Source organism: Pseudoxanthomonas sp. SGT-18 (genome assembly GCF_003931645.1).
Taxonomy (GTDB): domain Bacteria; phylum Pseudomonadota; class Gammaproteobacteria; order Xanthomonadales; family Xanthomonadaceae; genus Pseudoxanthomonas.
Genome location: NZ_RRYJ01000003.1, coordinates 282,722 through 338,228 on the forward strand (window position 1 = coordinate 282,722; position 55,507 = coordinate 338,228).

Annotated in this window: 49 protein-coding genes (1 of these 49 only partly in view); 20 read left to right on the top strand and 29 right to left on the bottom strand. The window is 70.4% G+C overall.

Going from position 1 to position 55,507, the window contains the following annotated elements:
- From EIM47_RS06655 to EIM47_RS06700, 10 genes are all read right to left on the bottom strand, one after another.
- A protein-coding gene (locus EIM47_RS06655; protein ID WP_125076474.1) for a heparinase II/III-family protein crosses the window boundary here: on the bottom strand, positions 1–714 show its start. 996 nt of this gene lie to the left of the window's left edge; 714 of the gene's 1,710 nt are visible here — the first part of the coding sequence; the start codon lies at positions 712–714; its stop codon lies off the left edge, out of view.
- A complete protein-coding gene (locus tag EIM47_RS06660; protein ID WP_125076475.1) occupies positions 711–1,973 on the bottom strand; it encodes a hypothetical protein in 1,263 nt (420 codons plus the stop codon). The genes EIM47_RS06655 and EIM47_RS06660 overlap by 4 nt, the downstream gene beginning before the upstream one ends.
- Entirely contained in the window at positions 1,970–3,103 is a 1,134-nt protein-coding gene (locus EIM47_RS06665; RefSeq protein ID WP_125076476.1) for a glycosyltransferase family 2 protein, read from the bottom strand. Before EIM47_RS06665 ends, EIM47_RS06660 begins: the two co-directional genes overlap by 4 nt.
- Before the next feature lie 31 nt (positions 3,104–3,134).
- Complete coding sequence (locus EIM47_RS06670) at positions 3,135–4,301, bottom strand: nucleotide sugar dehydrogenase (protein WP_125076477.1); 1,167 nt, start codon at positions 4,299–4,301, stop codon at positions 3,135–3,137.
- A gap of 39 nt (positions 4,302–4,340) precedes the next feature.
- The gene (locus EIM47_RS06675) at positions 4,341–5,696 is read right to left on the bottom strand and encodes an undecaprenyl-phosphate glucose phosphotransferase (protein ID WP_240626180.1); all 1,356 of its coding nucleotides are present in this window, start codon (positions 5,694–5,696) and stop codon (positions 4,341–4,343) included.
- A gap of 214 nt (positions 5,697–5,910) precedes the next feature.
- Complete coding sequence (locus tag EIM47_RS06680; protein ID WP_125076478.1) at positions 5,911–8,142, bottom strand: YjbH domain-containing protein; 2,232 nt, start codon at positions 8,140–8,142, stop codon at positions 5,911–5,913.
- On the bottom strand, positions 8,139–8,930 hold the full coding sequence (locus tag EIM47_RS06685) for a capsule biosynthesis GfcC family protein (protein WP_164514557.1): 792 nt from the start codon (positions 8,928–8,930) through the stop codon (positions 8,139–8,141). The genes EIM47_RS06680 and EIM47_RS06685 overlap by 4 nt, the downstream gene beginning before the upstream one ends.
- The gene (locus EIM47_RS06690) at positions 8,930–9,649 is read right to left on the bottom strand and encodes a YjbF family lipoprotein (RefSeq protein ID WP_240626181.1); all 720 of its coding nucleotides are present in this window, start codon (positions 9,647–9,649) and stop codon (positions 8,930–8,932) included. Before EIM47_RS06690 ends, EIM47_RS06685 begins: the two co-directional genes overlap by 1 nt.
- An 8-nt stretch (positions 9,650–9,657) precedes the next feature.
- Positions 9,658–10,770 (bottom strand): polysaccharide biosynthesis/export family protein, encoded by a 1,113-nt coding sequence (locus tag EIM47_RS06695; RefSeq protein ID WP_125076480.1) that lies wholly within the window; start codon positions 10,768–10,770, stop codon positions 9,658–9,660.
- Positions 10,771–10,875: 105 nt separating this feature from the next.
- Positions 10,876–11,226, bottom strand: a complete 351-nt coding sequence (locus EIM47_RS06700) for a hypothetical protein (protein ID WP_125076481.1) — start codon at positions 11,224–11,226, stop codon at positions 10,876–10,878.
- A gap of 206 nt (positions 11,227–11,432) precedes the next feature.
- Here EIM47_RS06700 and EIM47_RS06705 point away from each other — a divergent pair, with 206 nt between their 5' ends.
- The 5 genes from EIM47_RS06705 to EIM47_RS06725 all read left to right on the top strand — a co-directional run bounded on the left by EIM47_RS06705 (position 11,433) and on the right by EIM47_RS06725 (position 17,867).
- A complete protein-coding gene (locus tag EIM47_RS06705) occupies positions 11,433–11,873 on the top strand; it encodes a low molecular weight protein-tyrosine-phosphatase (protein WP_019398118.1) in 441 nt (146 codons plus the stop codon).
- A 48-nt stretch (positions 11,874–11,921) separates the two neighbouring features.
- Positions 11,922–14,150, top strand: a complete 2,229-nt coding sequence (locus EIM47_RS06710; protein ID WP_125076482.1) for a polysaccharide biosynthesis tyrosine autokinase — start codon at positions 11,922–11,924, stop codon at positions 14,148–14,150.
- Between the two features lie 50 nt (positions 14,151–14,200).
- Positions 14,201–15,115, top strand: a complete 915-nt coding sequence (gene ubiA, locus EIM47_RS06715; RefSeq protein ID WP_125076483.1) for a 4-hydroxybenzoate octaprenyltransferase — start codon at positions 14,201–14,203, stop codon at positions 15,113–15,115.
- Positions 15,116–15,401: 286 nt separating this feature from the next.
- A complete protein-coding gene (locus EIM47_RS06720) occupies positions 15,402–16,706 on the top strand; it encodes a sugar MFS transporter (RefSeq protein ID WP_125076484.1) in 1,305 nt (434 codons plus the stop codon).
- A 246-nt stretch (positions 16,707–16,952) separates the two neighbouring features.
- On the top strand, positions 16,953–17,867 hold the full coding sequence (locus tag EIM47_RS06725; protein WP_125076485.1) for a carbohydrate kinase: 915 nt from the start codon (positions 16,953–16,955) through the stop codon (positions 17,865–17,867).
- A gap of 7 nt (positions 17,868–17,874) precedes the next feature.
- Here the strand turns inward: EIM47_RS06725 and EIM47_RS06730 are convergent, their stop codons facing one another.
- The 3 genes from EIM47_RS06730 to EIM47_RS06740 form a co-directional block, all read right to left on the bottom strand.
- A complete protein-coding gene (locus EIM47_RS06730) occupies positions 17,875–19,074 on the bottom strand; it encodes an AGE family epimerase/isomerase (RefSeq protein WP_125076486.1) in 1,200 nt (399 codons plus the stop codon).
- A 135-nt stretch (positions 19,075–19,209) separates the two neighbouring features.
- Positions 19,210–20,259, bottom strand: a complete 1,050-nt coding sequence (locus tag EIM47_RS06735; protein WP_125076487.1) for a LacI family DNA-binding transcriptional regulator — start codon at positions 20,257–20,259, stop codon at positions 19,210–19,212.
- 77 nt (positions 20,260–20,336) lie between these two features.
- Positions 20,337–21,071 carry a ComF family protein gene (locus EIM47_RS06740; protein ID WP_125076488.1) on the bottom strand — a complete coding sequence of 245 codons (735 nt, stop codon included), beginning with the start codon at positions 21,069–21,071 and terminating at the stop codon, positions 20,337–20,339.
- A gap of 77 nt (positions 21,072–21,148) precedes the next feature.
- Here EIM47_RS06740 and bioB point away from each other — a divergent pair, with 77 nt between their 5' ends.
- From bioB to bioC, 5 genes are read left to right on the top strand one after another with little or no spacing between them, the layout of a single operon-like run.
- Positions 21,149–22,183: a biotin synthase BioB gene (gene bioB / locus EIM47_RS06745; protein WP_125076489.1), complete on the top strand. Its 1,035-nt coding sequence runs from the start codon at positions 21,149–21,151 to the stop codon at positions 22,181–22,183.
- Positions 22,184–22,237: 54 nt separating this feature from the next.
- Positions 22,238–23,437 (top strand): 8-amino-7-oxononanoate synthase, encoded by a 1,200-nt coding sequence (bioF, locus tag EIM47_RS06750; protein ID WP_019398106.1) that lies wholly within the window; start codon positions 22,238–22,240, stop codon positions 23,435–23,437.
- 44 nt (positions 23,438–23,481) lie between these two features.
- Positions 23,482–23,808 (top strand): hypothetical protein, encoded by a 327-nt coding sequence (locus EIM47_RS06755; RefSeq protein WP_232211027.1) that lies wholly within the window; start codon positions 23,482–23,484, stop codon positions 23,806–23,808.
- Positions 23,809–23,845: 37 nt separating this feature from the next.
- A complete protein-coding gene (gene bioH, locus EIM47_RS06760; RefSeq protein ID WP_125076490.1) occupies positions 23,846–24,610 on the top strand; it encodes a pimeloyl-ACP methyl ester esterase BioH in 765 nt (254 codons plus the stop codon).
- Positions 24,611–24,623: 13 nt separating this feature from the next.
- Complete coding sequence (gene bioC, locus EIM47_RS06765) at positions 24,624–25,508, top strand: malonyl-ACP O-methyltransferase BioC (protein WP_125076491.1); 885 nt, start codon at positions 24,624–24,626, stop codon at positions 25,506–25,508.
- Between the two features lie 151 nt (positions 25,509–25,659).
- On the opposite strand, the gene EIM47_RS06770 is transcribed toward bioC, so the two are convergent.
- Genes EIM47_RS06770 through EIM47_RS06780 form a run of 3 tightly spaced genes read right to left on the bottom strand, consistent with a single transcriptional unit; the run spans position 25,660 to position 27,687 of the window.
- Positions 25,660–26,082, bottom strand: a complete 423-nt coding sequence (locus EIM47_RS06770) for a ketosteroid isomerase-related protein (protein ID WP_028915747.1) — start codon at positions 26,080–26,082, stop codon at positions 25,660–25,662.
- Between the two features lie 43 nt (positions 26,083–26,125).
- On the bottom strand, positions 26,126–26,743 hold the full coding sequence (locus EIM47_RS06775) for a YdcF family protein (RefSeq protein WP_164514558.1): 618 nt from the start codon (positions 26,741–26,743) through the stop codon (positions 26,126–26,128).
- Complete coding sequence (locus EIM47_RS06780) at positions 26,731–27,687, bottom strand: pyridoxal-phosphate dependent enzyme (protein ID WP_125076492.1); 957 nt, start codon at positions 27,685–27,687, stop codon at positions 26,731–26,733. Before EIM47_RS06780 ends, EIM47_RS06775 begins: the two co-directional genes overlap by 13 nt.
- A 135-nt stretch (positions 27,688–27,822) precedes the next feature.
- On the opposite strand from EIM47_RS06780, the gene EIM47_RS15740 reads away from it, so the two are divergent.
- The 3 genes from EIM47_RS15740 to EIM47_RS06795 all read left to right on the top strand — a co-directional run bounded on the left by EIM47_RS15740 (position 27,823) and on the right by EIM47_RS06795 (position 31,734).
- On the top strand, positions 27,823–28,626 hold the full coding sequence (locus EIM47_RS15740) for a hypothetical protein (protein ID WP_205948691.1): 804 nt from the start codon (positions 27,823–27,825) through the stop codon (positions 28,624–28,626).
- Positions 28,627–29,080: 454 nt separating this feature from the next.
- The gene (mnmG, locus tag EIM47_RS06790) at positions 29,081–30,970 is read left to right on the top strand and encodes a tRNA uridine-5-carboxymethylaminomethyl(34) synthesis enzyme MnmG (protein ID WP_125076493.1); all 1,890 of its coding nucleotides are present in this window, start codon (positions 29,081–29,083) and stop codon (positions 30,968–30,970) included.
- 68 nt (positions 30,971–31,038) lie between these two features.
- The gene (locus tag EIM47_RS06795) at positions 31,039–31,734 is read left to right on the top strand and encodes a glutathione S-transferase family protein (protein WP_125076494.1); all 696 of its coding nucleotides are present in this window, start codon (positions 31,039–31,041) and stop codon (positions 31,732–31,734) included.
- Between the two features lie 22 nt (positions 31,735–31,756).
- Here EIM47_RS06795 and EIM47_RS06800 read toward each other — a convergent pair whose 3' ends face one another.
- On the bottom strand, positions 31,757–32,281 hold the full coding sequence (locus tag EIM47_RS06800) for a rhodanese family protein (protein WP_019399990.1): 525 nt from the start codon (positions 32,279–32,281) through the stop codon (positions 31,757–31,759).
- 10 nt (positions 32,282–32,291) lie between these two features.
- A complete protein-coding gene (locus EIM47_RS06805) occupies positions 32,292–32,609 on the bottom strand; it encodes a metalloregulator ArsR/SmtB family transcription factor (RefSeq protein ID WP_019399989.1) in 318 nt (105 codons plus the stop codon).
- 76 nt (positions 32,610–32,685) lie between these two features.
- On the opposite strand from EIM47_RS06805, the gene EIM47_RS06810 reads away from it, so the two are divergent.
- Both EIM47_RS06810 and EIM47_RS06815 read left to right on the top strand, forming a co-directional pair.
- Entirely contained in the window at positions 32,686–33,045 is a 360-nt protein-coding gene (locus EIM47_RS06810; RefSeq protein WP_019399988.1) for a carboxymuconolactone decarboxylase family protein, read from the top strand.
- A 146-nt stretch (positions 33,046–33,191) separates the two neighbouring features.
- Positions 33,192–34,157, top strand: a complete 966-nt coding sequence (locus tag EIM47_RS06815; protein ID WP_125076495.1) for a cation transporter — start codon at positions 33,192–33,194, stop codon at positions 34,155–34,157.
- An 87-nt stretch (positions 34,158–34,244) separates the two neighbouring features.
- Here the strand turns inward: EIM47_RS06815 and EIM47_RS06820 are convergent, their stop codons facing one another.
- From EIM47_RS06820 to glyQ, 7 genes are all read right to left on the bottom strand, one after another.
- Positions 34,245–36,605 carry a Tex family protein gene (locus EIM47_RS06820; protein WP_125076496.1) on the bottom strand — a complete coding sequence of 787 codons (2,361 nt, stop codon included), beginning with the start codon at positions 36,603–36,605 and terminating at the stop codon, positions 34,245–34,247.
- Positions 36,606–36,710: 105 nt separating this feature from the next.
- Positions 36,711–37,265 (bottom strand): DUF6624 domain-containing protein, encoded by a 555-nt coding sequence (locus EIM47_RS06825; protein ID WP_125076497.1) that lies wholly within the window; start codon positions 37,263–37,265, stop codon positions 36,711–36,713.
- Between the two features lie 49 nt (positions 37,266–37,314).
- A complete protein-coding gene (locus EIM47_RS06830) occupies positions 37,315–39,474 on the bottom strand; it encodes a S46 family peptidase (protein WP_125076498.1) in 2,160 nt (719 codons plus the stop codon).
- Positions 39,475–39,538: 64 nt separating this feature from the next.
- The gene (locus EIM47_RS06835) at positions 39,539–43,348 is read right to left on the bottom strand and encodes a translocation/assembly module TamB domain-containing protein (protein WP_125076499.1); all 3,810 of its coding nucleotides are present in this window, start codon (positions 43,346–43,348) and stop codon (positions 39,539–39,541) included.
- Complete coding sequence (locus EIM47_RS06840) at positions 43,345–45,132, bottom strand: autotransporter assembly complex family protein (RefSeq protein WP_125076500.1); 1,788 nt, start codon at positions 45,130–45,132, stop codon at positions 43,345–43,347. The genes EIM47_RS06835 and EIM47_RS06840 overlap by 4 nt, the downstream gene beginning before the upstream one ends.
- 120 nt (positions 45,133–45,252) lie before the next feature.
- Positions 45,253–47,349, bottom strand: a complete 2,097-nt coding sequence (glyS, locus tag EIM47_RS06845; RefSeq protein WP_125076501.1) for a glycine--tRNA ligase subunit beta — start codon at positions 47,347–47,349, stop codon at positions 45,253–45,255.
- 43 nt (positions 47,350–47,392) lie between these two features.
- Complete coding sequence (gene glyQ / locus EIM47_RS06850) at positions 47,393–48,295, bottom strand: glycine--tRNA ligase subunit alpha (protein WP_028915740.1); 903 nt, start codon at positions 48,293–48,295, stop codon at positions 47,393–47,395.
- Between the two features lie 87 nt (positions 48,296–48,382).
- Between glyQ and EIM47_RS06855 the strand changes: the two genes are divergently transcribed.
- The gene (locus tag EIM47_RS06855) at positions 48,383–49,144 is read left to right on the top strand and encodes a glutamine amidotransferase (RefSeq protein ID WP_125076502.1); all 762 of its coding nucleotides are present in this window, start codon (positions 48,383–48,385) and stop codon (positions 49,142–49,144) included.
- A gap of 48 nt (positions 49,145–49,192) precedes the next feature.
- A complete protein-coding gene (locus EIM47_RS06860) occupies positions 49,193–50,089 on the top strand; it encodes a BPSS1780 family membrane protein (RefSeq protein WP_019399977.1) in 897 nt (298 codons plus the stop codon).
- Positions 50,090–50,096: 7 nt separating this feature from the next.
- Here EIM47_RS06860 and tatC read toward each other — a convergent pair whose 3' ends face one another.
- From tatC to EIM47_RS06880, 4 genes are all read right to left on the bottom strand, one after another.
- Complete coding sequence (tatC, locus tag EIM47_RS06865; protein ID WP_019399976.1) at positions 50,097–50,855, bottom strand: twin-arginine translocase subunit TatC; 759 nt, start codon at positions 50,853–50,855, stop codon at positions 50,097–50,099.
- Positions 50,836–51,270: a Sec-independent protein translocase protein TatB gene (gene tatB, locus EIM47_RS06870; protein WP_019399975.1), complete on the bottom strand. Its 435-nt coding sequence runs from the start codon at positions 51,268–51,270 to the stop codon at positions 50,836–50,838. The genes tatC and tatB overlap by 20 nt, the downstream gene beginning before the upstream one ends.
- Positions 51,271–51,291: 21 nt before the next feature.
- Entirely contained in the window at positions 51,292–51,510 is a 219-nt protein-coding gene (gene tatA, locus EIM47_RS06875) for a twin-arginine translocase TatA/TatE family subunit (protein ID WP_019399974.1), read from the bottom strand.
- 90 nt (positions 51,511–51,600) lie between these two features.
- Entirely contained in the window at positions 51,601–52,470 is an 870-nt protein-coding gene (locus tag EIM47_RS06880; protein WP_028915738.1) for a lipid-binding SYLF domain-containing protein, read from the bottom strand.
- A gap of 138 nt (positions 52,471–52,608) precedes the next feature.
- Here EIM47_RS06880 and hemH point away from each other — a divergent pair, with 138 nt between their 5' ends.
- The 3 genes from hemH to EIM47_RS06895 all read left to right on the top strand — a co-directional run bounded on the left by hemH (position 52,609) and on the right by EIM47_RS06895 (position 55,467).
- Entirely contained in the window at positions 52,609–53,571 is a 963-nt protein-coding gene (hemH, locus tag EIM47_RS06885; RefSeq protein WP_125076503.1) for a ferrochelatase, read from the top strand.
- On the top strand, positions 53,568–54,419 hold the full coding sequence (locus EIM47_RS06890; protein WP_125076504.1) for an alpha/beta hydrolase: 852 nt from the start codon (positions 53,568–53,570) through the stop codon (positions 54,417–54,419). The genes hemH and EIM47_RS06890 overlap by 4 nt, the downstream gene beginning before the upstream one ends.
- 70 nt (positions 54,420–54,489) lie before the next feature.
- Complete coding sequence (locus EIM47_RS06895) at positions 54,490–55,467, top strand: NAD(P)-dependent oxidoreductase (protein WP_125076518.1); 978 nt, start codon at positions 54,490–54,492, stop codon at positions 55,465–55,467.
- Positions 55,468–55,507: the final 40 nt, after the last annotated feature.

Below are 55,507 nucleotides of genomic sequence, written 5' to 3' on the forward strand. Positions count from 1 at the left end.
ACCGAACTTCCGGATCTTGTCTTGGTTACCAGTCGCACAAGCACCGACTGCGAGCGCGGCCGCAGCGAAGACGTGGTGGTTGTAGCCAAGATACCGCTCGGCGGTCGAATCGAGAAGCGCCGAGCAGTAGGCGATGTGTTCCGCTATCAACCTGAATGACGCAACGTCAGTGCAGCCTTGAGCACGGGCGAGGGAAGCTGCAGCAGACAAGCCCAAGATTCGGAGTGCGAGGGCGATCGGGCTCCAGACAAAATGAAGCTTCCCGTCAGCGATAGGATGAGCGCGCTGCAGTGTGTTGACAAGACGGGCGATTATACCGATGCCCCGAACCGGGTTTTCTTCGACAAGGCGTATGGAGAAAGAGAAGAACGCGAGATCGTGCATCCAATGAAGCTTGTCCGGCTCGTCGGGAAAGGGGTTATCCCAGCGGATTGCTTCAATCGAGCCGAAGTCCTTTGCGACGCCCTTTACCGAGAAGATGCCCTGTTCAAGGAGATGGGCGTCGTGGAAGCGATCGCCCATGCAGCGGTACGTCGATGCGAATGCAGCCAACGCGGCATCGTCGAAGTATTCATCCGCGACCGGCCAGGGAGCCAACAGCACACTGGGAAACCAGGAGATCGCCCTAGACTTCACGGCATGCGCCACCTTGCCCAAGATCTTCCGGGGCGGAACGTGAGCAAAATAGCGGAGCCACTTCAAGATCTGGGTCATAAACTTCTGTTTGGAAAGGGCAGGGCGGCGATCCGCCGGAAGCGGTAAAGGACCGCAATCTGGGCGCCGTAAAGCGCTAGGAATGCCAGAGTGAAAGCCGCGCAGATTCCGGCTGCGCCGCCGATATACGCAAGCGCGGTGCCCACGGCCGCCATCAGGAGCAGGCACGCCAGTTGCAAGCGGAGTACGAGGGTTGCCTTCCCGGTCATCTTTAGAACCTCGTCCACAGGGCCACCGAGGCTCTCCGCTATGGACGCTCCAAGAAGGATCAGGAGCAACACGTTTGCCGGGCGATACTCTTCCCCAAAAACATAGGCTAGTACGGGCTCACCGCCTACGGCTGCTATGACAAGTGCACAGACCGACAGAAGAGTCGCCGCCAGCGCGATCCGCTGTACAAGCGCCTCGATCCGCTTCCACTGGCCTTCGGCTGCAAGCTTGGAAACCTGCGGGCGGATCGAGAAGCGGACTGCGGCCAGTACCGCGCCGACGACACCGAGCAGACGCGTAGCAAGGCCGATCTGAGCGGTGTCTGTTCCGGTAAGCAGGATTCCGCTTAGCCAGACCGGCATCCAGATCACTGCGGTCTGGATCACCCTTCCAGCTGCCATGACCGCACCGTCGAACCATGTCGATCTGATCGGAGTGGTGGCACGCGGAGCGTTCTTCCACTGCTTTCGAGCCAAGGCTAGTACGAGGGCGGTCGATACCACACCCACGCTCGCAGCCGCGACTGCGTTGATTGCCAGCGTAGTGACCAGATCAGGTTGCGGGGAAAAGAGCAGATAGGGGACGGTAGTCGCACACAAGGCGAAGTTGATTGCGGAATAGAAGACGAAAGAGCCCCACTGAACCCTTCCCATTGCAATCAAGGCTTGCGCAGACACAAAGATCAGGCAGTAGCCGAGGAGCCAGGCTGCCGATGCAAGAGCCAGGGTATCCGAGGCAAAGGCAAGAAGAACTCCAAGCCCAAGCAGGAAGGGTAAACACAGAGCCGATACTAAGGAGTAGCAAAGGCCGCGCCGCAGCAGGGATGCTGCCGCACCGGCCCTGCCTGCCCCTAGTTCACGTGGATACGCAGCAACGAGTCCATCGGGGAGGCCGAATCCCGCAAGGAAGTAGAGCGTGAGAACAAGTCCGGCGATGAAGAAGTACGTGCCCGCACTTTCGCTGTCCAGCTGGCGGGCGACCAGCGTTACCAGGACGAACTGGATTGCGATAGCGCCGTACCGGGAAGCAATGGGAACCAGAAACTTCATCGGGACTTCGCCGGACTCCACGTCGCGAAGGTTTGGCCCCGCAGTGCGCGGAACAGGCCAATGAGGGTCGCAACCATGGCTAGCACGATTTCAGTGACAAAAGACATCGGGCCGGAAGAAGAGCGGAATCCGGTAAACACGATTCCGACGGTCGTTAGGGCGAGTACAAGCGCCGCGAAGGGATGGATGAGCGTGGCGAGCACCAATGCGGAGGCGAAGCCAACGATTAGAAATCCGCCGCCAAACCAGCGCAGTGTCTTGTGGGATCCGTACTTGAACTTGTCAAATGCCGTCATTCCGGAGCGCTTGCTTCCAAGCGTAAGGTGAGTGTGGAAGGCCCTTGCGGCGATGCGAATCTTCCGAGAGAACTCGTCAGCGCGGGCCGAAACCAGGCGCTCGTAAGCGACTACGTCGTTGGACTTGATAAGCCGAAAGCCCCGGAAAACCACTTCCATCGAGACGGTGAAATCGTCCAGCACCGTGTCCGGGAAGTCCGGATACAGTTTACGGCGAATGGAAAATATCGAGCCGTCTGCGCCCATGACGCTTCCCGTACCCGATTCCAGGTCCTTGATCTTCTCCTCAAGCTTCCAGTACATGCCGCCTACCGCAGCCGTCGAGGAACCGTCCGCGCCCAGGTAATGCAGCGCCCCACAGACACCGCCGACACTGGGATCTGCGTAGCAGGCAGCCAGGTTGTCCAAGGCCTCGGCATCCAAGAGGACGTTCGCGTCTGTGAAAACAAGAAATTCCCCGCTGGCCGCCGCCGCGAGCAACTTCATCCCGTGGGCCTTTCCGTTTCGCCCCCCGCCACGCACGAGCTTTACGAACGGTGCATCCCGGGCTAGCAAGTCTGCAGTCCCATCGGTGGATCCATCATCAAACGCGAGGACTTCCAGTTCGGGATAGCGCCGGCGCAGTTCCTTCAGGTTTTCGATCTTGGAAGGCAGCGCCGCCGATTCGTTGTAGGCACAGAACAGCAGGCTGAAGCGTGCACCATCGCCGGCGACCCGTGCCCCGCGCTCGACTGGACGCTTGGGAAGTAGTGCAAGAACGGCCGGGAATACAACGTACGGATACACGACCGCGAACGCGCAGGCAAAGGTAAGGAGGGCGAAGAAGAGCAGCATCGAAGTGCAATCCCGGATGTTAGGTCGGAAATCAATCTCTGCCGAAGAGATCGCGGCTATACGCCTTGTCGGCGACGTCCCTCAGCTCTTCGGTAAGGCGGTTGGTCAGGATAACGTCGGCCTGCTTCTTGAAGGTCTCCAAATCATTGACTACGCGTGACCTGAAGAACTCGGGCTCCTTCAGCACTGGCTCATAGACAATGACTTCGATCCCCTTGGCCTTGATCCGCTTCATGATCCCTTGGATGGCCGAAGCCCGGAAGTTGTCCGAACCCGCTTTCATGACCAGCCGGTATACGCCAACTGTGCGCGGCGCGCGGGCAATAACCTGCTCAGCGATGAAGTCTTTACGCGTGCGATTGGAATCGACGATAGCGCGGATCAGGTGCTGCGGCACGTCGCTGTAGTTGGCGAGTAGCTGCTTGGTGTCCTTGGGCAGACAGTATCCGCCATAGCCAAAGCTGGGATTGTTGTAATGGTTCCCGATGCGGGGATCCAGGCAGACACCGTCGATGATCTGCCGGGTGTCCAGACCGTGTGTGCAGGCATAGGTATCCAGCTCATTGAAGTACGCCACGCGCATCGCAAGGTAGGTATTGGCGAAGAGCTTGATCGCCTCGGCTTCGGTTGCGTCGGTGAACAGCACTGGCACGTCTTTCGCGATCGCACCCTCCTGTAGCAACGCTGCAAAACGTGCCGCGCGTTCTGAGCGCTCCCCGACTACGATTCGACTGGGGTGGAGGTTGTCGTAAAGCGCGCGTCCCTCACGCAGGAACTCCGGTGAGAAGATGACGTTCTCCGTCTCCAGCGCTTGACGAACGCGCTTGGTGTATCCGACAGGGATGGTGGACTTGATGATCATCACCGCCTGTGGGTTGATCTCCTTCACGTCTCGGATCACAGATTCGACCGAGGATGTGTTGAAGTAGTTGGTCTGCGGGTCGTAATCGGTAGGGGTAGCAATGACGACGAACTCGGCGCCCGCGTATGCCTCCTGCTTGTCCAAGGTCGCCTTCAGGTCGAGCGGACGATTGGCGAGGTAGTCCTCGATCTCCCGGTCCTCGATTGGCGACTTGCGGGCGTTGATCAGTTCAACGCGCTTTGGATCGATGTCCAGTGCTACAACGCTGTGGTTCTGCGCAAGCAGGACAGCGTTGGACAGGCCGACATAGCCCGTGCCGGCAACAGCAATCTTCATCAGACACTCCTTGTAACGACGACTCGGAACGACGTCGGCTCAGTACGCGTTCTTGTTCACAAAGCCCTTGAACACGGTCATCAGGATGATCCGCAGATCGAACCAGGGTGACCAGTTCTGCATGTAGTACAGGTCGTACTCCACGCGGCGTGCCATCTTCTCGACGGTATCGGTTTCCCCGCGCAGGCCGTTGACCTGGGCCCAGCCAGTTATGCCGGGCTTGACCCGGTGCCGCTGCATGTAGCGGTCTACCAGGGTCTTGTACTGCTCGTTATGGGCGATGGCGTGCGGGCGCGGGCCGACGATGGACATCGAGCCCTGCAGCACGTTGATGAACTGGGGGAGTTCGTCCAGGCTGGTGCGGCGCAGGAAGGCACCGAACGGCGTCACGCGCGAATCATTCTTGCGCGCCTGGGTGACCTTGCCGTCTTCCTCCTGGTGCACCCGCATGCTGCGGAACTTCCACACCTCGATGGGCTTGCCGCCCAGGCCGTGGCGCAGCTGGCGGAAGAACACCGGTCCGGGCGAACTGAGCTTCACGCCGATGGCAATCGCGATCATCAGCGGCGAGATCATTAGCAGGATCAGCGAGGCCAGCACCTTGTCCATGGTGGCCTTGATCAGGTGGGCCGGGCCATCCAGTGGGCTGGAGCGCAGGTTCAGCACCGGAAGGCCGCCGATCTGCTCCACCGAATGGTTCAGCAGCTGCAGGCCGAACAGGTCGGGCAGCAGCTTGATGTCCGCGGTGGAGAAATCCAGTTGCCGCAACACGTAGGCGATCTGGCCCTGCTCGCGCATGGGCAGGGCAATCCAGACCTGGTCGATGTGCCGGGCCTCCACGAAGGTGGCCAGCCGGTCCACCCGGCCCATGGGGCGGATGCCGTGCAATGCGCAGCGGTCGGCGCTGGTGGCAAACCAGCCGACAACCTTGATGCCCATCCAGGGATTGCGATGCAGCGTGTCGACGATGCGCTGTGCATCCGGGTTGCCACCCACGATCACGGCGGTACGCAGGTCCATACCGCGTGCACGGGCCCACGAGGCGCAGCCGCGCAGCACGATGCGGATGGAGGCGGCGCCGGCCAGGCTCAGGCCGAACCAGGCGCCAAGCCACAGCCGCGACAGTTCGCCGATCATCTGGATCAGGGTCGTGTAGAACAGAACCCCGGTGCAGATCAGCAGCCAGCATAGCCCCAGGTGCATCAGCTCGGCGCCAAGGCCGCGGCCACGCCAGCTGCGGTAGAGGGAGGAGGACCCGAAGATCAGCAGGCCGAACAGCGTGGTGATCACCACCAGGCTGACGTAGTCCTTCTGCAAGTGCCAGGTACCGAAGCGGATGCGGTACGCCAGCAGCGCACCGCCAACGAGGATCAGCGGGTCCGCGATTCGTATCAACGCCCCGATGGCGGCCGTGAACTTGCTCGCCGTCCGAGGTGGGGCACTGGTTTCCGACCTGATTGGCATGAGCAGCATGGTATTTCCCCTTCATCCTTGTGCGTGGCCGGCAGGCGCCGGCTGGGGAGACTTGATGTTGCATTGCAACATCAAGTCTTGCAAGTCCTTAGTTTGTGCCTCCCGCTCATCCAGTCTGGGAGGCTATGTCAACGGGTTATGGGTCTATGTATTCAATATTGTCAAAGTAAAAGTGGCTGTCGCGCTCGCCGGTGAGCGAATAGAGGCTGTACTTGCGCTGCAGGCGTGCGCCGCCATCGCGTACCAGCGGATGCCACATCAAACGCGAACGCACCTGGCTGGACCGGGGGAGCAGCAGGTCCATCGGCACGGACAGGTAAATGCCCTTGTCAAAGCTGCCTTCGCCGAACTCCGCCGACGAGACATCGGTCTTGGTGGCAAACGCACCCATCACCACGCCGTTGCGGAACATGCGCGAAACATCCAGGGTCACGCCCCAGTCGCCGGCCAGGTAGCGTCCGGCGGAGGTGGCCACCTGCACGCGGCCGTCGTTGCCGAAGTGGGTGTAAAGCGTCGCGTGTCCGGTCGCGACCTCGTAGTCGCGGAACGAGAACTTCTGGTCGAAGTCGCGCTGCTTGACCCAGTTGGCCTCCACGCCCAGTGCCCAGCGCTGGCCGACGGGACGGTACAGCAGCTCGCCGCCCACGCCGCCGTACATCATCTCCAGCAGGCCCGCATAGGCCATGCCATACAGGTCACGGCCCAGTGCATGCACCGTGGTGACCTGGAAGTTCGGGATGGTGACGTCGGAGGTGGTGACGTAATGGCGGATGTCGGTGCGGACGCGCGGCAGGTTGCTCGGGGCGTCGTACTTGAACTTGCGGAAGTTGTTGTGCACGTCCACCGCCGTGGTGGCGGTAAGCCAAGTGCTGTCATTGACCCGCAGGCTCGTGTGCAGGTTCGCGGTCAGCTGGTACAGGAAGAAACCGTCGGGGCCGCCAATGATCTCGTTCAGCCCGGGGGAGACGTGGTAATCGAAGCGTCGCCCCTTCGGCCCCTCGTAGACCACCTCGCCCTCGCGCGAGCTGCCGGGCGGATTGACCTCCACATGGCGCGCCATCTCCGTCAGGTCGATATCGCCCTGCGCATAGGCGTTGAGCGCATTACGAGAGACGCTGCTCTGCGCGATCGGCATGTTTTGCCGCGTGTATTCCAGCGTGACCCAGTCGACACTGGGATCGATCGCCGTATCCAGCACGCGCGCCGCCCGCCCGAGGCCCTCGGTCGGGTAGAAATACTTCAGCTGGGTGCCGTGCAGGATCACCTCGTGGTCGTTGACTTCGACCTTCTGCACATAGAAGCCGGCGCTGCGGCGCAGCTCCACGTCCACGCTCTCCCAGGTATGGCCTGGCAGGAGAGGGTGGTCGTTTGATGCTGCGATTGCCTCGGCGTCAGCGCCTTGTGGCGCGCTGCCGGTTGCATCGGCCGGACTCTTGGAGCTTGCGGACGCATCCGCGTTCCTGGCGACTTCGCTGCGAAGCGGGGGCTTCGGCGGGTCCAGCCAGCGGGCCGGGCGCGGCGTGTTCTTCAGGTTTCCGCGCAAGGTAAGCGTGGCCAGCAGCTCGTTGCCGCGCTCCCAACCCAGCGTGATCCGCACGCCGGGCCTGGGGGTGTAAAGCAGGCCCACGTTGATGCGCGAATCCTGCTCCAGCCGGCCGATACGCACTTCGTCATCGTAGTCGTGGCCGTCGTACTCGAGCTTGACCAGCAGCGGCTCCCAGGGGGTCTGCCAGGAAACGCCACCAAACACGCCAACGGGGCCGTGCAGCAGGTAGCGCAAGCCGAACTTGCCGGCCTGGGTAATATCGCTGCTGGCACGGGGGCGGGTCTTGAAGTCCTCGTCGACCCAGCCGATCGGGTTGGTGATGCCGCCATTGCTGCCCAGGTAACCTGTCGCCAGGCCCAGGCTGGCATCGATGGAGCCGAAGCGCTTGTTGGCAACCACGTACTCGCTGGAGAACAGGCCCGTACCGCCAATATCGCGCGCGCCTACCGCGACTTCGGGCAGCCAGCGCCCTTCCTCCCACAGGCGGATCTTGAAGTCGATGGACTTGTCTTTGTAGTTCTGGTCGCCGCTGAACCACTCCGGGCCGTACCTGACGCCCTGGACATTGGCATAGCGGTAAATGCCCTCAAACCAGGGGAACGGCTGCATCGCTACGCTGTAGCGGGTATAGGGCGAGGTATGGCTTGCGGTAAAAGCAAACTCACCCTCGTCGGCCATGCGCGCCGTAGGCGTCTGCAACAGGCCGATGCCGCCCCAGTCGTTCTGCGTGGCCGGCACCTCGGCATGCAGCCCGCCGCATACCGCCAGGCTGAGCAGGCTCAGGGCGGGCAGGGCGCGGCGGCGGAGGTTGTTGCGGCTCATGGCGTCACCAGCCCGGCGTGGGGCAGGGGCAGGGTGGCGAGGAAGGTGGTCATCGCGCCATCCAGCTCGGGCGCGAATTTCTCCGTGGCGCGTGCGCGCAGCGGCACGTAGACGATGGCACCCGGTGCGAGGGCCAGCGGCTCGTTGCGATTCCACAGGGCGATACCGAGTGCGTGGATGCTGCCGTCGGGCTGCACCACATGGATCAGGTCGCGGTTGGCCGCCTCACCATCCACCGTGCAATCGCGCAGGTAATCGGCCGCGTCGCGCAGCGGCACATGCGCCACCGCGCAGGGCTGGAGCACGGCGCCGACGATGGTCACCGTTGCCGGGCGCTCCGGAAAGTGGAAGCGGTCGCCATCGGCAAGCAGGCGGTTGCGGTCGCCCTTGCTCGCCTCCAGCCGCCGCGGGTTGCCTTCCAGCGGCAGGCGGCCGGTGGCCGGCAAGGCGGAGACCCAGGCATGCAGGGCACGGGCGCGTGCGGCCACGGCGGGCGGCGCTTCGGTGGCCGTGGCCAGGGATTCCAGGTCATGGAGCAGGCCGGCGCGCAGCCTGAGCTGCCGGGCAAGTTCATCCCTGCGGAAGACCGAGGCGCCCAGGGCATAGGCATCACGGCGCGGCATCGCGGCCACGACGGCGTCGTCGAACCGGCTGCCCTCGGGCAGCTGCAAGGTGCCGGCGCGCTGCACCGCGCCCTCGGCCGAAACCTGCAGCGTGCGGGGCTGGGCGGCGGAAGCGAAGGAAATGCAGGCCAGCAGGCCGGCCATGGCCATTACCCGCGATCGCATCATCGCGACCTCCGCCGGTAAGGCTTGATCAGGCTGATCTCGAGGTAGGCGTCCGGGGCGGCCAGCTGCCGGCTCTTCCACAGCATGCCGGTGGCCGGATCGACCCAATAGGTATTGGTGCCTTCCACGCCGGGGCCTTCCAGGCGTTCCTCGTACCTGGCCAGGGTGCGGCTGCGGCCCAGCGGATCCACCATGGTTTCCTGGCCCACCCGGCGCAGCACGCCGGTGACCGGCACGCCGTAGCGGTAGCCACTGCGCCAGTCATAGCGGCGGCTGACGGTGATGCCCGCCTCGCCCACCGTGCGCAGGTCGGTGAACGGGTTGTCGCCTTCGATCCGGGCCTCATCCAGGCCCGCGCGCAGGCCATGGGTGCCGCAGAGCACGCCGCCCTCGCACAGGAACACGACGGCCTGCCGGCTATGCCAGGAAAGCCGCCCCTCGTCATCGTTGCCCAGCACCATCACCGCGCGGTACTGGCCATCGTCCATGAGCAGGCTGGCGTAGGGCAGGGCGGCTACCTTGGTTGCGGCCTCGGAGAGGTCGTCCTTGCCGGCCACGGCGGTACGAACGAAGTCCACACTGGTTTGCATCACCGTGCCGCAGCCGGCCAGCACCAGCACCAGCGCCAGGGAAACCAGGGCGCTGGTGCTTGCCGGAAACAGGCTGGAGCCGGGGCGGCGGCGGGAGCCGTGGGCCCGGTGGACGGTAGACGCTTGCACGGCGGCCGTCAGTTGTTGGAAAGATCGTTGCTGGCGCTTGCGGCGTTGCTGATGATCCCGGTGAACGGCAGCAACTGGTTCACGAAGCGGCTCCAGCGGGTAATGCCGGCGGCGCCCACGAACACCACGTCGCCGGGCAGCAGCTCGAACTGGCTGGCCACCGCGAAAGCCGCGGGGGACTTGGCCTCCAGCTGGTAGACCACGGAAGGCTGCTGCTCCAAGGCATCAGGCTTGGCGCCGCGGATCACGTAAACCGCATTGCCATCCGCCGTGGCCTGCGCCAGGCCGCGCGCCCGACCCAGCGCCTGGCTGAGGCTGATGCTGCCGGTCTTGAAGTTCTGCGCGCCAGGCAGGGTGACCTCGCCTACTACGAAGACTTCCTTGGCATCCAGGTAAGGGATGTAGATCTGGTCCTCTGCCTTCAGGTAGATCGGGGTGCCTCCGAGCCGGGTCATGTCGAGCACGTATGTGGTGCCGTCGCGGGTCAGGCGCACGCCGGATAGATCGGCTTGGGAGGGATCGAAACCGGCGGTGCTGATGGCGTCTTGCAGCGTCAGCGGGACCACGGTCAGCGGCACCACGGAAGCCTGGCGTGCAGCGCCCGACACCCAGACCCTCTGACTGGCATAGGTCAGGATCGACACGTCCACCTGCGGCTCATGGATCACAGCTGCCAGCTGGCCGGCAAGCTTGTCTCGCAGCTCGGTCGGAGTGAGCCCAGCTGCTTGGATCTTCCCTATATATGGGTAGAACAGCGTTCCGTCGCCCTGGACCAGGCGACCCGCGAGATTGACCTGCTGCTGTGGACCCGCAGGGACCGTCAGCTCCGGATGGTCCCAGACGGTGATGTAGAGCACATCACCCGCTCCAATGCGGTAAGGATCGGGGTGGTAATCCAGCAGGGCGCGCGGGATCTGCTCCGAACTGGCGCGGCCGGCATGTTCCTGCGCAATGAGGCGCGGGGTAATCGCCACGAGATCCAGCTGGTCATTGCCGGATGTCCGGATCTGGCCTGGTCCTGGCTTGGTACGGGCCAGATGCTGGCCGGGGGCCCAGACACAACCGGAAAAGAAAAACGCCGCCATCAGCGCAAGCGCGCCGGACCGGTAGGCTCGATTCATGTCGCTTCCATTCGAGTTCACGGGGGAGGGGGCCCCGTACACAAAAAAGCCCGCCGGGCATCGAAGGCCGGCGGGCCTTGTGCTCAAGACATCCAGGGCGGGCTATCAGCCGCCGGTGCCACCCGTGCCGCCGGTACCACCCGTGCCGCCAGTGCCACCGGTACCGCCGGTACCACCCGTGCCCGGATCAGGACCCGGACCCGGGCCCGGGCCGGGACCCGGCTGGGCGCGGTTGTCGTTATCGTCATTGATCACCGACAGCACGCCGATGGCCAGCGCGGTGCCACCCGCGGCCCAGGCAACCGCTTCGCCACCGACGCCGCCACCCGCAGCGGTGTCGCTGCCCGCCGCATCGCCGCTCTCTTCCTGCTGGGTGCTACCGGAATCCTGCGCAAACGCGTACGGCTGCGCGACCAGACCCAGTGCGATGGCCAGACCGATCAGTTTGGTCTTCATGGGGGAAACTCCGTTTCAAGATGGACGGGCTACTTCACAGGCCAGACCATAAGCGGGCCCAGGGGGGCTTGTCAATCAGTGGTTTATGCACGAAACCTTCACGCTGTCGCGCTGCAGCATCGGGTTGCATCGGGTAAGCTTGCGCGCGGCCGGGACGTACTGCGCTCCGGAACCATTGGAACCAGTCAGCGCGGGGACCGGCGTTAGTGTTCAGAAAGATCCTGTTCGTCTGTGTGGGCAACATCTGCCGCAGTCCCACGGCGGAGCTGCTGATGCGCCACCGGCTGCAGGGGCGCCCGGGCGTGGAAGTGTCGTCCGCGGGCCTGCAGGCTCTGGTGGGACGGCCGGTCGATCCGGAAGCGGCCGCCCTGCTGCGCGAGGCGGGCATCGACCCCGACGGGCACCAGGCGCGGCAGGCGACGCCCTCCATCCTGGCCGCAGCGGACCTGGTCCTGGTCATGGAGCACGCCCACCAGACCAGGATTGCGCGCGAAGTGCCCCAGGTCAGTGGCAAGACCTTCTTACTCGGCAAGTGGCGGGGGCAGCGCGAGATCCCCGACCCGTACCGCCAGCATCGCGAAGCCTTCGAGCACGTGTACCAACTGATTGATGATTGCGTCGACAGCTGGCTCCCCTACATCAAGTGATGTTGCCGGCGTCACGTTCCCCCGGTCTTACAACTCTGGAAGAGAACTATGGGCAAGGAAAAGGCAGCGGTAACGCCCGCCACTGAAGACGAGATCGACCTGCGGGAACTGGTCGGCGTACTGATTGACCGTAAGTGGTGGATCATCGCTACCACGGCAATCTTTTTCGTGCTGAGCGTGGCCTACGTACTGTTGACCGCGCCGGTATACCGCGCCCAGGCAATGGTGCAGGTCGAATCCAAGATGCCTAGCATCCCGGGTTTGTCGGACCTAACTTCACTGGCTGGTGGGGGTAGTGTTGCGGGCACCACGGAGGTGGCGTTGCTTCGTTCGCGTACCGTGGTTGGCTCGGCAGTTGATCAGTTGAAACTCGACATCTTCATTGAGCCGTATAGATTCCCTCTGATTGGCGGTGCATTGGCCCGCCGGTTTACTCCGCTCGAAGGGGGGGAGGTTGCTGAGCCATTCCTGGGCTTGGATAGCTTTGGCTGGGGAGGGGAAGCCCTTGAGTTCCAGCGTCTGGAGGTGCCTCAGGCTCTTGTCGATAGCGAGCTGACCCTTGAGGTGCTCGACGATCAGGGCGCTTACGTACTGCGTGATGAAGACGGCGATGAACTGGTGAGGGGCCGGGCGGGCGAGCCCGCAGAGCGTGGCTCCGTGCTGGCCGAAGTCTCGACCCTCCATGCCAATCCGGGCATGAGGTTCAAGGTCGTCAAGGCTCGTCGCCTAGACGTCGTGGCCGCTCTGCAGCAAGACATCAATGTTGCGGAGCAGGGCAAGGAATCCGGCATTCTCCTTGTCACCTACGAAGATGCCGATCCGGCGCGCGCTGAAGCTGTAGTGCAGAAGATCGTTGAGGCCTATGTCCGCCAGAACGTCGAGCGCAGCTCGGCCGAGGCGGCTGCCCAGCTGCAGTTCGTCAAGGACCAGCTGCCCACCGTGCGCAAGCAGGTGGAGGAAGCGCAGGAGGCCATGGCCCGTTACCAGTCCTCGGCCAACTCCGTGGACATCACCATGCAGACCAAGGGCCTGCTGGAGCAGGAGGTCGCGGTCGAAACCAGCATCCAGCAGCTGCGCCTGAAGCAGGCGGAGATGGATCGCAGCTTTACCCGCGATCACCCTGCCTACCGTGCCCTGCTGAGCCAGATTGGCGAGCTGGAGGCACGCAAGGCCAGCTTCCGCCGCCAGGTCAGCGAGCTGCCGGATACCCAGCAGGAGCTGCTGCGCCTGACCCGCGACCTGCAGGTCAGCAACGAGCTCTACACCGCCCTGCTGAACCAGGCCCAGCAGCTGGATGTGGCGCGCGCTGGTACCGTGGGTAATGTGCGCATCGTCGACCCGGCGGTGGCTGACACCTCAAACCCGGTCAAGCCGCGCAAGCCCCTCGTCGTGCTCGTGGCCACCCTGTTGGGTGCATTTCTCGCCATTGCCTTCGTATTCGTGCAGCGCATGCTCAACCCGGGCATCGAGGACCCGGCCGTGATCGAGGAGCTGGGCCTGCCGGTCTACGCCGCCATTCCGCTGAGCAACTCGAAGGCGTTGCCGACCGCCAAGCGCGACCGCATGGGTATGCACCATATCCGCGCCGATGGCCGCCAGCACCTGCTGGCCGTCGACGAGCCGGCGGACCTGGCCGTGGAGGCGCTGCGCAGCCTGCGCACCAGCCTGCACTTCGCCATGCTGGAGGCCAAGAACAACATCCTCACCATCTCCGGTCCGCGCCCGGGCGTGGGCAAGACCTTCGTCTCGTCCAACCTCGCCGCGGTGATCGCCCAGGCCGGGCAGCGGGTGCTGGTCGTCGATGCCGACATGCGCAAGGGGACCCTGCACAAGCTGCTGGGCATCAGCCACAAGAACGGCCTGTCCGACGTGCTGGTCGGCAAGCTGGACCTGGACGCGGCCATCCACGCGGTGCCGGACCTGCCGAACATGCACTACATCGTGCGCGGCGACATCCCGCCAAACCCGTCCGAACTGCTGATGCACCCGCGCTTCAAGCAGATCGTCGACACCCTGGGGCCGCGCTACGACCTGGTGATCATCGATACCCCGCCGATCCTGGCCGTAACCGATGCAGCCATCGTCGGCGCCCACGCCGGTTCGACCCTGCTGGTGACCCGCTTTGGCCTCAACCAGGCCAAGGAGATCGTGCTGGCGCTCAAGCGCTTCGAGCAGAACGGCGTGCAGGTCAAGGGCACGATCTTCAACGCGGTGGAGAAGCGCGCCACCGGCTACTACAGCTACGGCTACTACGAGTACAAGGCGGCCGACGCCTGACGTAGCGGAAGCAGGCCGGCCCCCGTTGCCGGCCTGCTAACCTTTGCGCCATGGGTTACGAACGCTACGAGCCGGCCACCGCGCCGGGCCCCGGCTGGCGCGAGCGTCTGGGGCAGTACTGGAAGCTGGTCCGCGGCGATCGCCCGATCGGCGTGCTCCTGCTGCTGTGGCCGACCTGGTGGGCGCTGTGGCTGGCCGCCGGTGGCGTGCCGGATCCATGGACCCTGTTCGTGTTCACCGCCGGCGTGTGGCTGACCCGCTCGGCCGGCTGCGTGATCAACGACTACGCCGACCGCTGGCTCGATCCCAGGGTCGAGCGCACCCGCGACCGCCCCCTGGCCACCGGCGCCGTCTCCGGCCGCGAGGCGCTGGCGGTGTTCGCGGCACTGATGCTGGTGGCCTTCGCCCTGGTGCTGACGCTCAACCTGCTGACCATCCTGCTCAGCTTCGTCGGCCTGTTCCTGGCGGCCACCTATCCCTACCTGAAGCGCTACACCTACCTGCCGCAGGTCTACCTGGGCATGGCCTTCGGCTGGGGCATCCCGATGGCCTTCGCCGCGGTGCAGGGCGAGGTGCCGGCGCTGGGCTGGCTGCTGTACTGCGCCAACATCCTCTGGTCCACCGCCTACGACACCTGGTATGCGATGGTCGACCGCGAGGACGACATCCGCGCTGGCTCCAAATCCACCGCCATCCTGTTTGGCGACCTCGACCTGGTCGCGCAGGGCGTGCTCTACGCCTTGGCCTTCCTTGCCCTCGCGCTCGCGGGGCGGCAGGCACAGCTGGGCATGGCCTACTGGGCCGGCCTGGGCGTGGCCGCGCTGCTGGTGGCGTGGGAGTTCTGGATCGCGCGCCGGCGCGAGCGCGGGCCCTGCTTCCGCGCCTTCCTGCACAACAACTGGGTCGGCGCGGCGATATTCGCCGGCATCGCCCTCCATTACGCCCTGCAGTCCTCCGCTGCCTAACACCGCCTTTGCGCCAGTGCTGCATCGCAGGATGATGGCGGGCGCGGCGACGGATAACGTTATCCAGTCGGCGCGGCAGGGGAGTGCGGGGAACCGGTGGTTGCGCGGGGGCGGGGCGCGGGAGCAGCGCGGTGCGATTGGAAGTCGCGTGCGGCGGGCTTCCGCTACGTGCCTGTCTTCGCCTGTCCGCATCGGTTCCCACGGTCGCCCCGGCCGACGCTGCCATCGTCACGCATCCACGCCAGCCCTGCCGGCCGGTAGCCGCCATCCACGGAGAACCAGACCGATGCACGCACCCGCCCCGAATCCCGCTGGCGCCGGCGGCGCGATCCATGGCCGGCGGCTGCTGCCGCTGGTGATCGCGCTGTTCTTCGCCTGGGGTTTCTGCACCGTCCTGGTGGACGTGCTGATCCCCAAGCTCAAGGCCACCTTCGCGCTCGGCTATGCCGAGGCGATGCTGACCCAGTTCTGCTTCTTCCTGGCCTACTTCATCGTCTCCATCCCGGCGGCGCTGCTGGTCAGCCGCATCGGCTACATGCGCGGCATCGTGCTGGGCCTGGTGGTGATGGCCGGCGGCTGCCTGATGTTCTCGCCGGCCGCCTCGCTGGGCTGGTACCCGGCGTTCCTGGGCGCGCTGTTCGTGCTGGCTGCGGGCATCACCGTGGTCCAGGTCGCGGCCAACCCGCTGGCCGCGGGCCTGGGCGATCCGGCGCGCGCACACAGCCGCCTGACCCTGGCCCAGGCCTTCAACTCCTTCGGCACCATGCTTGGCCCGCTGTTCGGCTCGGCCCTGATCCTGGCCGCCGGCGTGGCCGAGCCGACCCCCGGCATGGACGAGGCGGCGCTGGCCGCGTTCCGGGTCGAGCAGGCCAGCCACGTGCGCCTGCCGTACATGATCATCGCCGCGGTGCTGGTGGCGCTGGCCGGGCTGTGCTGGTTGCTGCGCCGCTCGCCGGTGCCGGCCGTGCATGCCATGCGCCAGGGCGATTACCTGCGCCTGCTGGGGATCCCGCGCCTGAGCCTGGGCGCGCTGTCGATCTTCCTCTATGTCGGCGCCGAGGTCGCGGTCGGCAGCGCCCTGGTCAATTACCTGATCATGGTCGGCGCCACCACCAGCGAGCACGCCGCCGGCAACCTGATCGCGGTGTACTGGGGCCTGGCCATGGTCGGCCGCTTCATCGGCTCGTGGGTGCTGCGCTTCGTCCCGGCGGGACTGGTGCTGGCGGCCTGCGCGCTGGGCGCGGCCACCCTGGGCCTGCTGGCGGCCACGGTGCTGGAAGGTACCCCGGCAGCGGTGGCGATCCTGTCGATCGGCCTGTTCAACTCGGTGATGTTCCCGACCATCTTCACCCTGTCGATCGATGGCCTGGGCGAGGACACCGCCGGCGGTTCGGGCCTGCTGTGCCTGGCCATCGTCGGCGGCGCCATCGTGCCGCTGCTGATGGGCCTGGCCGCCGACCGCTTCGGCCTGGCGCCGGCGCTGCTGGTGCCGGTGGCCTGCTACGCGTGCATCGCCGCCTACGGCCTGCTGGTGCGCGCCGGCGTGCTGGCCGGCCGGCCGCAGGTGGCGGCGGCCCGCGCCGGGAGCTGAGCACGGGAAGGGCATCTGCAGTGGGTGCCCTTCCGGAAGTATCCAACCGCGGTGCCGGACGCGGCATGCGCGGATGCAACAGCAGGACCAGGCACGTCGCCATGCACGCCGAGCCGGCCTGCGCTCCGCTTCCGGGGCGGACAACTCCCGGAACCACTGCCATGCCCGCATGGCCGTGGTCCCCTCTCAGGTTCGGCCGGGGCATGCTCCACGCCCGGCCCTCTTTTTTTCTGGCCAATGACCGCGATGACCGCAGCCGCCTTGCCCCGCCTCGCCGTGTTCGGCGAAGCCCTCACCGACCTGGTCCGCACCGGCACCGACAGCTGGCGCAGCATCCCGGGCGGTGCCTGCTGGAACGTGGCGCGGGTGGCGGCGACCCTGGGCGTGCCCACCGGCTGGGGCGGGGCGGTCAGCGACGACCTGTTCGGCGCGCGCATCGTCGAACTGTCGCGCCAGGCCGGGCTGGACCCGCGCTTCCTGCAGGTGGTGCCGCGGCCGCCACTGCTGGCGGTGGTGCATGAGCTGGATCCGCCACGCTACTTCTTCCTCGGTGAGAACGCGGCCGACCTGGCCTTCGACGAAGCCGCGCTGCCACCGGGCTGGGACGCGGCCTGCGAGTTCGCCCACTTCGGCTGCATCAGCCTGGTGCGGCAGCCGCTGGGCGAACGCCTGCTGGCGCTGGCCTTGCGCCTGGCCGGGGCGGGCGTGGCGGTCAGCTTCGATCCCAACTGCCGCAACCTGATGGGCGCCGGCTACGTGGCGCTGTTCGAGCGCCTGGCCGCGCGTGCGGCGGTGCTGAAGATCTCCGACGAGGACCTGGGCCACATCTATCCGGCGCTTGATGCCGGCGCGGCACTGGCGCACGTGCGCGCGCTGGCACCCGCTGCGGTGCTGCTCTACACCCGCGGCGCCGCCGGCATGGATGTGTACGCCGGCGATGTGCACGTCGCCCAGCCGGCCTTCGCGGTGGAGGCGGTGGACACCGTGGGCGCCGGCGATGCCTGCATTGGCGGCTTCCTTGCCAGCCGCCTGCTGCGTCCGGACGCCCCGCTGCGCGAGCACGCGCGCTTTGCCGCTGCTACCGCCGCCGCGGCTTGCACCCGCGCCGGCGCGCATGCGCCGACGCGGCAGGAAGTGGAGGCGCTGCTCGCGCGCGGCTGAGCGTTGTCTACAGCACCCGCAGCACTTCGTAGCACGCACCCATGGTGTGGTAGTCGGTCTTGCCCGCCGGGCTCTTCTCGTCGCTGAGCCTGGAGTTGTCCGGGCCGAGGATGCGGTACCAGGCGCCGTGCCGGTGGTCGACGAAGTGGGTCCAGCTGTAGCTCCACAGCCGCTCGTACCAGTCCCAGTACCGCGCCTCGCCGGTGCGCTGCGCCAGCAGCGCGGCGGTGGCCAGCGACTCGGCCTGCACCCAGAAGTACTTGTCGGCGTCGTACACCGCACCATCCGGATCGTTGCCGTAGACCAGGCCGCCGTGCACCGGGTCCCAGGCCATCGCCACGGCGCGGTCGAACAGTTCGCGCGCGCGCGGCAGGTGCCAGTCCGCCGGCGCGTGCCGGTCCAGGATCAGCAGCAGCTTGGCCCACTCGGTCTGGTGCCCGGGCTGGAAGCCCCACGGCCGGAAGATGTTGCTGCGGTCGCCGCGGTTGTAGTCCCAGTCCACGCTCCAGTCGGCGTGGTAGTGCTCCCACACCAGGCCGCCGGCCAACGCGGCCTGGCGCCGGGTCATGTTGGCCGCCAGGGTGGCGGCGCGTTCCAGGTAGCGTGCCTCGCCGGTGGCCTCGTACGCGGCCAGCCAGGCCTCGCAGGCATGCATGTTGGCGTTCTGGCCGCGGTAGGGCGACAGCGTCCAGTGCGCGTCGGCCTCGTCGGCGTACAGGCCATGCGCCGGCTCCCAGAAGTGGTGCTCCATCAGTTCCCAGGTCTCGCCGATCCAGCGACGCGCTTCCCCCATCCCGGCTTCCAGCGCCTTGGCATAGGCCAGCACCACGAAGGCCAGGCCGTAGCAGTGGTTGGTGGGGTCGGCCACCCGGCGTCCGTGCAGCAGCCAGGCGTAGCCGCCGGTGGCCGGATCGCGGTGCGCGTCGCGCAGGAAGGCCACGCCGTGCTCCACCGCCGCGCGGTAGGCCGGGTCGCCAAAGGCCTGGAAGGCCATCGAGTAGTTGAAGACGAAGCGCGTGCTGCTGACCAGGTGCCGGGTGTGGCGGTCGTAGACCTGGCCGTCGTCGCGGAAGAAGTGGAAGAAGCCGCCGTCCGGGTCGATGCAGCGCGGGTGGTAGAACGCCATCGTGTCGCGCACGTGGCCGAGCAGGAATTCGCGGGAGCGGAAGTCCGGTAGCGGACCAGGCCCGGGCGGGGCTGCCGTCATGCGTAGGGCTCCGGGGAAGCGCGGTTGGTGGACGCGGCCGGGGCGTGGCCATGCCCGCTCCCCGGTGCGGCATTGCGAGGTAAGGTTATCTCGACCGCCAACGCGCGGCACGCCGCATTGCCGCAGCGGGCGCCCTCAGGCCGCGCCCGGGGGCGCGGCGGACTGGCGCTTGACCAGGGTGTACTTCATCACCTGGTGCCGCGGCGCATGCTCGCGGCCTTCGCGGCGGTCGCGGATCCGTTCCAGCACCAGCGATACCGCCGCCTTGCCCATTGCCGTCACCGGCTGGCGGATGGTGGTCAGCTCCGGCCACAGGGTGGTGGCCATCGGTGTGTCGTCGAAGCCGACGATGCTCAGCTCGCCGGGGATGCGCAGGCCCATGCCGTGGGCCATGGCCATCGCCGCGGCGGCCATGTCGTCGTTGCTGCAGAAGATCGCGCTCGGCCGCGGCTGCAGCGCCAGCAGCTGGCGCGCCGCGGCCAGTCCGGAGCGGTAGGTGAACATGCCCTCGGCCAGCAGTTCGGCCGGCACCTCGATCCCGGCCTCGGCCATGGTATCGAGGAAGGCCTGCCTGCGCAGCTGCGCCGGGGTGTGCCGGGGATCGCCCTCGATGAAGCCGATCCGGCTATGCCCCAGCTCCAGCAGGTGCCGGGTCATGGCGCGCGCGCCGGCGTAGTCGTCGATCCGCACCGAGGCCACCTGCGGCAGCGGCGTGGCCGTGGCCACCGCCACCACCGGGATGCCGCGCGCGTCCAGCTCGCCGATGGTGTGCGGCGAATCGCACAGCGGCGGCGGCACGATCACCCCGTCCACCCCGGCCTCGACCAGGCGCTGCACCGCCGCGCGCTGGCTCTGCAGGCCGGCGCACTTCTCCACCAGCACCTGGGTGCCGGACAGGCTGCTCTGCTCGAGCATGCCCAGCATCAGCTCGTTGAGGTAGGCGGCCGAGGGATTGCTGTACAGCACGCCGATGCGCGCGCTGCCGCGGGTGCGCAGCGAGCGTCCGGCCAGGTTGGGGCGGTAGCCCAGCGCCTGCACCGAGGCCAGCACCCGCTCGCGCAGTTCGGCGCCGACCCGGGTATTGCCGTTGATCACGCGCGAGGCGGTCATCGCCGAGACCCCGGCGTGGCGCGCCACGTCGAGGATGGTCACGGTAGCGGGAGTCTTGCGCTTGCGCTCGGGCATGCTGGAGGTCCGCGGGGCCGCCGCGCGCGGCCGACCGCCTAGGGTACCCGCTGGCGCCGGCGCCGCGGCACCACCCGTCAGGGCGTACGCGCGCATATCCAGGCGTCGACCCGTTCCACCCCGGCCCGGCGCAGCGCCAGGGCCGCGGCCTGCAGGGTGGCGCCGGTGGTCATGACGTCGTCCACCAAGGCCACGTGCGCCGGCAGCCGCCCCCGCGCCGCCACCCGGAACGCGCCGCGCAGGTTGCGCCGCCGCGCCATCGCGCCCAGCTCGGACTGCGCCGCGGTGCGCCGGTGCCGCTGCAGCAGCCCGGTCGCCAGCGGCACCCCGGTGGCCCGCGCCAGCGGCCGCGCCAGTTCCAGCGCCTGGTCGTAGCCGCGCTGGCGCAGGCGGCTGCGGTGCAGCGGCACCGGCACCAGCGCCTGCGGGCGCTCGACGCCGTCCAGGGTCTCGGCCAGCAGGCCGGCCAGCAGGCGTCCGGCGGCCAGGTCGCCATGGAACTTGTAGCGCGCCAGCAGGCCATCCACCGGCGGGGCGTAGACGAAGGCGGCGTGGGCGAAGTGCAGCAGCGGCTCGCGCCGCAGGCAGCGGCCGCAGGTGCCGGGCACCGCCAGCGGGATCGCGCAGCGCGGGCAAGCGCAGTGGTTGCGCGGCAGCCACCAGTGGCAGGCCGCGCACATGTCGCGGCCGTCGTCGCCGGGCTCGCCGCACAGCAGGCAGCGCGGGGGCAGGAGGGTGGTGCCGATCCGGGCCGGCAGTCCGCGCAGCCATTGCCGCCAGTTCGCGGCGACCTTGTAAACCAGTGCGTCCATGTCAAGGTTGACAGCTTCCGGAGGTATTTCCAGACTGCCCGCCTCTTCTTGCCCCCGCAGTCAGGAAACTCCCTCCCATGGCCTCGGAAATCCGCCACGACTGGCGCCGCGACGAACTGCTCGCCCTGTTCGACCTGCCGCTGCCGGAACTGCTGTACCGCGCCGCCCGCGTGCACCGGGAGCACTTCGACCCCGCCGAGGTCCAGGTCTCGACCCTGTTGTCGGTCAAGACCGGCGGCTGCCCGGAGGACTGCGCCTATTGCCCGCAGGCCCAGCGCTACCACACCGGGGTGCAGGCCACGAAGCTGATGGACACCGAACAGGTGCTGGAGAAGGCACGCCAGGCCAAGGCCGCCGGTGCCTCGCGCTTCTGCATGGGCGCGGCCTGGCGCAGCCCCAGGGACCGCGACATCCCCAAGGTGGCGGCGATGATCGCCGGGGTGAAGGCCCTGGGCCTGGAAACCTGCGCCACCCTGGGGATGCTCTCGCCGGACCAGGCGCGCGCGCTGCGCGAGGCCGGCCTGGACTACTACAACCACAACCTCGACACCGCGCCGGAGTTCTACGGCGACATCATCCACACCCGCGAATACCAGGACCGCCTGGACACCCTGGCCTACGTGCGCGAGGCCGGGCTGAAGACCTGCTGCGGCGGCATCGTCGGCATGGGCGAGAGCCGCGAGCAGCGCGCCGGCCTGCTGCAGGCCCTGGCCAACCTGCCGGCGCATCCGGACTCGGTGCCGATCAACCGCCTGGTGCGGGTGCCCGGCACGCCGCTGGCGGAAACCGCCGAGCTGGACCCGTTCGAGTTCGTGCGCACCATCGCCGTGGCCCGGATCGCGATGCCGCGCTCGATGGTGCGGCTGTCGGCCGGGCGCGAGTCCATGTCCGACGAACTGCAGGCGCTGTGCTTCATGGCCGGGGCCAACTCGATCTTCTACGGCGAGCAGCTGCTGACCACCCCCAATCCGGCCACCGGGCGCGACCAGGCCCTGTTCGCGCGTCTCGGACTACGTGCGATGCCCCTCGTCGTATGTGATGATCATCACGGAACGGGCACGGTTGCAGGCGCTACCGTGCATGCGCAGATCATCGAGCCGGCATCCGCCTGAGCTGGGATGCGGCTCCCGCAGGTAGGGCTTACGCCCAGGGAAGTGCAGGGAATCATGGGCCGCATCGACATCCGCGAACGCATCCAGTCCGACCACCGCCTCCGCGCCGCGCAGGGCCGGCTGCGCCAGCGGCGCACCATCACCCGCCGCGACGGCGTGCGCCTGGAGGTCGACGGGCAGTGGCTGACCGGCTTCTGCGGCAACGACTACCTGGGCCTGGCCGCGCAGTTCGAGGTCGGCGCCGCGCTGCAGGACGCCGCCGCGCGCGAAGGCGTGGGCGCCACCGCCTCGCACCTGGTGTGCGGCCACCACGCGCTGCACCAGCAGCTGGAGCGCGAGGTCGCCGAATGGCTGGGCGTGCCGCGCGCGCTGCTGTTCGGCAGCGGCTTCGCCGCCAACCTGGCGGTGCAGCAGGCGCTGCTGGAGGACGGCGACGTCTGCGTGCAGGACCGCCTCAACCACGCCAGCCTGATCGACGCCACCCGCCTGGCCGGCGCGCGCCTGCGCCGCTACCCGCACCTGGACGCCGAAGGCGCGATGCGCCAGCTGCGCGGCACCGGCGAGGGTGCGGCGATGCTGGCCACCGACGGCGTCTTCAGCATGGATGGCGACGTGGCCCCGCTGCGCTCGCTGGCGCTGGTGGCGCGCACCGGCGAGGCCCTGCTGTACGTGGACGATGCCCACGGCGCTGGTGTGCTCGGCCCGCAGGGCCGCGGCAGCGTGGCCGAGGCCGGGCTGGGCGTGGCCGACGTGCCGCTGCAGCTGGTCACCCTGGGCAAGGCCCTGGGCGGCTACGGCGCGGTGGTGGCCGGCGACGCCGACCTGATCGAACACCTGGCTGGCACCGCGCGCCCGTACCTGTACACCACCGCGCTGCCGCCGGCCCTGGCCGCCGCTTCGCTGGCAGCGCTGAAGCTGGCCCGCCGCGACGACTGGCGCCGCGAGCGCCTGCGCGAGCTGGTGGGCCTGTTCCGCGAGGGCGCCAGCCGCTTCGGCCTGGAACTGATGCCCTCGAACACGCCGATCCAGCCGATCGTGTGCGGTAGCGAGGCCAGCGCGCTGGCCATGTCCGCGGCGATCGAGCGGGCCGGCTTCCTGGTCACCGCGATCCGGCCGCCCACCGTCCCCGAGGGCAGTTCGCGCCTGCGTGTGACCCTCTCGGCCCTGCACACCCCGCAGCAGGTGCAGGCGCTGCTGGCTGCGATCGCCGATGCGCGCGAGCGCGTCGACAACGGACGCGAAGCCGTGGCGTGAGTACCACCGCGCCAACGCCGGAACGCCGGCAGGTGTGGGAAGCGATGTCCGAGTTGTACCTCGACACGGACGTCGACGCCGAAGTGCTGACCCGCGTCGCCGGGGTGCTGGCGCAATCGCCGTACTCGCTGGACGAGCTGCAGAAGATCCTGCGCAACGAGGTCCACCCGGTGCTGGTGCCCAACCTGTGCAGCGTGGCGCCGGTGTGGGACGGCTTCGACCCGGAATGGCTGGCCGCGGAGATCGGCGCCCACCTGCGGCGGCCGTGGCCGGTGCGCTGGTGGCGCGCGCGGGTGATGCGCAGCCACGCCATCATCCTCTGGCACCGCCTGATCCGGCGCATCGCCTCGGCCCGGCGCCGCCACCATTGAGCGGCGTACGTCGCCCGCCATGGGCGACAATGCACGCATGCACATCGAAACCCTCGGCAGCGGACCGGACCTGGTCCTGATCCATGGCTGGGCGCTGCACGGCGGCGTGTTCGCGCCGCTGGCCGAACGCCTTGCCCCGCGCTTCCGCCTGCACCTGGTCGACCTGCCCGGGCATGGCCACAGCCGCGACTCGGAGGTGCCGCTGCAGCCGGCCGCGGTCGCCAGCGAGATCGCCTCGCGCGTGCCGCCGGCGCTGTGGCTGGGCTGGTCGCTGGGCGGCCTGTTCGCGCTGCGCGCCGCCGCCTCGCTGCCCACCGTGCGCGGCCTGGTGATGGTCGCGGCCACGCCGCGCTTCGTGCGCGCACCGGACTGGCCGCACGCGGTGGAGCCGGCGGTGTTCGAACAGTTCGCGCGCGACCTGGAGCAGGACTACGACGGCACCCTCGAGCGCTTCATCGCCCTGGACACGCTCGGCTCCGAGCATGGCCGCGCCGAGCTGAAGTCGCTGCGCACCCTGCTGCACGCGCGCGGGCGCCCGCAGCCGGAAGCACTGCACGCCGGCCTGCAGCTGCTGGAATCCACCGACCTGCGCCGCAGCCTGCCCTCGCTGGCGGTGCCCAGCCTGTGGCTGGCCGGGCGCCGCGACCGCCTGGTCAATCCGCGCGGCATGGCCGCCGCCGCCGGGCGCGCGCCGGGATCGCGCTTCGTGGAACTGCCCGGCGCCGGGCACGCACCGTTCCTCGGGCATGTCGATGCGGTCGCAGCGCAGCTGCTGGCTTTCGCCGACAATACCGGGCCCTGAGCCGCCCTCCGCCATGGATCCCGTATTCGACCCCCGCCAGGTGCGCCGCGCCTTTTCCCGCGCCGCCGCCGGCTACGACGATGCCGCCGCCCTGCAGGCGGAAGTGCGCACGCGCCTGCTCGAGTCGCTGGTCTACCTCGACGACAAGGTGCCGCAGGTGGTGCTGGACCTCGGCAGCGGCACCGGCCATGCCGCCGCAGCCATGCGCAAGCGCTGGCCGAAGGCGCAGGTGGTCGCCGTGGACCTGGCCCTGCCGATGCTGCGCCAGGCGCGCCGCCAGGCCGGCTGGTGGAGGCCGTTCGCGCGCGTGTGCGCCGATGCGCGCGCGCTGCCGCTGGCGGACAACAGCGTGGACGTGATCTTCTCCAACCTCTGCCTGCAGTGGGTGGAGGACCTGCCGGCGGTGTTCGCCGGCTTCCGCCGCGTGCTCAAGCCCGGCGGCCTGCTGCTGTGCTCCAGCTTCGGCCCGGAAACCCTGGTCGAACTGCGCGAGGCGTTCTCCGTGGCCGACGAGGCGCCGCACGTGAGCCCGTTCGTCTCGATCGCCGGCTTTGGCGACGCCCTGGTGCAGGCCGGCTTCCGCGACCCGGTGCTGGACCGCGACCTGTTCACCCTGACCTACACCGGCCTGCCGGCGCTGATGCGCGAACTGCGCGCGATCGGCGCGACCAATGCGTTGGCCAGCCGCCGCCGCAGCCTGACCGGCCGTGCCCGCTTCGCCGCCGCCGAAGCCGCCTACGAACCGCTGCGCGACGCCGACGGGCGCCTGCCCAGCACCTGGGAAGTGATCTACGCCCAGGCCTGGGCCCCGGACCCCGGCGCCCCGATCCGCCACGGCGGCCACGAGATCGCCGCCGTCCCCGTCTCCTCCATCCCCATCCGCCGCCGCAATCCCTGAGGCGCGTGGCGCGCCTCCCCCACCGGGGAGGCGCCGGGGAGAAGGTCGGCACGCCTGCGCGACCAGCACTCCGCCGTGCGCAAAGCCCCGGATGCGCTTCGCTTATCCGGGCTACGCGCGATTACGAATCACAAATCACGAATTCCCGCTCTCACCCCACCTGCGCAATCCAGTCCTGCAGGTTGTAGTAGTTCGTCACCCGCGCGATCTTGCCGTCGCGGATGTCGAAGAACGCGCCGCCGGGCAGCACGTAGGCCTGGCCCTTGGCCGGCGGCAGGCCCTCGTCGTCCTTCAGGTACTGGCCGTGGACCACGTACTCGGCCGCCGCGCGCGTGCCGTCGGCCGTGGCCAGGACCACGATGTCCTCCAGCCGCTCGCGGTAGCTGGCGTCCATGCGCTGCATGAAGGCGGCGAAGGCCTCGCGGCCGGTTTCGCGCGGGCCCTGGTTGAGGTCGTGGACCACGTCCTCGGCCAGCAGCGCGAGCATGGCCTGGCGGTCGCCGCGGTTGAACGCGTCGTAGTAGGCGGTGACCAGGGCAATGGCCCGGGCCTGCGGGGTGGTGTCGTTGCTCATCTTGGTTCCGGTGGAGGGAAGGCCGCGCATGATACGGCGCGCTTCAGGCCAGGCGCGCCACCAGGTCGCGGTGGAAGAAGTAGACCTCCTGCAGCAGGAAGCGCCACTGGGTCTGGAAGCTGCGGAAGCGGGTGCTGGGCGTGGGCGAGCCGGCCGCCTCGATGCCCAGGTGCCGGCACAGGCGCAAGGCGCGGGACATGTGCAGCGGGTCGCTGACGATGATCGCGCTGTGCAGGTCGCGCTGCCGCATCAGTTCGCGCGCCTGCAGCAGGTTCTGCAGGGTGGTGCGCGAGGAGGTCTCGATCAGGATCGCCTCTTCCGGGATGCCGTGGCGCACGGCGTAGCGCCGCGCCACCTGGGATTCGGCGAAGCGCGCGCCGGTGCCGTAGCCGCCGGTGAACAGCAGCACTGGGGCGTAGCCGGCGCGGTACAGGTTCAGGCCGTGGCGGATGCGTTCCTCGAACACCGGCGAAGGCCGCGCGTCGTAGGCGGCGGCGCCGAGCACGATGATCGCGTCGGCCGGGCGCGCATCGTCGCGGTGCCCGACCCATACGATCCAGCCGGCCACGCCGGCCAGCCAGGCCAGGACCAGCAGCATCAGCCGCGCCATCCAGCGGCCGAATCCGCCGCCGCGCCGGCGCCGCGATCTCAGGCGCGCCAAGGCAATGCCTCCAGGTCCACGTTGCCTCCGGTGAGGATCACGCCCACGCGCTTGCCGGCCAGCTGCGGCGCACGCGCCAGCACCGCGGCCAGGGCCAGCGCCGAGGACGGTTCGATGGTCTGCTTGAGCACCTGCCAGGCCAGGCGCATGGCCTCCAGAGTGGCCGCGTCATCGACCACTGCGACCTCGGCGCCGGCCGCGCGCAGCACCGCCAGGTTGGGTGCGCCGATGCGCGCGCGCAGGCCGTCGCACACGGTGTCCGGGACGAAGTCCTGCGGCGGCGCGCCATGCGCCAGGGCATGCGCGGCATCCGCGGCGCCGGCCGGTTCGGCCAGCAGCAGGCGGCAGCCGCCCCCGGCGACTTCCAGCGCCAACGCGCAGCCGGCCGCCAGGCCGCCGCCGCCGACCGGCGCCACCAGCACGTCCAGGCTGCCGGCCTGGTCCAGCAGTTCCAGCGCGGCCGTGCCCTGGCCGGCGATCACCAGCCGGTTCTCGTAGGGATGCACGATGCTGGCGCCGGCTTGCGCGGCGACGTCCGCGCAGGTGGCCTCGCGCGCGGCCTGGGTGGGCGCGCAGCGCCACAGCACGGCGCCGTGGCGGCTGATGTTGGCCAGCTTGGCCCCGACCGCGCCCTCCGGGACGACCACGTGGCAGGGAATGCCGCGCTCGCGCGCGGCCAGCGCCAGGGCGGCGCCGTGGTTGCCGGAGGAGTGGGTGACCACGCCGCGGGCGGCGGCTTCGGCATCCAGCGCCGCCACCGCGTTGCAGGCGCCGCGGAACTTGAACGCGCCGCTGCGCTGCAGGTGTTCGGCCTTCAGGAACAGGGTGCAGCCGGCCAGTGCGTCGAGCGTGCGCGAGCGCAGCACCGGGGTGGTGGCTGCCCGGCCTGCGATGCGCGCGGCGGCGGCGAATACCTCGTCGGCGGCGGGCAACTGGGGGATCATGCGACACAGGTTAACTGAACGGCCCCGCCGCCGACCCCTGCCCAAGGCTGCATTGGGGCGCGGGAGCGGCAAGGGTTAAGCACGGATTCAAAGCGCGGCACCGAAGCTGCCGGCATACCGTACAGGGGGTGGCCCATGAAACTGAGGATGCTGAGCGGACTGGCCTGCGCCCTGGCGCTGTCCGGTTGCGCGACCTACGACTACGTGGGCACCGGCTACGGTGGCGACTATTACAGCGGTGCGCCGGTCACCGAGTACCACTACCACGAGTACGGTTACGGCTACCCCTATTACCGCTACACCCCGGGCGTCTCGCTGGGGGTGCATTACTACTACGGCGGGCGTTACCCGGCCTACGGCTATCCCGCCTACCCGTACTACCACGCGCCGTACCGCCCGCCGGTGCGGCCGCCGGCCACCGCCGGCGGCAGCCGCCCGGAAGGCCATCGCCCGCCGCCGCCGAAACACGACAATCCCGGCCACGACCGCCCGCGCGAGCGCGCGCCCTGGCGTGACCTGGACCGGCTGCGCGAGCAGCGCGACGGCGCCGCGCGCGGCCCTGGGCGTCCGCAGCCCAGGCCGCAGGCGGCCCAGGGTGGCCCCTACCAGCCCCGCCCGCAGGCCGCCGGCCGGCCGGGCGGCATGGGGCCGGCCGCCGCCCCGGCGCCGCGCCCGGTGCAGGAGTACCGTCCGCGTCCGGACAACCAGGGTCGGCGCCTGCCGCTGCAGCAGCGCCTGCGTGCCGAGGAGGCCAACGCCGCCCCGGCCGCGCAGCCGGCGGTCACGGGTGGGCCGCGCCCGGCCACCTACGGCGAATCGCGTCCGGCCACGGTCCGCTCGCCGCGCCCGGTGGCCGGCGACGTCCCGCGTCCGGTCAGCAGCCCGCGGCGGGCCGAGCGGGTTCCCAGGTTTGAGACGCGGCGCACGCTGGAGCGCTGAAAATACGCTTGCGTTTGTGCGGCGCGCGCCGGCAAGCTAGCGCCCGTGTGACCGGCGGCGTCAACTTCTGACCCAGTCCGGCCAAGCCATGTCGATGTCCGGTAGGGAAATCTGGATCCCCCCTGTTCCGGCCCTACCGGACGTCGGCACCTCTGCACAGCCCGGCCCGAAAGGCCGGGCTGTCCCTTTTCCGGGCCGGAAAACCCGTAGCGACGCGGGTTGCGGGCAAAAAAAGGGGGCCGGCAGTCCCCCGACTGCCGGCCCCAGGCTTCCCCATCGCGCGCATGATCGGCCCCTGTTCCAATTCCGATCAGCGCCCCCCGACGCTTTGCCGCGATGGGTGCACATCCGGTATATCCGCACGAAGCGTGCCAAACTTTAGGGCCTGTCCTAAAAAAGCCCGGCCGTGCCTGGTCCCCGCGCGGGACCCCCGGCCGTGGCGGGAACCGCCCCCATGCCTTCCTCCTTCCACCAGTACGACGTCATCGTGATCGGCGGCGGCCACGCCGGCACCGAGGCCGCCCTGGCCTCGGCCCGCTCCGGGGCGCGCACCCTGCTGCTGACCCACAACATCGAGACCGTGGGCGCGATGAGCTGCAACCCGGCCATCGGCGGCATCGGCAAGGGCCACCTGGTCAAGGAGATCGACGCCCTGGGCGGGGCCATGGCCCATGCCGCCGACCTGGCCGGCATCCAGTGGCGCACCCTCAACGCCTCCAGGGGCCCGGCGGTGCGCGCCACCCGCTGCCAGGCCGACCGCGCGCTGTACCGCGCCGCGATCCGGCGCATGGTCGAGAACCAGCCCAACCTGACCGTGTTCCAGGCGGCGGTGGATGACCTGGTCATCGAAGGCGACGCCGTGCGCGGCGCCATCACCCAGACCGGGCTGCGCTTCGAGGCCCCGGCCGTGGTGCTGACCGCCGGTACCTTCCTGGCCGGCAAGGTCCACATTGGCCAGACCACCTACGCGGCCGGGCGCATGGGCGATCCGCCATCCACCACCCTGGCCGCGCGCCTGCGCGAGCGCCCGTTCGCCATCGACCGCCTCAAGACCGGCACCCCGCCGCGGATCGACGGCCGCAGCCTCGACTACTCGGTGATGGAGGAGCAGCCCGGCGACGATCCCCTGCCGGTGATGTCCTTCCTCGGCCGGGTCGAGGAGCATCCGCGCCAGGTCCCGTGCTGGATCACCCACACCACCGCGCGCACCCACGAGATCATCCGTGGCGCGCTGGACCGCTCGCCGCTGTACACCGGCCAGATCGAGGGCATCGGCCCGCGTTACTGCCCCTCGATCGAGGACAAGGTGGTGCGCTTCGCCGACAAGGAGAGCCACCAGGTCTTCGTCGAGCCGGAGGGCCTGGACGTGGTGGAGATCTACCCCAACGGCATCTCCACCTCGCTGCCGTTCGACGTGCAGCTGGAACTGGTGCGCAGCATCCGTGGTTTCGAGCACGCGCACATCACCCGTCCCGGCTACGCCATCGAGTACGACTTCTTCGACCCGCGCGGGCTCAAGCCCACGCTGGAGACGCGGCTGGTGTCGGGCCTGTTCTTCGCCGGCCAGATCAACGGCACCACCGGCTACGAGGAGGCCGCGGCCCAAGGCCTGCTGGCCGGCCTCAACGCCGCCCGCCACGTGCGCGGGCAGGACGGCTGGGCGCCGCGCCGCGACGAGGCCTACCTGGGCGTGCTGGTCGATGACCTGATCACCCACGGCACCAACGAACCGTACCGCATGTTCACCAGCCGCGCCGAGTACCGGCTGCAGCTGCGCGAGGACAACGCCGACCTGCGCCTGACCGAGACCGGCCGCCGCCTGGGCCTGGTCGACGACGTGCGCTGGGCGCGCTTCTGCGCCAAGCGCGAGGCGATCGAGCGCGAGACCGCGCGCCTGCGCGCGCTGTGGGCCACCCCGGCCAATGCCGTGGGCCGCGAGGTGGAGCAGGTGCTGGGCGTGGCGGTGAGCCGCGAGACCAGTGCCCTGGACCTGCTCAAGCGCCCGGAGCTGGACTACGCCGCGCTGATGCGGGTGCCGGCACTGGGCCCGGGCGTGGACGATGCCCAGGTGGCCGAGCAGGTGCAGATCGGGGTCAAGTACGCCGGCTACCTCGACCGCCAGCGCGAGGAGATCGAGCGCCAGCGCCGCCATGAGTCCACCCCGATCCCCGCGGACTTCGACTACGCCGCGGTGCGCGGCCTGTCGGCCGAGGTACAGCAGAAGCTGGAGCGCGTGCGTCCGCTGAGCATCGGCCAGGCCCAGCGCATTCCCGGCATGACCCCGGCGGCGATCTCGCTGCTGCTGGTCCACCTGGAACGCCAGCGCCGCAGCCGCGTGGCCTGAAGCGGCCGCGGCGGCGCCGTATGATCGGCGCGTACGCCGTCGCCCCGGCGGCGCGAAGGAGCGTGCCGATGTACATCCTGCATATCGCCAACCGGAACTACTCGTCCTGGTCGCTGCGGCCATGGCTGCTGCTGCGGATGCTCGACATCCCGTTCGAGGAACGGATGGTGCCGTTCCACGACGTGGCCGCATGGGAGCGCTTCCGCGCGCTGTCGCCCAGCGCCAAGGTGCCGCTGCTGGTGGATGGCGATACGACGGTGTGGGAATCGCTGGCGATCGTCGAATACCTGGGCGAGCGCCATCCCGGCGTGTGGCCGCAGGACCCGCTGGCCCGCGCCTGGGCGCGCAGCGCCGCCAGCGAGATGCATGCCGGCTTCGGCGAACTGCGCACGCGCTGTTCCATGACCTGCGGCCAGCGCATCCGCCTGCGCGAGCATCCGCCGGCGCTGCAGCGCGATCTCGACCGCATCTCCACGCTGTGGGCCGAAGGCCTGGCGCGCTTCGGCGGGCCGTTCCTGGCCGGTGCGGCGTTCACCGCGGTCGATGCGTTCTTCGCGCCGGTGGCGTTCCGCCTGCAGGGCTACGGCCTGTCGCTGGCGGACCCGCAGGCGGAAGCCTACGCGCAGCGCCTGCTGCAGCTGGAGCCGATGCGGCAGTGGTACGAGCAGGCGCTGGCCGAAACCTTCCGCGACCTGCCGCATGACGAGGAAATCACCACCTGGGGCACGGTGGTCGAGGACCTGCGGGTGCCGGCAGCCGGATAACCCGGACGCCGCACGCCGTGGTTCAGGCGCGCATCGCCCGGTTCCATGGCATGCGCAGCAGCACGTGGGCCAGGCCGCAGAAGCCGGACACGCCGGCAAACAGCAGGCCGGCGCCGAGGAAGCCGGTCAGCAGCAGGAACCAGGGCGAGACCGTCGCCGCCAGCGTGCTGCCGGCCAGCAGCAGCACGCCCACGGCGATCTGCACCTGGCGGTTGAGCTCCAGCGGCGCCCCGGCTTCGCGCACCACTGGCAGCCCGGCCTGTTTCCACGCATTGATGCCACCGTCCAGCAGCAGGACCTCGCGACCGCCGGCCGCGGCTTCCAGCGCGGCGGCATTGGCCCGGGTACGCATGCCGGAGCGGCAGTGGAAGACCACGGTGCTGGCGGCGGCGTCGCGCAGCTGCGGCGCGGCCTGAAGCCGGTCCAGCGGAACGCAGCAGGCGCCGCTGATGCGTTCGCGCGCATGTTCGTCCGGCGCGCGGATATCGACCAGCAATGCGCCCTGTTCCAGCAGCGAACGGGCGGTGCGGGCATCGATGGTTTTCATGGGGAATCCCTCAGGGGCAGAACACGGACTTGAGCGCGCCCACCAGCGTGGCCACGCGCGGATCGGCGATGCGGTAGTAGACGGCCTGGCCTTCGCGCCGGCAGTCGACCAGGCCGTCCGCGCGCATCCGCGCCAGGTGCTGCGACAGCGCCGACTGGCTCAGGTCCACCTGCTCCAGCAGCTGGCCAACGCCCAGCTCGCCATGGCCGACCAGCAGGCACAGCACCAGCAGGCGCTGCTCGTGGCCGAGCGTGCGCAGCATGGCGGCCGCCTCGGCGGCGCCTTGCTGCATGAAGGCGAGGTCCTTGCGGGAGATGGCTGGGCTCATGCGGCCATTATATGAGCATTGACTAATTTAGCAATCGCTAATATTCTCGCTGCACATCCTACTGCCGGAGGCCAGCATGAACGCCGCCAACTACACCGAACTGACCCGTGACATCTCGCGCAACCTCACCGCGCTGCGCACCCACAATGCCGACGTGATGCAGGGCTTTGGCGCGCTGGCCAAGGCGGCGATGGCGCCGGGCGCGCTGGACGAGAAGACCAAGGAACTGATCGCCATGGCCATCGGCGTGGCCAACCGCTGCGACGGCTGCCTCGGCTTCCACGCCAAGGCGCTGGTGCGCCTGGGCGCCACCCCGGAGGAGTTCCGCGAGATGCTGGGCGTGGCGGTCTACATGGGTGGGGGGCCGTCGCTGATGTACGCCGCCAATGCCCAGGCCGCCTACGACGAGTTCCGCAAGGCGGCCGAAGCGGCCTGAGCGGTTCGCCCGGGTTGCCGGGCGCGGCCGATTCCGCTCCGGCTTCCCCGGCCCTGCTTCCGGCGTGGCCTGCCCGGCGCGTCGCGACGGGGCGCTACCGGGCGGTGCCGCATGCGCCAGACCGCCGCCGCGTTAACCTCGACGCCATGTCGTCGTCGCCACTTCCGCCACGGCAGGTCCAGGCAGGTCCCAGCGAGCAGACGGTGCTGGCCGTCTCCATCGGCGTGACCCTGCTGGTCGCGGCGCTGGGGATCGTGTTCGGACTGCTGTCCCGCTCCTTCGCCATCGTCTTCGATGGCGTGTACTCGCTGGTGGACGTGCTGATGACGGTGGTCACCCTGCTGGTGGCGCGGCTGATCGCCGCGGCCGATGCCGGCGGGCCGCAGAACCGGCGCCTGGTCGAGCACTTCAGCATGGGCTTCTGGCACCTGGAGCCGATGGTCCTGGCCTGCAGCGGGCTGATGCTCACCAGCGCGGTGCTGTACGCCCTGATCAACGCGGTGCACAGCTTCATCGAGGGTGGCCGCGTGCTGCACTTCGGCCACGCCATGCTGTATGCCGGCGTCACCCTGGTGGCCTGCATCGTGATGTCGGTCTACCAGCTGCGCGCGAACCGCCGCCTGAAGTCGCAGCTGGTGGCGCTGGATGCGAAGGCCTGGATGATGTCCGGCGCGATCACCACCGCGCTGCTGCTGGCGTTCGCCATGGGCGGCATGCTGCAGGGCACGCCGCTGGAGCGCTGGACACCCTACATCGACCCAGGCGTGCTGGCGCTGGTGTGCCTGCTGATCCTGCCGCTGCCGCTGGGCACGATCCGCCGCGCACTGGAGGACATCCTGCTGGTGACTCCGCAGGACCTGCGCCTGCACGTGGACGAGGTCGCGCGCCAGGTGGTGGAGGAGGAGGGCTTCCTCGACTTCCGCGCCTACGTGGCCCGGGTCGGGCGTGGCCGCCAGATCGAGCTGCACTTCATCGTGCCGCCGGGCCTGCCACCGCGCACGCTGGAGTCATGGGACCGGCTGCGCGACCGCATTGGTGATCGCATTGGCGGGGACCCGCACCAGCGCTGGCTCACCATCGCCTTCACCACGGACCTGGAGTGGGCCGAGTAGTCCCCCGACGCGACCGGTACGCGGGTAGCCATCTGCAAAAAGGAAGGGCCGGCAATGCCGGCCCCTCGTTGGTCGCTGCCGGCCTGCTCAGCCGCGGCGCAGGTTCTTCAGCGCATCGGCCATGGCGCTGTTGAACGGCGCGGCCTGCTGAGGCGCACGCGCCGGGTTGCCGCCACGGCCACCGCGATCGCCGCCGCGCGGGCCGTTGCGCTGGTCGCGGTCGCCGCCACGCGCATCGCGCGCGCTGGCCTGGCCCGGCTCGTCGCTGAGGCGGCAGGTCAGGGCGATGCGCTTGCGCGCCACGTCCACCTCCAGCACCTTCACCTTGACGATGTCGCCGGCCTTGACCACGTCGCGCGGATCCTTGACGTAGCGCCCGGACAGGGCGGAGATGTGGACCAGGCCGTCCTGGTGCACGCCGATGTCCACGAACGCGCCGAACGCGGCGACGTTGCTGACCACGCCTTCCAGGATCATGCCGGGCCTGAGGTCCTTGATGTCCTCCACGCCCTCGGCGAACTTCGCCGCCTTGAACTCCGGGCGCGGGTCGCGGCCGGGCTTCTCCAGCTCCTTGAGGATGTCGCGCACGGTCGGCACGCCGAACTTCTCGTCGGTGAACTGCTCGGGCTTGAGCGAGCGCAGGAAGGCGGTGTCGCCGATGATCTGCTTCACCTCGCGGCCGGTGCCGGCGAGGATGCGCTCGACCACCGGGTAGGCCTCCGGGTGCACCGCCGAGGCGTCCAGTGGCTGCTCGCCGCCGTTGATGCGCAGGAAGCCGGCGCACTGCTCGAAGGTCTTCTCGCCCAGGCGCGGCACCTTCAGCAGCGCCTTGCGCGAGGGGAAGGCGCCGTTCTGGTCGCGGTAGGCGACGATGTTCTCGGCCACGGTCGGGCTCAGGCCCGACACGCGCGCCAGTAGCGCGGCCGAGGCGGTGTTCACGTCCACGCCGACCGCGTTCACGCAGTCCTCGACCTTGGCGTCCAGTGCGCGCGCCAGGCGGAACTGGTCCACGTCGTGCTGGTACTGGCCCACGCCAATGGCCTTGGGCTCGATCTTGACCAGCTCGGCCAGCGGATCCTGCAGGCGGCGGGCGATCGACACCGCGCCACGCAGCGACACGTCCAGGTTCGGGAATTCCCTGGCGGCCAGCTCGGAGGCCGAGTACACCGAGGCGCCGGCCTCGCTGACCACGACCTTCTGCATCTTCAGTTCCGGCGCCAGCTTCAGCAGCTCGCCGGCCAGCTTGTCGGTCTCGCGCGAGGCGGTGCCGTTGCCGATCGCGATCAGCTGCACGCCGTGGGCCACGCACAGCTTCTTCAGCGTGGCCAGCGACTGGTCCCACTGCCGCTTGGGCTCGTGCGGGTAGATGGTGTCGGTGGCCACCAGCTTGCCGGTGGGATCGACCACCGCCACCTTCACGCCGGTGCGCAGGCCCGGGTCCAGGCCCAGCACCGCCTTCGGGCCGGCCGGGGCGGCCAGCAGCAGGTCCTTGAGGTTGTCGCCGAACACCGCGATGGCCTCCGCCTCGGCCTTCTCGCGCGCCTGGTTGAACAGGTCCAGCAGCAGGTGCATGTGGATCTTGGCGCGCCAGGCCAGGCGGCAGGCGTTGCGCAGCCAGGCGTCGGCGGGGCGGCCGCGGTCCTCGATCCCGGCGTGGCGGGCGATGCGGCCCTCGGCGTAGGCGTGGCCGGCCTCGGCGTCGGCGCCCGGCTCCAGGTCCAGCTGCAGGAACTCCTCGCGGCGGCCGCGGAACAGCGCCAGCAGGCGGTGCGAGGGGATCTTCGCCAGCGGCTCGGCGTGGTCGAAGTAGTCGCGGTACTTCTCGCCGGCGGTCTCCTTGCCTTCGACCACCTTCGAGCGGATCTGGCCATTGGCCTCCAGCCAGGAGCGCAGCTCGCCCAGCAGGGTGGCGTCCTCGCCCCAGCGCTCGATCAGGATCGCGCGCGCGCCCTCCAGCGCCGCCTTGGCGTCGGCCACGCCCTTGTCGGCGTCGACGAACTGCGCGGCGAACTCCTCCGGGACGCGGGTCGGATCCTCGAGCAGGCCGTTGGCCAGCGGCTCCAGCCCGGCCTCGCGCGCGATCTGGGCGCGGGTGCGGCGCTTGGGCTTGTACGGCAGGTACAGGTCCTCCAGGCGCGACTTGCTGTCGGCCGCCTCGATCTCCGCACGCAGTTCGTCGGTCAGCTTGCCCTGCTCGGCGATGCTGGCCAGGATCGCGGCGCGGCGCTCCTCCATCTCGCGCAGGTAGGCCAGGCGCACCTCGAGGTTGCGCAGCTGGGTATCGTCCAGGCCGCCGGTGACTTCCTTGCGGTAGCGCGCGATGAACGGCACGGTCGCGCCCTCGTCGAGCAGCGCGACGGCGGCCTGCACCTGCTGCGTCTGCGCGCCGATTTCCTCGGCGATGGTCTGGGCGATCTTGCGCGCGAGCGCGGGGGAAATCTCGGTCATGGACTGCGGTTTTCGCGAGGAAAGAGTCGGAAAACCGATTGTCGCCCCCTGCCGCCGGCGATGTAAGCCGTTGACAAGCGCCGCGCGCGCAGTCCCCGGTCCGGCTCAGTCCCCGCCCATCGCCGCCGCGCGGGCGCGCGCCCCGGCCAGGGTGGGCACGCCCATGCGCAGCCGCCCGGCGTCGTCGACCGCGTCCTCGTCAACCGGGGAAAGCTCCAGCGCTCCGTCCTTCCCGGCCTGGTACTGGGTGCCGTACCACTGCGGCTGGCCGCGGTGCAGCAGCAACCGGTCCCAGGCCGCGGCGGTCAGCCAGCGCGCGGCGCTGCGTTGCGGATCCAGGGTTGCCGAAACCTGCGCCAGGGCCAGCGCCGTGCGGTAGTCGTCATCGCTTTCGCCGTGCTGGAACAGGATGCCGGCGCGGAAGTAGTCGGTGGCCGTGCGCAGCTGCCCGGCGCGCAGCAGCGCCAGTACCTCGGCGCGGTGGGCACGGTCGTGCTCGCGCTGGATGTCCCAGTCGATGTCGTCGCGGCTGCGGGCGGCCTGGTCGGCCGCGTAGATCGCTGCCAGGCGCGGGTTGTCAGCGGGGGCGGCGGGGTCGTCCGCCATGGCCGGGCCGGCGATCGCCAGCCCGAGCATCGTGCAAAGCAACAGCCTGCGCATGCAGCCTCCCTGTCGGCACGTGGACGCGCCGACAGGGAGGTGGCCGGGCTTACAGCCCCATTTCCCGCAGCACGTGCGGGGCAGGGTAGACCTTTTCCATCAGCCAGCGCATGTAGCGCATGTCCACGTGGACGGCGCGCTTGTAGCGCGGGTCGAACCACCAGCTGGCACTGACCGCTTCCCAGTTGCTGTCGAAGTTCAGGCCGATCAGCTCGCCGCGGGCGTTGAGCACCGGCGAGCCGGAGTTGCCGCCGGTGGTGTCCAGGTTGGTGAGGAAATCCACGGTCTGGGTGCCCAGCTCCGGATCGGCGGTGTGGCCGAAGTCGCCGGCGGCGATCGCGTCCAGCAGCGGCTGTGGCGCGTCGAACGGCACCTGGCCGGTGTGCTTCTCGACGATGCCGGCCACGGTGGTGACCGGGGCGTAGCTCACCGCGTCGCGCGGCTGCAACGGCGCGAGCTTGCCGTAGCTGACGCGCAGGGTGCCGTTGGCATCCGGGTACAGGGCGCGGCCCTGGGCCTTGCGCCAGGCGGCCAGCGCGCGCATGTATGCCGGGCGCAGGCGCAGCTGCTCGCCCTCGCTGGTCTTGCGCACGTTCTCCAGGCGGATCTGCGCCGGGACCAGGCGCGCGGCCAGGGCCAGCAGCGGATCGGCCGGCAGCGCCTTGCCCTCGCGCGCGGCGGCGAAAGCGTCCAGGCGCGCCTGCTCGTCGCCCAGGCCGGTGCCGGCGTACAGCGCATCCAGCGCCCGCGCCAGCGCCTCAGGGGTGCGCCCGAAGGCGGCGTCGAACTCGGCCACGCGCTGCGCGTCCGGCAGTTGCTGGTAGCGGCCCAGCAGCTCGCGCAGCAGGGCCTTCTCCACCTCCGGGTGGAAGCGGCGCTGCACCTGGCGCAGCTGGCCCTCGATCAGGGCCAGGTCGCGTGCCTGGTAGCCGGGGGCACGCGCGGCGTCGGGCTTGCCGGACTCGATCCGCAGCCGCTCCAGCACCAGGGCCGAACGCAGCAGCTGGCTCTGCGAGGTGGCCACGCCCAGCAGCAGGTCGCGCTCGCGCATGGCGTTGTCGCGCTCCAGCACCTCGGCCAGCGCGTCGATCTCGCGGCGCTCGGCAGCGGGGGTGGCGGCCAGCATCGCCTGCTCGTCGGCCGTGCGCTGGCGCACCGCGTCGCTGCGGCGCAGGCCTTCCAGCTCGCCGGCGGCGCGCTTGCGGTTGTTCTTCAGGCCCTGCAGCTGCGAGGCGTACAGGGTGCGGGCGCGGGCGTCCTCGCGGCCGGCCTGCTCGATCACCGCGATCAGCGCGTCGAACAGCTCCACGCGCGCCGGCAGGGTCCACTCCACCTGGCGCGCGAACTCGGCCGCGGTGCGGTGGCGGTAGGTCACGCCCGGGTAGCCGGCGAGCATGGCGAAGTCGCCGACCTTCGGTCCGGTGGCCGAGACCTGCAGGTGCGAGGGCGGGTTGTAGGGCACGTTGTCCGGCGAATACGCGGCCGGCTTGCCGTCCTTGCCGACGTAGGCGCGCAGGATGGTGAAGTCGCCGGTGTGGCGCGGCCACATGAAGTTGTCGATCTCGTCGCCGTAGTTGCCGATGGCGCGCGGCGGGGCGTAGACCAGGCGCAGGTCGCGCAGCTCCAGCTGGCGGATGCGGTAGAAGTCGCTGCCGGCGTACATGGCCGCCACCGAGCAGCGGATGCCCGGCTCCTGTTCGCATTCGGAGACGATGCGCTTGGTCGCCGCCTCCACCGCCTCCTGGTAGGCGCGGCCCTTGCGGCCGCGGGTGCCGGCCAGGACCTGGTCGGTGACCCTGTCGAAGCCGACCGTCACCAGCACGCGGAAGTCCGGGTTGGCCGGCAGTTCCTCGGCGCGGGTGGCGGCGACGTAGCCGTTGTCGATCAGGTTGCGCTCGGGCGTGGAGTTGTACTGGATCACGCCGAAGGCGACGTGGTGGTTGGTCAGCACCAGGCCGTCGGCGGACACGAACGCGCCGGTGCCACCGCCGGCACGCACCACCGCGTTGAGCGGGGCGGCGGTCAGGTCGGCCAGCTGCGCCGGATCGCCGGCGTAGCCTGCCTCGCGCAGGGCGCCGGCCAGCTGCGGCAGCTGCGAGGGCATCCACATGCCTTCGTCGGCGCGCGCGGGCGCGGACAGGGCGGTAAGGCAGGCCAGGGCGAGGCCGGCGAGCGCGGCGGGTCTTGCTTTGGACATCTGGGGATCCAGCTGGGAAACGAACCGGGGACGGTAGCCGCGCGCGCCGCGCGCGACAACCGCCGCAGGTCACGGATCAGCGTTCGTGGCGCCAGTTGACCGAGCCGCGGGTCTCCACCGTGGACGACTCGATCTCCAGGTCGAAGCCACGCCGCAGCAGGTACTTGAGGATCAGCACCTGGCCGCTGCCGACCAGCGACACGCCGTAGCCGACGTACAGCTTGGGCGACAGGTACTTGCCCACGCCCACCACCGAACCGCCCAGGGCGCGCGACTGGGTCACGCCGGCGTCGTCGAAGCCCAGGCGCGAGCCCAGCTGCGCCGCCAGCAGGCCGGTGCCGGCGGACATCGCCGCCGAGGCCGCGGTCACCTGGTTGGCCTGGTCGCGGGTGGCGCCTTCCAGGCTGCGGCCCAGCATCAGGTAGGCCAGGGCCTCGGACTGCGGCATGCCCGGGTTGGACCACACCTCCACCCGCGGGGTGGTGGCGTTGCCGGTGACGTCGATGCCGGCGGTGACGTCGCCGACGCGGCGCTCGGCGCGCAGGTTCACCCGCGGGTCGCTGACCCGGTTGTTGCTCCAGGTCATCTGTCCGCGGGTGATCTGCAGCTCCTGGCCGTAGGCCTCGTACTTGCCGCCCACGTCCAGGGCGCCGGTGGCGGTCATCTCGCGGCCGGGGCGGGCGCGCACCTGCAGGCGCCCGGCGAGGGTGCCGGTGAGGCCGTAGCCGCTCAGGCGCACGTCCTCGCCCAGCACCAGGGCCAGGTCCAGGTCCAGCGGTGCCTCGGCGGTTTCCTCCGGGTCCACCGGGTCCAGCACCACCACGTCCTCGGAGATCTCCGCGCCCTGCTCGAAGCGTTCCAGGTCGATGCGCGCACTGGGCACGCCGACCTCGCCGGTCAGGACCATGGTCGGCCCGTCCATGCTGAAGCGCAGGTCGGGATTGGCCACCGCGTGCAGCATCGGGGTGTCGGCGATCAGCACGTCCTGGCCGCGGATGGCCAGCTGCAGCGGCGTGGCCTGGCCGTACCAGGACAGGCCGCCGTCCACCCGCAGCGTGCCTTCGCCGGAGCGCATCGAGGCCTCGATCCGCGCCGAGCCGTCCGGCTGCGCGTCGAGCATGCCGCGGCCCTCGCTCAGCACCAGGCCCAGCGCCGGCAGTTCGCCCTGGAAGTCCTCCAGCAGCAGCTGTCCGCCCAGCGCCGGCGCGGCGCGGGTGCCGCGCAGGCTCACGTGGCCGCGCAGCACGCCGCGCGGCCGCACCAGGTCCGGCGAGAACAGCTCCAGCCAGAACAGGCGCGACATGTAGGTGTAGATCTCGCCGTTGAGCGGCGAGCCGGGATCCCAGCCGGTGGCCACCCGGGCATCGATGTAGCCGTCGCCGGAGAAGCCGCTGCCGAGGCGGCCGCTGATCTGGCGCGGGTCGAACTCCACGTCCAGGCTGAAGTGGTCGTAGCGCACCAGCTCGCGGCGGGTGCGGTCGCCCAGGCGCAGGCCGCCCTCGAGCGAGGCCAGGTGCACGCCGCCGCTCCAGCGCCCGCCCTGCGGGCGCAGGTCGGCGTCCAGCGACAGCTCGCCGCGCAGCACCAGCGAGCGGCCCTCGTTCTTGGGCAGCCACGGCTGGACCAGGGTCAGCGGCAGGCGGTCGCTGTGCAGCTGCAGGCCGCGGCGCGGCCAGTCCGCTTGCGCGCACAGCGCGGCGTCGCCGTCGGCGCCGGCGGTGGCAAGGCAGGCCGGCTGCAGCTGGAAGCGTTCGCCGGCCTGGCTGAAGGCGGCGGGCTCCTGCAGCGCCCAGGCGCTGCCGCGCGCCGGCGCGATCCGCAGCCGCTCGAGCGTGCCCTGCCAGCCGTTGCCGCGTTCGCGCAGCTGCGCGGACAGGACGATGCCGGCGGCCTCCGGGCTGTCGACCTCGGCGTCCAGGTGCAGGTCGGCGACCGCGCCGCGGGCGTGCACGTCGATGCGCTGGATCGCCAGCCCGGCCTCGATGTCGCGCGCCAGCAGGCGCAGGTCGCCGTCGCGGCCGCGCCAGGGCAGGCGCCCGCGCAGCGACAGCGAGGCGGCGCGCCAGTCGCCCCATTGCAGGCCCATGCCCTGCAGGTCGGCGTCCAGGTCCGGCGTGGCCCGCGGGCCGCGCAGGCGCAGGCTGCCCTGCAGGCTGCCGGCGGTGCCGGGCAGCAGGTCGTCCAGGCGCAGCGGCTGCAGCCGGGCCTGCACGTCGATCCGGTCGCCAACCAGGCCGCTGGCCTGCACCCGGCTGCCGCCCAACGCCAGTTCCAGCGCGCCATTGCCGGCCTCGCCCTGCAGCTGGAAGCGGCCGCGGCCGTCCAGCGGGCGCCCGCGCAGGCGGCCGCCGAGGTCCTCCAGCACGAAGCTGGCGTCAAAGCCGTCGGCCGGCTGCCCCGGCGCGGCGCGCTCGCGGCCGTTGCTGGCCAGGCGGCCGTTGACGTTGCCGTCCCAGCCGGGGACGAAATAGCCCGGATCGAAGCCGTCCAGGCGCAGCGCCAGGTCCCAGGCCAGCACCGGATCCCAGCTGGCCTGGCCCTGCGCCTCCAGGGTGCCGGTGGGCATGCGCGCGCGCAGCGCATGGATGCGCGCGCTGCCGGCATCGCCGCGCACATCCAGCTGCAGGCTGGCGCGGTCGCTGCCGCGCTGCAGGCCGGCATCGCCGTAGGCGGCCCACAGCGTGGTGCTGCCGGCCAGGCCCAGGGCGGCGTCGATGCCTACCGCCGGCGCGTCCGGCTCGGCCGGCTGCAGGCGGATGCCCTCGGCATTGAGCGCGAAGCGGAAGCGGCCCTCGTCGGGATTGGTGAAGTCGGCGCGGCCGCGCAGCCTCACCTGGCCTTCGAGCAGCTGCAGCACCAGCGGCTCGACTTCCAGCATCTGGTCCTCCAGCCGCACGTGCGAGGGCGCGACCACCACGTCCTGGCCGGCCACGCGCGCGCGGCCGGAGATGTCGGCCGCGCCGCCGCTGCCGTCGGCCTGCAACTCGAACGCCAGCGGCTCGTCCATCGGCGCGGCGCCGGTGAACAGGCCCGGATCCAGGCCTTCGCTGCGCGCGCGCAGCTGCCAGGCCGGCGCGTCGGCGTTGCCGCCCAGGCCCAGGGTGGCGCGCAGCGGCTGCGGCGCGCGCCCGCCGATGCCCACTTCCATGCGCGACAGGTCGCCGCGCGCGATCAGCCCCAGCCGCGCCGGCACCCCGCCGTCGGCGGCGGGGAACACCGCGGTGGCCAGCAGGTCGCTGCGGTAGTCCTCGGCCGGCACGTAGTCGCCGTGCACCGCGAACAGGCCCAGGTCGCTGTCCACCTGCAGGTGTTCGGCGTGCAGGCGGCCGTTGGCGATGTCGATGCCGCCGCGCAGCCTGCGGATGTCGATCACCGGCTCGCCGCCGGAGCTCACGCGCAGGCCGTCGACCATGATCGCGTCGGCCTGGATCGCCAGTGGCATCTCGATCGCCGGCAGCGACTCCGGCCAGCTGGGCAGCTCGAACGGTTCGTCGCTGCGTGCCAGGTTGAGGGTGGCGTCCTCGAGCACGAACGCATCCAGGCGCAGGCGCCTGCCCAGCAGCGGGCGGATGTCGGGATCGAGCACCGCCCGGCGCGCGGTGAACCGGTAGTCCTGGTAGCGGAATTCGAGGCCATGCAGGACCAGCGGACCGGCGACCGGGCCCTCGGCGCGCTCCCAGGTCAGCGCAGAGTCCACCGGCAGGCGCGAGACGATCTGCGCCAGCAGCACGTCGCGCCCGGCCACGGTCTGCAGCAGCCAGTACACGGCGACCAGCACGGCCAGCACCAGCGCCAGCACGCCCAGGCCGGACCAGGCCCAGAAGCGGCGGCGCCGGTAGAAGCGCGGGCGGCGCGGCGGCGGGGCGGGGGCGTCGGTCGTGCTCACAGGTTGGCCCCCAGGCTCAGGTAGATCTGGAAGCTGGAATCAGGGTCGTCCAGGCCATGGGCGATGTCGATCCGCACCGGACCCACCGGCGAACGCCAGCGCGCGCCGATGCCCACGCCCACGCGCGGGTTGAAGTCGCCGTCGAAGGCATCGCCGGCGTCGACGAAGGCCGCGCCGCCCCAGGGGCCGCCCTTGAAGTAGTGCTCGTACTCGACCGAGGCGGTGACCACCCGGCGCGCGCCGAGGGCGAAGTTGTCCGGCGGCGGGGTACGCGGGCCGACCTCGCGCCAGGCGTAGCCGCGGATGCTGCGGTCGCCGCCGGCGAAGAAGCGCAGGCTGGGCGGCATCGCCACCAGTTCGCCGGTCCAGGTGGTGCCGGCCTCGCCGCGCACGATCAGGCGGTCGGCCACGCCGAACGGGCGGTACCAGGTGCCGCTGCCGTGCAGCTGGATGAAGCTGGTGTCCGAGCCCACGTTCTCCACGCCACCGCGCACGGCCAGGGTGCCGCTGAGGCCACGGCGCGGGAACAGGCGGTCGTCCACGTCGACGTAGGTGGCGCTCAGTTCCGGGTAGACCAGGGTGGAATAGGTGTACAGGCGCGAGCCGGTGGCCGTGTCCATGTCGTAGCTCCAGCGCTCGCGCAGCGCGTTGAGCGAGGCCACCGCGGTCCAGCGCTCGCTGATCTCGCCGCTGCGGCTGGCCACCAGCTTCACGTTGCGCAGGTCGATGTAGTCGGTCTGCTCGTCGTAGAAGCCGATCGAGAAGCCGTACCAGCCGTCCAGCCAGGCGAACGCAGGGACCCGGTACTGGGTGAGGAAGCTCTTGCGCTTCTGCGCCCAGTCCAGGTCCCAGTTGAGCTTGTGCCCGCGGTCGTTGACGTAGCGCCGCTCCACGCCCAGGCGCACGCCGGTGCCGCTTTCGGTGCCGTACGAGAGGCCGGCGGTGTAGATGTTGCGCTTGGCCATCACCAGGTTGACGTCCACCGGCACGCGCAGGTCGTCGCTGGCTTCCTCCGGCTTGGGCTGGATGTCGATCGCGCTGAAGTAGTCCAGCCGCACCAGCGACTCGCGCAGGCGGTCGAGCTTGCCCTCGTGGTAGTAGCTGCCTTCCTCCCAGGTCACCAGCTTCTCCAGCAGGCCGGGCCGGAAGTAGTCCTGGTGGAAGGTGGTCGGGCCCATGTCGTAGCGGAAGCCGCTGTCCCAGACCAGGTCGACGTCGGCCGCGGCCTCGGCGCGGCTGACCCGCACCTCGCGGGTGAGGAAGTCGGCGTCGAAGTAGCCGCGTTCGGCCAGGCGCCGGGTGATGCCGTCCTTGTGTTCCTCGTACAGGGCGTGGTCGAAGCGCTCGCCCGGGCGCGGGCGGAAGCCGGCCAGGTCTTCCTGCAGGTAGTGGTCCTCGCCGCCGGGGCCGGCGATGTCGACCCGGAAGTCGCGCACCTGCACCGGCTGGCCCTTGTCGATGCGCAGGGTGACGGTGATCCGGTCCTGCTCGTCGCGGACCGAGTCGACCTCGATGCTGGGCGAGTAGTAGCCGAACGGCTCCAGCGCGCGGCGGGCGTCGCGCTCGGCGTTGAGCAACAGCAGCTCCAGCCGCGACTCGCCCTGTTCCTTGCCCAGCACGTCGTTCAGGCCCAGCGACAGGCGCACGTTCTGCTCGATCGCCGGGTCCTTCTCCAGGCCGTCGATCTCGATCTTGCTGATGGTGCCGCGCGCCAGCGCCAGCGACGGCGCCAGGGCCAGGAGCAGGAGGGGCAGGCAGGCTTGGACGCGACATGGAAGCGGCATCGGCGCAGGATACCGGGATCGCGCCAAGGCGGCCTGAAGGGCCGCGTACCGCCGGCCGCGAACCCCGCGGCCGGCAATGGAGGCGGTGGCGCACGGCGGGGCCGCCACGCGCCGCGGGGATCAGGCCGACAGGTGCCCGATCGCGGCCACCGCGCCGAAGCGGTCGGCCAGGCGCTTGAGCAGGGCCAGGCGGTTGCCGCGCACGGCCGGGTCCTCGGCGTTGACCATCACCTGGTCGAAGAACGCGTCCACCTGCGGCCGCACTTGCGCCAGGCGCTCGAGCACGCGCACGTAGTCGTGCTGCCGCAGCGGGCCGTCGGTCTCGGCCAGCGCCGCCTCCACCGCCTCGCCCAGGGCGCGCTCGGCGTCCTCGGCGAACAGCGCCGGGTCGGTCGCCTCCGGAATGGCGATGTCGGCCTTCTTCAGGATGTTGCCGATGCGCTTGTTGGCCGCGGCCAGGGCATCGGCCTCCGGCAGCGCGGCGAAGGTGCCGATCGCGGCGATGCGGGTGTCGAAGTCGGCCAGCGAGGCCGGGCGCAGCTCCGCCACCGCGTTGAAGTGCGCGGCGGGCACGCCCTTGTCGGCGTAGTAGCCGCGCAGGCGGTCGAGGATGAAGTCGTACAGCTCGGCCGGATCGGCCGACGCGGTGGCGCCGTCCTTGCCGGCCGGCAGCGGGCCGATCGCCTGCGCCGCCCTTTCCAGCAGTTCCTTCAGCGACAGTTCGAAACCGGACTCGATCAGCGTCCGCGCCAGGCCCAGCGCATTGCGGCGCAGGGCGAACGGGTCCTTGTTGCCGGTCGGCTTCAGGCCCGCGGCGAAACCGCCGGCCAAGGTGTCCAGGCGCTCGGCGATGGCGAGCACCTGGCCCAGGCGCGAGCTGGCGATGGCGTCGCCGGAGAAGCGCGGCATGTAGGCCTCGTCGATCGCCAGCGCCACTTCCGGCGGCTCGCCGGCGGCCAGCGCGTAGTGGCGGCCGGCAATGCCCTGCAGCTCCGGGAACTCGTTGACCATGCGGCTCTGCAGGTCGTTCTTGGCCAGCTCGGCGGCGCGGCGCGCCTGCGCCGGATCGGCGCCGACCTGCGGCGCGATCGCCTCGGCCAGCGCGGCCACGCGCGCGACCTTGTCGGCCACGGTGCCCAGCTTGGCCTGGTAGGTGACGGTCTTCAGGCCCTCGCCCATGGCCACCAGGCCCTGCTTGAGGTCCTCGTCGAAGAAGAAGCGGGCGTCGGCGAAACGCGGGCGGATCACGCGCTCGTAGCCCTTGCGCACCTCGGCCACGTCGCGCGACTCGATGTTGGCGGTGCCGATGAAGTACTCGGTCAGCTTGCCGGCCGCGTCCAGCACCGGGAAGAACTTCTGGTTGATCTCCATCGTCTCGATCAGCGCTTCCTGCGGCACGGCCAGGAAGTCGCGCTCGAAGCTGCACAGCACCGCCGCCGGCCATTCGGTCAGGCACACCACCTGCTCGAGGTTGTCCTCGGTGATGCGCGCGCTGCCGCCGGCCTGGGCCGCGGCCTGTTCGGCCTGCTCGACGATGCGGGCGCGGCGCTCGGCCGGATCGACCAGCACCTTCGCCGCGCGCAGCGCTTCCACGTACTGGCCCGGCGCGGCGATCTCCACCGGGCCATTGGCCTCGAAGCGGTGGCCGCGGCTGCTGCGGCCGGCGGCCACGCCCAGCACCTGCGCCGGCACCACCTCTTCGCCCAGCAGCAGCACCAGCCAGTGCACCGGACGGGCAAAGGCGTAGTCATGGCCGCCCCAGCGCATCGGCTTGGGTACCGGCATCCCGGCGATGGCCTCGGCCAGCACCTCCGGCAGCAGCTCGGCGGTGCGCGCGCCCGGCTTCACCGAGCGGTGCACGAAACGCTCGCCCTTGGCGTCGCTGGTGCGTTCCAGCGTGGTCCACTCGACCCCGGCCTTGGCGGCGAAGCCTTCCAGCGCGCGGGTCGGCTTGCCCTCGGCGTCCAGGGCGATGTTCAGGTACGGGCCCAGCACTTCCGAGCGCTGCTCGGGTTGCTCGGTGCCCACGCCCGGCAGCAGCACCGCCAGCCGGCGCGGGGTGTACAGCGGGCGAGCGCCGGTGGCGTCCACCGCCACGCCGCGCTTCTGCAGCGCGGCCACGACGCCGTCGAAGAAGGCCTGCGCCAGGCCCGGCAGCGCCTTGACCGGCAGCTCCTCGGTGCCCAGTTCGATCAGCAGGGGAAGTTGCGTGCTCATGGATGTTCCTGTGGTGGATGCGGCGGCCGGGAAGGGGGCGCGGTCACGCGCCGTTCTTCAGTCCCGGGAAGCCGAGCTTCTCGCGCTGGGCGTAGTAGGCCTGGGCCACGGCCTGGGCCAGGGTGCGCACGCGCAGGATGTAGCGCTGGCGCTCGGTCACCGAGATGGCGCGGCGCGCGTCCAGCAGGTTGAAGGTGTGGCTGGCCTTGCACACCTGCTCGTAGGCCGGCAGCGGCAGCTGCGCCTCGACCAGCTTCAGCGCCTCGCGCTCGCAGGCGTCGAAGCGGTGGAACATCTCGGCCACGTCGGCGTGCTCGAAGTTGTACGCGCTCTGCTCGACTTCGTTCTGGTGGTACACGTCGCCGTAGGTCACCGGGCCCTGCGGGCCGATGGTCCAGACCAGGTCGTAGACGTTGTCCACGTTCTGCAGGTACATGCACAGCCGTTCGAGGCCGTAGGTGATCTCGCCCAGCACCGGGCGGCACTCCAGGCCGCCGGCCTGCTGGAAGTAGGTGAACTGGGTCACCTCCATGCCGTTGAGCCACACCTCCCAGCCCAGGCCCCAGGCGCCGAGGGTCGGCGATTCCCAGTTGTCCTCGACGAAGCGCAGGTCATGCACCTTCGGGTCGATGCCCAGCGCCTCCAGCGAGCCCAGGTACAGCTCCTGGATGTTGTCGGGGTTGGGCTTCATCACCACCTGGTACTGGTAGTAGCGCTGCAGGCGGTTGGGGTTCTCGCCATAGCGGCCGTCGGTCGGACGGCGCGAAGGCTGCACGTAGGCGGCGTTCCACGGCTCCGGGCCGAGGGCGCGCAGGAAGGTGGCCGGGTGGAAGGTGCCGGCGCCGACCTCGAGGTCCAGCGGCTGGATCAGCACGCAACCCTGTTCGGCCCAGTAGGCATTGAGGGCCTGGATCAATCCCTGGAAGGTCGGACCAGTCATCGGCATTTATTGCGCTGCGGAAAAGCGGGCTAGTATAGGCCCAAGCCCCGTCCCGTACGGGTTTCCGCCGCCCCGGACCCCCCGGATCCTGCCGTGACCGACCGCGCGCCCTTCCTGATCGTGGAAACCGGCCAGCCCGTGGGCAGCCTCAAGCGCTATGGGCGCTTCCCGCACTGGATCCGGGTGGCGGCCGGCCTGGCGGCCCGGGACGTGACCGAGGTCAACGCCGAGCGCGGCGAGCCGCTGCCGGAGCCGCACGGCCTGGCCGGGGTGATCGTGACCGGTTCGGCGGCGTTCGTGACCGATCGCGCCCCGTGGAGCGAGCGCACCGCCGGCTGGATCCGCGAGGTGGTGCAGGAGGGCACGCCGCTGCTGGGCATCTGCTACGGCCACCAGCTGCTGGCCCACGCCCTGGGCGGTGAGGTGGACTACAACCCGGCCGGGCGCGAATCGGGCACGGTGTTCATCGACCTGCACCCGCCGGCGTTCGAGGACCCGCTGTTCGCCGGCATGCCGCCGCGCTTCGCCGCCCACGCCACCCACCTGCAGACCGTGATCCGGCCGCCGGAGGGTGCGGCGGTGCTGGCCCGCTCCGAACAGGACGCCTGCCACGCCTTCCGCTGGGGGCAGGGCGCCTGGGGCGTGCAGTTCCACCCCGAGTTCGCCACCCACCACATGCGCGGCTACGTCCACGCCCGCGCCGAGTGCCTGCGCAACCACGGCCGCTGCCCGCGCACGGTGGCGCGCGAGGTCAGCGCGGCGCCGCAGGCGCGGCGGTTGCTGCGGCGATTCGTGAAGCATGCCCGCGGCCAGCACGGCGCAGGTACCCACGCCCGCGGCGCCGATCGCGGATAATTGCCCGCAGACGCGCCGACCCCCGGCGGCGACGCACACGGAACAGGAATGGACACGATTCGCAGGCTGCCGGCTTCGGCCGGCGCGGAATGGCTGCTGGGCGGTTTCGCCCTGCTGCGCCAGGCGCCCCTGGCGCTGGGTTCGCTGGGCGCACTGTGGGGACTGTTGGGCACCCTGGTGCTGGCGGTGGCCGCCACCGTGCCGGCGCTGGGCGCGCTGGTGCAGCTGCTGGTCGCGATCGCCGGTCCGCTGCTGTTTGCCGGCCTGGTATGGGCGGTGCGCGAGGTCCAGCAGGGCCGCCCGGCGCTGCCTTCGCACCTGGGCCAGGGCGTGCGTGACGGGCACCTGCCCGGGCTGCTGGCGACCCTGCTGCCGCAGGTGGTGGCGGGCCTGCTGCTGGGCATCCTGCTGCTGGTCCTGGTCGGCCCGGAGCAGCTGCAGCGGCTGAGCGCGGTCAGCGAGGAGCTCAACGCGATGGCCGCCTCCGGCGTGCAGCCGAGCCCGGAGCAGGTGCAGGAGATGATCGCCGACCTCCCGGCCGGGCGGATCCTGCTGTGGCTGCTGCTGGGGCTGGGCCTGGCCGTGGTGGTGGCGATGACGGTGTTCGTCTCGGTGCCGCGGATCGTGTTCGACGGCCGCCCCGGCCTGGCCGCGATGGGCGACAGCCTGCGCGCCAGCCTGCACAACCTGCCGGCGCTGGCGGTGTTCTTCCTGCTGGCCGTGGTCGCCCTGTTCGCGGTCTACTTCGCGGTGATGCTGCTGGCGCTGCTGGCCCAGGCCCTGGCCGGCCCGCTGTTCGGGGCGCTGGTGGCGCAGGTGCTGCTGATGGCGGTGGTGATGCCGCTGCTGGCCGGCGCGGTGCTGGTGGCCTGGGGCCAGCTGTTCGGCCATGCCGCGCCGCCACCGGTGCCCGGCGCGGCCGCGTCCGGCCGGCTGGAGGCCTGAGCGCGGCTCAGGCCTGGTCCGCTTCCCCGTCCTCGCCGCGGCCCAGCAGCCGGGCCGCCCAGATCCCGGCCTCGTACAGCAGGCACATCGGCACCGCCAGCAGCAGCTGCGAGACCACGTCCGGCGGGGTGATCACCGCCGCCAGGATGAAGATGCCGACGATCGCGTAGCCGCGCCCGGCACGCAGCTGGTCCGGGGTGACCCAGCCCAGCAGCACCAGGATCACCAGCGCCACCGGCAGCTCGAAGCTGGCGCCGAAGGCCAGGAAGATCACCAGCACGAAGTCCAGGTAGGCGCTGATGTCGGTCATCATCGCCACGCCCTCGGGCTTGACCGCGGCCAGGAAGCCGAACACCGACGGCAGCACCACGAAGAACGCGAACGCGCAGCCGGCATAGAACAGCAGCACCGAGGACACCAGCAGCGGCAGCGCCAGGCGCTTCTCGCGCCGGTACAGGCCCGGGGCGACGAAGGCCCAGGCTTGGTACAGCAGCCACGGCGCGCTGCCGAGCACGGCGGCGAAGAACGCCAGCTTCAGCGGGGCGAAGAACGGCGAGGCCACCTCCACCGCGATCAGCTGGCCGCCTTCGGGCAGCTTCTGCAGCAGCGGGGCAGCCAGCCAGGCGTAGAGCCGGTTGGCGAACGGCAGCAGCGCCAGCAGCAGCACCACCAGGCCGGCCAGCGCGCGCATGATCCGCGCGCGCAGCTCCAGCAGGTGCTCCATCAGCGGGCTTTCGCTGTCCGTCTCAGGAGTGGCGGGGTCCATCGCGCTCCTCGGCGGGATCGGCGGGCGGGGCGGGTTCGGTATGCGACCCGGGTGCGGGCAGCGGCGCTTCCGGGTCGGCTGCGGGCTGGGGGGCTTCCCCGGCCGGTTCCGGCGGGCGCAGGTCCGCCTCGACCTGCTGGCGCAGACCATCCAGGCCGCTGCGCGCGGCTTCGGCTTCCTGGCGCAGGGTGGCTTCGGCCTGGCGCAGCGAATCCTGGGTCTCGCGCAGGCTGCGCTTGAGTTCCTCGGCGGCCAGCTCGCGCTCCAGCTCGGCGCGCACCGAGTACCACTGCGCGCGGGCGCGGCGCACCCACAGCCCGGCGAAGCGGGCCGCCTTCGGCAGCCGCTCCGGGCCAAGCACGACGAGAGCGACCACCGCGATCAGCAGCAGTTCGCCAAAACCGATGTCGAACATTCCGCGTACGCCGACGCGGGATCAATGCTGCGCGCGGTCGCGCTCGGCTTCGGTCTTCGATGCGTCGGTCCGCTCGTCGCCGAGCTGGCCGGCCGGCTTCTCCGGCTCGCGCATCCCTTCCCTGAAGCCCCTCACCGCCTCGCCGATGTCCTTGCCGGCACCGCGCAGCCGTTTGGTGCCGAATACCAGCAGCACCACGACCAGCACGACGATCCAATGCCCGATGCCCCAAGCGCCCATGGCTGCTCACATAGTCAAATCAACGGTCTGACAGCATAGCGCAGGCCCAGCGGAACCGGGCCGTTCCGCTGGACGGTTCAGCAATCCCGGTCAGTACGGCAGCGGCTCGCTGCGCACGCCATCGTCCACCGGCTCGAAGCCCTGGGTCGGCGCCGGGCCGGCCGGCGGCGGCGCCGGCAGGGTCTGCAGGCCCTGGGTCTGCGCCTGCGGCTGCTGGTTGGGGATGGTCACCCGGCCGACCGGGGCGGCGGCCGGGGCCGCGGTGCCGCGGGTCACGCGCGCGGCATGGGTGGCTTCCTCCAGCTGGTCGCGGAAGGCCACGATGGCGTTGCTGGGGGCAGCCTGGGCGCGGTCCTCGAACACCATGCGCGGCGTGGTCGTCGACCCGTAGACCACGGCCTGGGCGTTGCTGTCGATGCGCAGCACCGCGCCGTCCAGGGCCACGCCGGCGAACAGGCCGCGGGCGCGCGACCAGGACCAGATCTCGGCCTTGAGCTGGCCGTCGGTGGCCGCGGCGGCATTGCGGCCCACCGGGCCGGCCGCCACGGCGGCGTCGGCGCCGAGGGTGAACTTGCCGTTGACCACGTTGTCGAGGCTGCGGTCGTTGCGGAACACCAGCACGATGTCCGAGGACTGCACGCCGGCCTGGAAGCCGATGCTGCCGCCGGTCAGGGTCACGAACACCGGGTTGGACCAGGTACCGTCGGCGGTCTTGACCGACATCAGGCCGTGGCCGCGGCGCCCGCCGATCACCAGGCCGGCCTTGATCGCGTCCGGGATGACCACGATCGCCTTGGCCTCGTCCAGCAGCTTGTCCGGGATCGCCTGCTCCGGGATCTTCTGGATCTCCTCCAGCACCCGCACCGCCTCGCGCGCCCGCGCGTCCTCCTCCGGGCCGGCGATGGCCGGAGCGGCCACCAGCAACAGGACGGGAAGCAGGAACTTGCTCAGTTGCGACATCGTTGGACTCCGCGAGGGTGGCCGGCGGCCACGGTTCGCCCGGAACTTAGGTTTGCGGCAATGAATCGCGCCTGAGGCGCGCTGCCCCCGCGCGGCGTCCCGGGCCGGGCCGGCGCGCGTCTGTCAGAATACGACGCCATGAACAACGCCGCCGCCACCACGCTGCTCGTGGTCAACCTGGGGACGCCGGAGGCGCCGACCGCGCCGGCCGTGCGCCGCTACCTGGCCGAGTTCCTCGGCGACCCGCGGGTGGTGTCGATCCCCGCGATCCTGTGGAAGCCGCTGCTGCATGGCCTGATCCTGCCGCTGCGCGGGCCGCGTTCGGCCGCCAACTACGCCAAGATCTGGCTGCCGGAAGGCTCGCCGCTGCTGGTCTACACCCGCCGCCTGGCCGCGCGCATGCAGGAGGCGATCCCCGAGTGGCGTGTGCTGCCGGCGATGCGCTACGGCGAGCCGGCCCTGCGCCAGCTGCTGCGCGACCTGCGCAGGCAGGGCGTGCGCCGCCTGGTGGTGCTGCCGCTGTACCCGCAGTACTCGACCACCACCACCGCCTCGGTGGCCGACGTGGTTGCCGCCGAGACCCAGGACATGGACGTGACCCTGGTCGAGGACTATTCGACCGACGCGGCCTGGGTCGAGGCCGTGGCCGCCAGCATCCGCGCCCACCGGGCGCGGGGCGGCGAAGGGCGCCACCTGCTGTTCTCCTTCCACGGCCTGCCGCAGCGGGTGGCCGATGCCGGCGATCCCTATCCGCAGCGCTGCACCGCCAGCGCCGAGGCCATCGCCGCCGCCGCCGGCCTCCAGCCCGGGCAGTGGTCCATCGGCTACCAGTCGCGCTTTGGCCGCGAGCGCTGGCTGGAGCCCTCCACCCAGGCCGAACTGGACCGCCTGGTCGCGGCCGGCGTGCGCGAGGTCGACGTGGTCTGCCCGGGCTTCGCGGTGGACTGCATCGAGACCTTGGAGGAAGTGGCCCTGGGCCTGGCCGAGCACTTCAGGTCGAAGGGCGGCCAGCTGCGCTACATCCCCTGCCTCAACGACGCGCCGGAACACGCCGCGGCCCTGGCGCGGCTGGCCCGCCACGCGGCCGGCACGGTGGAATGACCCCGGCCGAGGTCGTGCTGCCGGGCAGCTGCGGCGAGCTGGCGGCGCTGCGCGTCGAACGCCCCGGCGCGCCGAAGGTAATCGCCCTGCACGGCTGGCTGGACAACGCTGCCAGCTTCCTGCCGCTGCTGCCGCACCTGCCGCCGCTGGACCTGCTGCTGCTCGACTTCCCCGGCCACGGCCGCAGCGCGCACCTGGCGCCGGGGGCCGAGTACGTGATGGTCGCCTACGTGCACGCGCTGCTGGACGCGGCCGATGCCCTCGGCTGGGAGCGCTTCGCGATCCTGGGCCATTCCATGGGCGCGGCGGTGGCGGCGATGGCCGCGGTGGCCCAGCCGCAGCGCGTGGCCCGCCTGGCCCTGGTCGAGAACCTCGGCCCGCTGGCCGAGGACGAGGACGCCGCGCCGGCGCGCCTGCAGCAGGCGGTGTCCGCCGCGCGTGCCCGCCGCGGCAGGTCGCTGCGCGTGTTCCCGGACCTGGAGCTGGCGGTACGCGCCCGCCTGCAGGCCAGCCCGATGCAGGAACACGCCGCGCGCCTGCTGGTGGAACGCGGCACCCGCGCGGTCGACGGCGGATACGTGTGGAGCAGCGACCCGCGCCTGACCTTGCCCGGCGCCAACCGCATGACCGAAGGCCAGGTGCGCGCCCTGCTGCGCGCGCTGGAATGCCCGCTGCACCTGCTGCATGCCCGCCGCGCCCAGCCGTACTTCCCGGAAGACGTGCGCGCGCAGCGCCTGGCCGAGGTGCCCGGGGCCGCGGTCACCGTGCTGGAGGGCGGCCACCACCTGCACATGGACCAGCCCGAAGCCGTGGCCGCGGTGCTGGGCCCGTTCCTGGCCGCGGGCTGATCGCGCGCCACCGTCGACAGGGCCCGGCCCGCAGGCGAGGATGCGCCAAGGCCGTCAGGGAGAAGACCGGATGGGGCTGTACCCGCTGTTTGCCGATCTGGCCGGGCGCGAGGTGCTGGTGGTCGGCGGAGGCGAAGTGGCCGCGCGCAAGATCGCCGCGCTGCTGCGCGCCGGCGCCGAGGTGCACCTGCATACCCGCAGCATCGACCACCCTGACATCCAGGCCGCGGTGGACGCCGGCCGCATCGCCTGCCTGCACGGGGAGTTCGACCCGGCCTGGCTGGACGCGGTGTGGCTGGTGGTCGCCGCCACCGACGACCACGCCTTCAACGCCGCCCTTGCCGCGGAAGCCGGGCGCCGCCGGCGCCTGGTCAACGTGGTCGACGATGCCGTCCTGTCCACCTACCAGGTGCCGGCGGTGGTGGACCGCTCGCCGCTGGTGGTCGCGATCTCCTCCGCGGGCGCGGCGCCGATGCTGGCCCGGCGCATCCGCGAGCGCCTGGAAACCCTGCTGGATCCGGCCATTGGCACGCTGGCCGGCCTGTTCGCGCGGCATCGCGAACGCATCCGCGAAGCGCTGCCGGACCTGGCCCTGCGCCGGCGCTGGTTCGAGCGCATCCTCGATGGGCGCCTGGATCCGGTGGCCGCGGACCCGCAGGCCCTGGAAGCCGCCTTCCTCGGGGAACTGGACGCGGCCGCTGCCCGCGGCGACGTGCGGGGCAGCGTGTCCGCCATCGCCGCGGTCGAGCCCGACCTGCTCACCTTGCGTGCGCTGAGGGCGCTCAACGAGGCGGACCTGATCCTGGTCGACCCGGAGGTGCGGCCGGAAGCGCTGGAGCCGGCGCGGCGCGACGCCAGCCGGGTGGCTGCAGGGTCGGCCGACGAGGCTGCGCGCCTGGCGGTCATGCATGCCGGCGATGGAGCGCGCGTCGTCTATCTATATGCAGCGCGTGCTGGCGGCGACGGTATCGACCGCGTGGAAGCCGCTTGCGCCAATGCCGGCGTGGCTTTCCGCCGCATCCCCGGGGTGCCGGTGAAAATTCCCTGAAAATTTCCCTATTCAGGTACTTCCCAAACGCGCCGGGCAC

What these genes read in the sequence shown, in the direction of transcription:
- EIM47_RS06660 (WP_125076475.1), bottom strand. Translation starts at nt 1,973, where the DNA reads ATGAAGTTTCTGGTTCCCATTGCTTCCCGGTACGGCGCTATCGCAATC.
- EIM47_RS06665 (WP_125076476.1), bottom strand. Translation starts at nt 3,103, where the DNA reads ATGCTGCTCTTCTTCGCCCTCCTTACCTTTGCCTGCGCGTTCGCGGTC.
- EIM47_RS06670 (WP_125076477.1), bottom strand. Translation starts at nt 4,301, where the DNA reads ATGAAGATTGCTGTTGCCGGCACGGGCTATGTCGGCCTGTCCAACGCT.
- EIM47_RS06680 (WP_125076478.1), bottom strand. Translation starts at nt 8,142, where the DNA reads ATGAGCCGCAACAACCTCCGCCGCCGCGCCCTGCCCGCCCTGAGCCTG.
- EIM47_RS06685 (WP_164514557.1), bottom strand. Translation starts at nt 8,930, where the DNA reads ATGCGATCGCGGGTAATGGCCATGGCCGGCCTGCTGGCCTGCATTTCC.
- EIM47_RS06695 (WP_125076480.1), bottom strand. Translation starts at nt 10,770, where the DNA reads ATGAATCGAGCCTACCGGTCCGGCGCGCTTGCGCTGATGGCGGCGTTT.
- EIM47_RS06700 (WP_125076481.1), bottom strand. Translation starts at nt 11,226, where the DNA reads ATGAAGACCAAACTGATCGGTCTGGCCATCGCACTGGGTCTGGTCGCG.
- EIM47_RS06710 (WP_125076482.1), top strand. Translation starts at nt 11,922, where the DNA reads ATGGGCAAGGAAAAGGCAGCGGTAACGCCCGCCACTGAAGACGAGATC.
- ubiA (WP_125076483.1), top strand. Translation starts at nt 14,201, where the DNA reads ATGGGTTACGAACGCTACGAGCCGGCCACCGCGCCGGGCCCCGGCTGG.
- EIM47_RS06720 (WP_125076484.1), top strand. Translation starts at nt 15,402, where the DNA reads ATGCACGCACCCGCCCCGAATCCCGCTGGCGCCGGCGGCGCGATCCAT.
- EIM47_RS06725 (WP_125076485.1), top strand. Translation starts at nt 16,953, where the DNA reads ATGACCGCAGCCGCCTTGCCCCGCCTCGCCGTGTTCGGCGAAGCCCTC.
- EIM47_RS06730 (WP_125076486.1), bottom strand. Translation starts at nt 19,074, where the DNA reads ATGACGGCAGCCCCGCCCGGGCCTGGTCCGCTACCGGACTTCCGCTCC.
- EIM47_RS06735 (WP_125076487.1), bottom strand. Translation starts at nt 20,259, where the DNA reads ATGCCCGAGCGCAAGCGCAAGACTCCCGCTACCGTGACCATCCTCGAC.
- EIM47_RS06740 (WP_125076488.1), bottom strand. Translation starts at nt 21,071, where the DNA reads ATGGACGCACTGGTTTACAAGGTCGCCGCGAACTGGCGGCAATGGCTG.
- bioB (WP_125076489.1), top strand. Translation starts at nt 21,149, where the DNA reads ATGGCCTCGGAAATCCGCCACGACTGGCGCCGCGACGAACTGCTCGCC.
- bioF (WP_019398106.1), top strand. Translation starts at nt 22,238, where the DNA reads ATGGGCCGCATCGACATCCGCGAACGCATCCAGTCCGACCACCGCCTC.
- EIM47_RS06755 (WP_232211027.1), top strand. Translation starts at nt 23,482, where the DNA reads ATGTCCGAGTTGTACCTCGACACGGACGTCGACGCCGAAGTGCTGACC.
- bioH (WP_125076490.1), top strand. Translation starts at nt 23,846, where the DNA reads ATGCACATCGAAACCCTCGGCAGCGGACCGGACCTGGTCCTGATCCAT.
- bioC (WP_125076491.1), top strand. Translation starts at nt 24,624, where the DNA reads ATGGATCCCGTATTCGACCCCCGCCAGGTGCGCCGCGCCTTTTCCCGC.
- EIM47_RS06770 (WP_028915747.1), bottom strand. Translation starts at nt 26,082, where the DNA reads ATGAGCAACGACACCACCCCGCAGGCCCGGGCCATTGCCCTGGTCACC.
- EIM47_RS06780 (WP_125076492.1), bottom strand. Translation starts at nt 27,687, where the DNA reads ATGATCCCCCAGTTGCCCGCCGCCGACGAGGTATTCGCCGCCGCCGCG.
- EIM47_RS15740 (WP_205948691.1), top strand. Translation starts at nt 27,823, where the DNA reads ATGAAACTGAGGATGCTGAGCGGACTGGCCTGCGCCCTGGCGCTGTCC.
- mnmG (WP_125076493.1), top strand. Translation starts at nt 29,081, where the DNA reads ATGCCTTCCTCCTTCCACCAGTACGACGTCATCGTGATCGGCGGCGGC.
- EIM47_RS06795 (WP_125076494.1), top strand. Translation starts at nt 31,039, where the DNA reads ATGTACATCCTGCATATCGCCAACCGGAACTACTCGTCCTGGTCGCTG.
- EIM47_RS06800 (WP_019399990.1), bottom strand. Translation starts at nt 32,281, where the DNA reads ATGAAAACCATCGATGCCCGCACCGCCCGTTCGCTGCTGGAACAGGGC.
- EIM47_RS06805 (WP_019399989.1), bottom strand. Translation starts at nt 32,609, where the DNA reads ATGAGCCCAGCCATCTCCCGCAAGGACCTCGCCTTCATGCAGCAAGGC.
- EIM47_RS06810 (WP_019399988.1), top strand. Translation starts at nt 32,686, where the DNA reads ATGAACGCCGCCAACTACACCGAACTGACCCGTGACATCTCGCGCAAC.
- EIM47_RS06815 (WP_125076495.1), top strand. Translation starts at nt 33,192, where the DNA reads ATGTCGTCGTCGCCACTTCCGCCACGGCAGGTCCAGGCAGGTCCCAGC.
- EIM47_RS06820 (WP_125076496.1), bottom strand. Translation starts at nt 36,605, where the DNA reads ATGACCGAGATTTCCCCCGCGCTCGCGCGCAAGATCGCCCAGACCATC.
- EIM47_RS06825 (WP_125076497.1), bottom strand. Translation starts at nt 37,265, where the DNA reads ATGCGCAGGCTGTTGCTTTGCACGATGCTCGGGCTGGCGATCGCCGGC.
- EIM47_RS06840 (WP_125076500.1), bottom strand. Translation starts at nt 45,132, where the DNA reads ATGCCGCTTCCATGTCGCGTCCAAGCCTGCCTGCCCCTCCTGCTCCTG.
- glyS (WP_125076501.1), bottom strand. Translation starts at nt 47,349, where the DNA reads ATGAGCACGCAACTTCCCCTGCTGATCGAACTGGGCACCGAGGAGCTG.
- glyQ (WP_028915740.1), bottom strand. Translation starts at nt 48,295, where the DNA reads ATGCCGATGACTGGTCCGACCTTCCAGGGATTGATCCAGGCCCTCAAT.
- EIM47_RS06860 (WP_019399977.1), top strand. Translation starts at nt 49,193, where the DNA reads ATGGACACGATTCGCAGGCTGCCGGCTTCGGCCGGCGCGGAATGGCTG.
- tatC (WP_019399976.1), bottom strand. Translation starts at nt 50,855, where the DNA reads ATGGACCCCGCCACTCCTGAGACGGACAGCGAAAGCCCGCTGATGGAG.
- tatB (WP_019399975.1), bottom strand. Translation starts at nt 51,270, where the DNA reads ATGTTCGACATCGGTTTTGGCGAACTGCTGCTGATCGCGGTGGTCGCT.
- tatA (WP_019399974.1), bottom strand. Translation starts at nt 51,510, where the DNA reads ATGGGCGCTTGGGGCATCGGGCATTGGATCGTCGTGCTGGTCGTGGTG.
- EIM47_RS06880 (WP_028915738.1), bottom strand. Translation starts at nt 52,470, where the DNA reads ATGTCGCAACTGAGCAAGTTCCTGCTTCCCGTCCTGTTGCTGGTGGCC.
- hemH (WP_125076503.1), top strand. Translation starts at nt 52,609, where the DNA reads ATGAACAACGCCGCCGCCACCACGCTGCTCGTGGTCAACCTGGGGACG.
- EIM47_RS06890 (WP_125076504.1), top strand. Translation starts at nt 53,568, where the DNA reads ATGACCCCGGCCGAGGTCGTGCTGCCGGGCAGCTGCGGCGAGCTGGCG.
- EIM47_RS06895 (WP_125076518.1), top strand. Translation starts at nt 54,490, where the DNA reads ATGGGGCTGTACCCGCTGTTTGCCGATCTGGCCGGGCGCGAGGTGCTG.